The following is a 57,671-nucleotide window of genomic DNA, read 5'->3' as shown; positions in this document are numbered from 1 at the left end:
CGTCAAAATCGTAAGTGATGATCACATCTGTAAGCTTGTTTATCAGGTCGCAGTTTTTGACCAGTGTTTCGTTGTCCTGATAAATGGACGGTTCTTTGTAACATCCGTCTGCCTCCAGATCAATCGGCGTTCTTCCCGTAAGGAGAGCCTGGATGATATCTTGCGTTGTTTCCTCTGCTTTCAGCGCATTTCCCTGTTCTTCCGGAATGATCACGAATTTGTCATCTTTTTCTTCAAGATGAGCGTCTGACGGTTCTGTAACATTGTCCTGCTGCATGCATTTCAATCCGGAAATGGCAACGTTTACTTTTTGCTCATCGTATTTTATAGATGATGAAATTTCGTATTCTTTGTGCTGACTGAATTCCAGAAACCATGTAAAACGGTTCTGGTTTTTGATCAGATTATTGACGCTTCCATCGGAATCGTAGGAAAGTCCGGCCTGTTCAGCAGTGATGCTCTCCTGCCCGTTGTTTCTGGTATTAATGGTAAGGACATAAGCCCCTACTTTCTTCGTGAGTAAGTCTTCGGATTCTGATACTGTCATGTAGGAGCAGTTAAAGCTGTTTACCATGGAGCCCGGTAAAAAGTGCTCTGTGAAATAGTATACGCCATATCCATATGCTCCGGCGGTCAGCAGGAGTAAAATTACGATCAGACTGACCATGATCTTCTTTCTGGTGCTCACAATATACTCTCCTTTCAAATCATATAGTCTCTTTCTAGCTACGACAACCGAATTCGGGCAAAATGTACTGCAAAACGGGGCATGCAGATTGCTCATTCCTAAAGGTTCCTGCTTTATTTTATCGCTTGCTGTTCAGCTGATTTTATCAAATGGTTCTGTCTCTGTTTGTAATTTATATATTTATAAACAGCAACCGCCCGGCAAAAATTTATGCCGGGCAGTTTCATTATTACATTATTTATCCTGAAAGTAAATATGATTTGGTTCTATTTTAAGCGTTTTCCAGTAATTTCTCTACACTTGTAAGTTTTACGCAGAGTACAAATACTTCTGCTGCTTTTCCAAGGTCTTCGAGTGTCGGGAAGCTTGGTGCAATACGGATGTTAGAGTCTTTCGGGTCTTTTCCATATGGGTATGTTGCGCCTGCTCCTGTGAGTACGACACCTGCTTCTTTTGCTTTGGCTACGATTGCTTTTGCACATCCTTCCATGGAATCGAAGGAGATGAAGTATCCGCCGTGTGGTTTTGTCCACTCGCCGATTCCGAGACCACCAAGTTCTTTCTCAAGAGTATCGAGTACCAGTTCGAATTTCGGACGGATGATGTTTGCATGTTTTCTCATGTGTTCGTGCAGTCCGTTGAGATCTTTGAAGAATCTTACGTGACGTAACTGGTTTAATTTGTCATGTCCGATCGTCTGGATCTGCATGTAGCTGCGGAAGTCTTCCAGGTTTGCTTTGGATGCTGCAACTGCTGCGATACCGGAGCCTGGGAAGCTTACTTTTGATGTTGATGTGAATTTGTATACAAGGTCAGGGTTGCCTGCTTTTTCGCATTCTTCGAGGATTTCTACGAGGAAGTCCTGGTTGTCATCGTAGAGATGATGGATGCTGTATGCATTGTCCCAGTAGATACGGAAGTCAGGTGCTGCTGGTTTCAGTCTTGCGAAACGCTCTACTGTTTCTTTGGAGTATGTGTAGCCCTGTGGGTTGGAGTATTTCGGTACGCACCAGATTCCTTTGATGGCTGCATCTTCGCTGACGAGTTTCTCTACCATATCCATGTCAGGTCCCTGTGGTGTCATTGGGACGTTGATCATTTCGATTCCGAAGAATTCTGTGATCTTGAAGTGACGGTCATATCCTGGTACAGGACAGAGGAATTTTACTTTGTCAAGTTTGCACCATGGGGTGTTTCCCATTACGCCGTGAGTCATGGAACGTGCGATGCTGTCGAACATTACGTTGAGGCTGGAGTTTCCGTAGATGATGATGTGGTCAGGGTCTACTTCGGACATTTCTCCGAGAAGGCGTTTTGCTTCCGGGATTCCGTCGATGACACCGTAGTTACGGCAGTCTACGCCTGTTTCGCATTTGAGATCTGAGTCGCTGTTTAATACGTCCATTAACTCCATGGAAAGATCGAGCTGGTCTGCGGCTGGTTTTCCACGGGACATGTCGAGGGCTAATCCCTGTGCTTTGATGTCTGCGTATTCTTTATCCAGCTGTGCTTTGAGTGTAAGCAGTTCTTCTTTGCTCATGTCGCTGTATTTTTTCATAATATTCCTCCTTGTTCTGCCATGGATGGATGTTTTTGTTTTCCGTATAGGACAATCATTTGTTTTTCCTGTGGCAACAGTTTTTGTGCTTTTTACATTTTAGTATGGTAAAGTGGGGTTGTCAAGTGTTTTTGTGGAATTGTGAATATTTTACCAAAATATAGAGAAGAGACGCGCGAAGAAGCATCTGTCTGTTGGTTCTTCGCGCTGGATATTGGACAAATAACATTGTTGCAACATTCTTATATCTTGATGTTAAGGTCAAAAGGTATTCTACCCCTAACTTGATATCTTAATTATTAAGTATCCTGTCCCCATATTTAGACTTTTACACTTGTACAATTGGGGTTACAAATAAATACGAGATATTGTTATAATGAATAATATATAGATGCACACATATTAACATTGGGTTTTCGCAAGGAGGAAAGCACATAAGGAAGATGAGTAGAAAATAGGTTTCTGTTTTGCTGGCGTTTTGTATGTTGGTTTCTATGACCGTGGTGTCGCCTGTTGTGACCTGGGCGGGGGCGTTGCCGGAGTCGGTGACACTTGTTGCATATCCTGAACGTGATTATCAGTTTTTTGAGCGTATATCGACTAAGGCTTCTGAATTGAATACGAGTAATAAGTCGGTTGTTTCTATTAAACAGGTAAAGCAAAAAGATACCTCTTTTGGTAAGTATTATCTTTATCTGAAGGCTCAAAAGCCGGGTACTGCTGTTGTATCTGTGAAGTTGAAGGGAAAAACTTATAAGACTAAAGTTATTGTAAAGAAGTATGTGAATCCGGTTCAGTCTGTAAAGATTGGCAGTACTTCTGTTTCGGGTTCTAAATTTAATTCTTCTTCCGTTGTAAATCTCAGCTATGGAAAGTTTGCCAATAAGAAGGTTAAGACCACTGTTGTTCTGAAAAATGGATGGAAATTGGATGACTATTATTATTGGAATTCAAAGCAGCAAAGTGGTGCTATGCTTCCTGGTTTTGAGTATTTTCTGAAGGGTGAGCAGGAAGGAAAAACTGTAATTAATGGTCATAAGATTTCTGTAAAGGGTGGCAAAGGTTTTGAAATTCTTATTCCTGCAATAAATGAAAAGTCAGGATTAATGGAATATGTTTCTTTGGGGCTTAAATAATCAAGCGGATATTCGCAATTGAAGCAGTGGGCTTACTTAGTCCGGTTAAAAAGGCAAGTCGAAACTCCTCGAAAGTTTCGGCTTGCCTTTTTTGATATAACAGAGTATATTGAAACCAGTTAACAGATCTTTTAACTGTCTGAATTGTTCTTATCAGGATGACCTGATATCTTTTTTTATTTCTAATGTATCCATTTTTTATGAACATCAATGAATGAATATGTCCAGAAATCATATCCTATAAGTAAGAGCTTCTTTTTTCATTGATGTATGCAGAATATCCGTGAAAGGAGGTTATCCATGTCTATGTTTATCCGCGCAATTATCATCATTTTACTTGCTTTGCTGGCTATTGGAATGGGATTTCTGGTTCTTGTGTGCTGGGCGCTGGCAGCCTGTGCGAGCAGGCGGGATTCTTATCTGGAAAAGGATTACCGGGTAAAGTAGAGGAAATCTGCGCATGGACGCTGGGTGTTGCCAATGAGTTTGTTCATTACTTTTCCATTAAAGTACAAGGTTGCGGAACCGCCACCGTCAAGGTTATAGGCATAGGTGCATCTGTAGGATTTGAAAATATTCACCATATCCCAGTGGTTTAGTCCTGTGTAGCTTCCGGTGTCTGTTACCAGAAGAACATAATCGTTTGGTTTCACCATTCCTACTGCTGTACGTGGATAATATTTCTCTGTTTCTGCCCATGGAGACTGTGCTTCTCCGTCCTTGATCAGAACAGGACCAAAGTTATAGGTATCTTTTACTCCGGCTGCAAGGAGGTCTTTTCCCATAAGACCCTGTGCCGGGGTGTAGATGGTTCCGTTGTTCTTAACTGCCATAACGGAATAACTGGTCATATAATCGCCGTAGATAATTCCATTCTTGATGCACATGCCGAGTGGAGATGGTTTTCCTGTTCCGTAATCGAAGGCACTGCCGTTTACTCCAATGATCCCGCCATTGGAAGATACTGCATCAGAAGTAGTCTGCCGGGAGCCTCCGTAGGTTCCGTTGGAAAGAGCTGATTTCAGCTGTTTCGCACTGGATGTTTTTATGTGCGCTACCCAATAGGAAATTCCATGGACAGATTTGCGGTCAAGTTTAATGTTTAATGTACTGCTTTTGTATGTATAAGAATTTCCGCTCTGAGTAACAGTTGGCTTGGCTTCTGAAGATTTTACACGGCGGCCTTTGCTGTTAACATAGTAATTTCCAATCCAGGTATTTTTTGCCATGGCACCGTTTTTTTTGCTGAAATAATAATAGTATCCCCCTATCTTCTGCCAGCCTTTTGCCATGGTAGAATTGCTGAGAAAATAGTATTTCTTTCCATCTTTGGTAAGCCATTGGTTTGCGATGGCCACGCCGGATTTATTGAAATAATAGGTGTATTTATCACCCGTTGCCCAGCGGTTTCGGAACATGGCGCCGTTTTTACGGTTATAGTAGTATTTGTTACCGGAGCGTTTCATCCATCCGGTGAAACGTTTGCCATTGGCAGTGCTGTAGTAATAATAACCCTTATATTTAAAAGAGCCACAGATCAGACGCCCTTTTGAGTTATAAAAATAGTAATCTCCGTTTATTTTCTGCCAGCCCGTTTTCTTCGATGTTATGCTGACTGAAGTTCTGTTCTGTTTTACATATGTAGCTGCCTGTACGGAAACTGTATGTATATTACTCCCTGTTATCAGAAATAACATCAGAATAAGAAATACTGTTCGTTTTCTGAAAGCTGATTTTCTTTTTATGTCTGTCATCCTGTCTTCTGCCTTTCCTTTATATATTCAGGCGAATAAACTCGTCTGCTGCTCACAAGGTTACTGTTCGCTCCGTGAACAGTGATCCCACAAGTTCATACACCGTTCTCAAACTCTCAGCAGCCCTCTAACGATATGTCCCCTGCGATTTTTTCACCTGACAGTTTGGAAGCCCAAGTGTTGTCAGATAATACTCCATATCCCTTTCTGACATCAGACACTTGGGTCCTATGACAAGCTCCCGGATCAACTGATCAAGACAATCTGAAAAATCAAAATCCACATAGGATACCAGCTGGTTTTCTTTTACATAATAGGAATAGTTATACAAACGAGCCCCCAGAGAAAGCGCAACTTCTCTTCCCATCAGAAATTGTTTTGGCGAAAACTCACACAATCGGATTTCGCTTTCTTCTCTGAAAAATGGATTTTTCATGTAAACGGATTCCTGAAATAATCTCAAAAACTTTTTTTCAAAACAGCTCATGACTTTATCCATCAATTCTATTTCATAATCCTGATCTTTTTCAGCGCTTTCCAGGCATTCTTTTTCTTCCTGCAATATCTTTTCGATTTCAGCAACTAATTCATCTACAATCCGAAACACAACTTCTCTCTGTTCTGCTTCAGAATAACTGATCTTATGTAATGACACGATAGATGGCTTTGAAGTTTCCGGCGAAACTGTTACGATTTCTTTGAGTACATCCAGATCAAACCCAATCGCAGCTCCGCGTCCGTCATCTGCATATCCCCGCCATTGGCTGAGCAGATCATTCTGATAAGAAAAACAGGTTACATAATATCTGAAATCAGAATGGTTTTCATTAAAAAATTCATCTGTAAACAGTTTCACATATCCCATAAATCTGTCTAATGAAATATTGGCTTTGAATAAATCTGAAGTTTTTTCGTAAGCACTTTTAAATTCTGTATCGTAATATCGACAGATCCAGCTGATTTCCATCGAATCATTGGATTTCAGGATATTTGTCAAACGAAGGGAACGATGCTTCAAAATAGAATTTAATGATTCTAAACTGCAATAGTGATATACGATCATACTTTTCTCTTCTCCTGTAAAAAATTCATCGTCAAGCAGATATTCACAATCTGCTTCACTACCTGATTCAAGTCAAGCGGATATTCGCAATTGAAGCAGGTGGCTTACCTGATTTGGTTAGATTGCCTGCAATAATGGAATATTATTCCGCCAAAAGATAATATTATTATAGCAAAAAATAATGGCAAATCTGTAAATTCAAGGAACCCCTTCAATATACCATATTTTTAAGTCCGTCATATAACATTTTCAAAATGTGCAGAGCTTTCAGATAGCAGCAGGAAAGAATCCTGCCTGGAAAACTTTTTTATGTCATTGGAACATTTCGGAATAATTTTATATGGCATAGAAAAGCCGCTGCATATATACAGCGGCCCTGTTGATAAATATTGAATTTAATAATCTGTTTTCTGATAAAATCGACCATTAATGTAGTCGGTTTTGATGATGTTTACAAAGGCTTTCGGATCAATCTCATGTACCTTCTTTACCAGGAACTTGGCTTCTTCAGTAGATACAACAGAATAAATCATGCTGGTCTTTTCATCTGTATAGCATCCTGTGCCTTCAAAGCGGGTTGCCGTGTGATTGGTGAGTTTGAAGATTTCCTCATAAATCTGATACGGCTCCTTCGTGATGATGAACAACGTATGCTTCTTATATCTCTGATGCAGCATCTGGATCACCTGGGTAGAGGTAAACTGGAAAATGATAGAGTAAAGTGCTCTGTCCCATCCAAAGAGTAGACCTGCAATTGTCAGGATCACTGCATTTCCGCACAGAATATAGTTCCAGATATCTCTTCCGCTCTTCTCAGAGAAATAAATCGCAATAAAGTCCGTTCCACCAGTACTCGTATTACCGATCAGGCAAAGGCTGATACAGAAACCATTGATCAGACCACCGAAGATACTGATCAACAAAGTATCATAAGTAATCGGCTGACTCGGAATAATATCTGTAAGCAGACCGGAAAGTACGATCACACAGACAGAACTGATTGTAAATTTCTTCCCGATAAATTTCAAACCGATAAATACAGGAATCGAGTTCAACGTTACGTTGATCAGTGTATACGGAATCGCAATCCCTGCAAACGTCTGGAAAATATTCTGGATCAGCAGAGTAAGTCCTGTAAATCCTCCCGGAAAAAGACCACCTGCGCGTACAAATGTCTTAATATTCAACGCCATGATCGTCGCAGCCAGAACCGCACAGCCGTAACGCTTGGCTTCGTGTTTTAAATTTAGTTCTTTCATAATCTTATATTTCACACTATTTTCTTTTATTTGTGTAATTTATAATTTCCACAATTCAAAATCCTCAAAACAGGATTTCAAAACGGATAAAATTATCCGTTGCTTGCTCATAACCAAATAACTACTCTACAGTTGATTTGGTTAAATTACGCTTCCCATCTTCCAGAAGCACCACAAGGCAGCACCAGCCCATTAGAACTTACCGGAAGCCCGATCTCCTGAGAATCCACATGACCGCCAAACTTCTTCAGCTCCGTAGACAACATATAAGTCAGCACCGCCGGTGCCAGACCTGTTGTATAAGAATTGATCAGGAAAAATAACGGATCATCACTGAGAATCTTTGTACACAACTTGATCAGATCATGGATACAATCCTCAATCTTCCAGATCTCGCCCTTTGGTCCACGACCATAAGAAGGCGGATCCATAATAATTGCATCATAATGATTACCCCTGCGGATCTCGCGCTCCACAAACTTCACACAATCATCCACCAGCCAGCGGATCGGCGCATCCCCAAGTCCGGAAGCAACTGCATTCTCCTTCGCCCAGGTAACCATACCCTTAGACGCATCCACATGAGTAACAGAAGCCCCTGCTGCCGCAGCCGCCAAAGTCGCACCACCTGTATAAGCAAAAAGATTCAACACCTTCACCGGGCGCCCTGCATTCCGGATCTTATCCCCAAACCAGTCCCAGTTCGTAGCCTGCTCCGGAAACAGACCAGTATGCTTAAAACTAAATGGTTTCAGGTGAAAAGTCAGATCCTTATAATGAATATCCCACTGCTCCGGCAGATCAAAAAACTCCCATTCACCGCCACCCTTCTTGCTTCTGTGGTAATGACCATTCATATGCTTCCAGCCTTTATTTGTTTTCGGTGTATCCCAGATAACCTGCGGATCCGGACGCACCAGAAGATAATCTCCCCAACGCTCCAGCTTCTCCCCACAGGAAGTATCAATCACTTCATACTCTTTCCATCCGTCTGCAATCCACATCTTCTAATATATCCTCCTAAATAAAATACAGCAGATTACCGCATAATCCACCACAATACTATTTTCTACTGTATAGTAGTATAAGGTAAAACTCCCTCCATGGCAAGCAAACCATCATAATTCGCAGTTATAAATGAATAAAGTATTATTCCTTTCTACTACAATATATTTATGGTTAATAACCCTTACAGCCAGTAAGAAATTCGCATATACTTAAAACATTTCTTCACAAATCAATATTGTTCAACTAGTCGCAATTTTTCTAGTAGCCAGTAACCAGCGCGAAGCAGCATCCCTCCACACACAAAAAAACAAGCCGAAACTCAAAAGTCTCAGCTTGTTTCATACAATCACTTATTTCGCTTTCTTCTTCATAGAAGCAATCACTGACTGAATCACAATAAAGAAACACAGCAACAGTGAAAGAATAATTCTTACCCACCAACTTGATAAAGTACCCTGAGTAGTAATCAAACTGGAAATCGTACCCTTAATCAGAACACCAAACAAAGTACCAATCGGAGTACCAACACCACCAGAAAGAAGCGTACCACCGATAACTGCTGAAGAAATCGCATCCATCTCAAGACCCTTTGCCTGCTCAACGAAACCTGCACAACTGTTCAAACAGAACAGGAAGCCACCAAGGCCTGCAAGAAAACCATCCAGAACATAAGCATTAAAAATAGTTTTCTTAACATTCAGACCCATCATTAATGCACTCTGACGGCTACCGCCGATCGCATAAAGCTTACGTCCAAACTTACGATATTTCAGAAGAACCGCGATCAGAATTACAACAATCAGAGCAATCACAACTGTCGGCGGAATATAAGCCGGAATAAATTTACCCTTCTTACTGGTTGAACCAAAAGGCATATAGAAACGGTAATTTGCCCATTTCAGGAATAACTCATTCTTGATAGAAATCATATCAGTACTGATGATAGCTGTCAGACCACGTCCGAAGAACATACCTGCCAGAGTAACGATGAATGGCTGGATATCCAGATAAGCTACCAGGAATCCCTGAACAATACCAAAAGCAACACCAATAAGCAGTGCAACTAAAACTGCTGCATATGCGTTCACACCTTTGTTCTCCATAAGGTCTGCAAGAACCATACATACAAGTGCAGTAACAGAACCTACGGAAATATCAATACCACCGGTGATCATAACGATTGTAAGACCACACGCAATAACCAGAAGACCCGCATTAGATACAAACAGGTTCAGAAACATCTGAGGTTTTGCAAAACCTTTATCAGCAAAAACAATCATACCTGCAACATACATTACTACAAATAATGCGATTGTGATCAGAAGCAGGAAGCCATTTCCCGTTATTTTCTTTTTCTGTACATTTGCTTTCATTACTTCTGACCTCCTTCTGCTGCCACACTTCTTTTAGCCTTTAAGTTGGCAATATATTTCTTAAATACATCACTCTGCAGTGTAACGATGATAACAACTACGATTGCCTTATAAACAGGAAGCTGATCTGCTTTTACGTTCATCGCATAGAGTGTTGTGGTCAGAGCCTGAATAGTGTAGGCACCGATTACGGAACCGATCAGGCTGAATTTACCACCACCAAGGAAGTTTCCGCCAAGCGCAACTGCAAGGATGGCATCCATTTCCAGATTAAGACCAATGTTGTTTGCATCTGCAGAGTAGATACGGCTGGATGCCACAATACCGGCAATACCAGCCAGTACACCACAGATAACATAGGTAAGGAATTTAATCATCGTAGAATTTAATCCCACAAGACGAGCTGCCTTTCCATTGATACCAACACTTTCAATGTAAAGCCCAAGAGCAGTCTTCTTCAAAATCAGGTACACAATAACAACTGTAATAATTGCAAAGAAAATAGGTGTAGGAATCGGGCATTTTCCAATATATCCACCAGCCATCTTAAAGGAATCCACACGAATATAAGTAATCTGTCCGTTTGTGATCAGCTGAGCAATACCACGACCGGCTGTGTAAAGGATCAGAGTTGCAACCATTGGCTGAATATTCAGCTTGGAAACCAGAAATCCATTAAATGCACCACATAATGCAGATGCAAGAAGTGCTGCGATAACAGCCAGGATCACAGGATTCTGGTAATCATTTACAGAAACCTGTCCGCCGGAAAGAATCTGACAGCAGACAGCCGCTGCAACTGCCATAATCGCACCAACACTGATATCCTGTCCACCGGAAGCTGCTGTTACCAGTGTCATACCGATTGCAAGGATAACCAACTCTGAAGCACGGTTAATAACATCAACAATGTAACCATAGAGTACACCGTTTCGGATTGATACATTAAAGAAATCCGGTGTTCTGATCACATTCAGCAAAAGTACTGCGATCAGACACACAATAGGAAGAAACAGACGTGCACTTGTTATTTTCTTTAATTTACTCTTATTCATTATTTATCGTCACCTCCGGCAATAGCTTTCATAACTCCGCTCTGGGAAAGTTCATCCTCTTCCAGCTCCCCTACCTTCTGGCCATCACGAAGAACTGCCATACGGGAGCAGGTGCGGAGCATTTCCTCAACCTCTGAGGAGATAAATGTAACTGCCATTCCCTGATCCGCAAGATCAAGAACCAGTTTCTGAATCTCTGTCTTAGTACCGATATCAATACCTCTGGTCGGCTCATCCAGAATCAGATAATCCGGATTAGTCAGAAGCCATCTTCCAAGGATAACCTTCTGCTGGTTACCACCGGACAGACTCTTAATCGGGGTTTCACGACTTGCTGTCTTAATCTGCAGTAATTTAATATACTTATCAGCAGCATCCTCCATTTCTTTCTTGCTTAATGGATGGAACATACCGCGTTTAGCCTGGAGCGCTATAATAATATTTTCTCTTACAGAAAGATCTGCAATAATACCTTCTGCCTTTCTGTCTTCCGGAAGATATGCCATACCAAGTTTCATGGCATCCAGCGGAGTATTGATCTTTACTTCTTTTCCCTTTACTTTTAAAGTTCCTGTATCAGCTTTATCCGCCCCATAAATTGCACGAACCAATTCAGAACGTCCGGAACCCAGAAGTCCGGTAAGACCAATAACCTCACCTTTATTGATGGTAATATCAAACGGTTTGATCGTTCCCTTATGAGATAATCCTTTTGCTTCGATTACAGGTTCTGCATCTGTGATTCTCTTGTCTTTATGATCGCCTTTAATATCTGCAAGATCATCAAAATCCTTACCCATCATCTTGGCAACCAGCATTACTCTCGGAAGATCTTTCGTCTCATATTCCCCAACAAGTTCACCATTACGAAGAACTGTAATCCTGTCGCAGACTGCATATACCTGCTCAAGGAAATGCGTAACAAAGATAATACCTACACCTTCGTCACGAAGTCTTCTCATAAGTACAAACAGCTTTTCAACTTCATCATCATCCAGTGAAGATGTCGGTTCATCGAGAATCAGTACCTGGCACTTCATGTCCACTGCACGGGCAATTGCAATCATCTGCTGAATCGCAATGGAACATTCCTCCAGCATCTGTGTTGGCGGCACATGAATGTCCAGGCTCTCAAGAAGTTTTCCTGAGCGCTCATTCATCTGCTTCCAATCAATCATTCCCATCTTTCTCGGTTCTCTGCCAATAAAAAGGTTCTCAGCTACAGTCAGGTTGGGACAAAGGTTTACCTCCTGATATACTGTACTGATACCATTTGCCTGCGCTTCCTGAGGTGAGTGGTTAATAATGGCATTACTGTTTCCAGCCATATGAATCGTTCCACTTTCAAATTCATGTACACCGGTCAACACCTTGATCAGTGTTGATTTACCTGCACCATTCTCCCCCATCAGTGCGTGGATTTCACCTTTTCGAAGGGTAAAGTCCACATGGGAAAGGGCACGGACTCCTGTAAAGTTTTTGCTTATATCATGCATTTCCAATACTACATTTTGTTCCATATTCTTTCCACCTGCTTTCTATACTGGTTTACCCCTCATTCACTGAAAAGCTTCAGCAAAGCGGGTATCTGTAAATCATTTCGGCATAAAGAGAGCGTGATTCATAAATCCGGGTTTCTCCGAATTATGAACCACGCTCCGGATTATTTATATTCCTTCTATTACACTTCTATTATTTGTTGTCAAAAATTAGTATGCACGTCCGTCAATAATTTCCTGTGTGATAGGTGTAACTGCATATTCGCCCTCTTCGTCAAGGCTGTTTACAGCTGTAACTTTATCTACTGTGTCATCAGCTGCGAAGATTTCTTCGTCTACATAGTTAAGTTTCTGAACTTCCTCACCGGCTTCAAGAGCTTTGATCAGTTCTTCTGCACGTGGTCCGTGTAATGGGTTACACTCAACATCGCATGTAATCTTGCCGGCTAATGTGTCTGTTAAGCCTGCATTTGTTGTATCAAAAGAAATAACCATGATTTCACCGTTTGCGATATCAGATCCTACTGTTTTACCAGCTGCTTCGATAGCATCAATAGCACCGAATGCTTCGTTATCGTTCTCGCAGTATACAACGTTAATATTGTCATACTGTTTCAGCATGGACTCCATAACTTCCTGTCCTTTAGCCTGTGTGAATTCACCGGACTGCTGAGCAAGTAAGTTCCATCCATAGTTGTCAACACCTTCTTCAAGACCTTTGGAACGTCCAATCTGAGCTGTAGATCCGATTGTACCCTGGATATCAACGATGTTAACATCTTTTGCATCGATTCCCTTAGCTGTTGTGTATGCATTCAGCCATTCAGCTGCTTTTCTTCCTTCGAGTAAGGAGTCAGTTCCGATCCATGTTGTATATAAGCTGTCATCAGATACATCAACCATACGGTCTACGATGATTACAGGAATATCAGCATCTTTAGCTTCCTGAAGAACTGTATCCCAACCTGTCTCTGTTACAGGAGCTAAAAGAATGTAATCAACTTCCTGCTGGATAAAGTTACGGATTGCTGTTAACTGGTTTTCCTGTTTCTGCTGTGCATCGTCGAAGATTAATTCATATCCGTTCTCTTCGCTGAATGTGGATTTCATGGATTCTGTATTAGCTGTACGCCAGTCAGATTCAGCACCTACCTGTGAGAAACCAACTGTAATTGTGTCGTCCGCTGCTGCTACACCCACTGTAGGAACTACACACATACCGCATACCATTGTTGCTGTTAATAAAGCTGACACGATTTTTTTCTTCATTTTGTAAATCCTCCCGATTCATTTAAGATGTCTTTATTATAGTAAAAATCCAGGAAAATTCCATAGAATATTTTCCGTAAAAAGTTTATTCTTCTATCATATTTTGTTCATAAATTATACAAAGTTTGTTTTTTTATTTAGAAAGTTAGATTTTTTATTGTGCATTATAAATACAGGAATAAATTATTAACTATTTTTTATATTCATATTGCACAATTCGGCATTAGTCGACAAAATTTTCTATTTCTGTGATTTAACCAAATCAAGTAAGTCCCCTGCTTCAATTGCAAATATCCGCTTGACCCAACCAGGTAAGTTCCCGTTTCAATTACAATATCCACCTGAACAGACAGCAAAAGCTGCATATCCGTTAAAAATCTTAACTTCATGCAGCCTTTCCTTTTCATTGTTTATCTTAAACTGTTATCCAGGTTTATTTTCTTCGCCATATACACTTCCATAACTGTGCCCTCTCCCTCTGTGGAAGAAATCTTCAGTCCATAGCCTGGTCCATAATAAAGTGCGATTCTCTCCGATACCGCCGCAAGTCCGAATCCGGCACGCTCACCACTGCGGATAGATTCCTGCACTTCGTGCAGACGTTCCGGTGTCATTCCCTGACCATTATCCGTTACTCTCAGCATCATATCATCTCCCAGGTCAAATCCTTCAATAAGAATCTTGCCTTTTCCACGCTTATTTTTGATTCCGTGATAAAGTGCATTCTCTGCAAGAGGCTGCAGGGTAAGTTTGGGAACCATTACCCCGTCCAGCTCTGACGGAATATTGATTTCAAATTCCATGATATCTCTGTACCTGGACTGCTGGATCTCCAGATAACTCAAAGTATGGCGTTCCTCCTCTGCCAGCGGAATGATATCTTTTCCTTTAGAAAGAGATGTCCGGAAAAATACCGACAAACTTGTGATCATATCCACAGCATCCTGCTGCATACCGCCCTCTACCAGCCAGACAATGGTATCCAGTGTATTATATAAGAAGTGAGGATTTACCTGTGCCTGAAGCAGCTGCAATTCTGTCAGATGCTGTGCATCCTGTTCCTTACGCACATTTTCCAGCAATCCCTCAATTCTGCCCGCCATCTTTCTTGTACCGGCATCCAGTTCCTGAATCTCAATACAATCAGCCGGAACCGCACCGATCGTCTTGTACTCTCCTTTTCCGACCTTCTTAATATTATGCAGGATCTCGGAAATCGGCTTCGTGATGCTGTATGTCAGCCGGAATGAACGCCGCATCAGAATAAATGTAGCGATCAGGATTGCTGCACACATGGTCATGATCGTCAGCCTTACATTTCCTGCAAGCTGTGACTCCACCTGAACAAGCTCTGTCGCTTCCTGATAAATGTAGTTCTGCATTTCCTTCTCAAAAAGCGTAGTCAAAATCTCTGTGTTATTCGCCATAAATTCCTGACGATTCTCGTAATCCTTGATATCCAGAAGCTGGTTCATCCGCTTCTGAAGATTCTCCAGATAATTGGTCAGATATTTCAGAGACCGCAGGCTCTCTTTCTTTGTCGTGGTTTTCTTTAACTTCTCTACTGTATTTATCGCTTTATCAACCTGTGCATTTGGCAACCCGTCACGCCCTTTTCTTCCAATGCTGACATAGTAAATATCCATGTCAACTTCATCCTTAAAGCTCATATCATTATTCGAGCTTCTGTAATTCGCATTATATTCGGTGCTGACAGCCAGATTGTTGGACAGCTGATTATATTTATCTGTATAATGCCAGAAAAAAACAAGAAGCACTATGATCAATATTGCCATAGGAATCATAGTGCTCAGAAGTGTCCACTTCATTTTGGTTTCCAGCTTCTCCTGCTTCTGCCTCATGGATCAGACCTCTCCTCTCGTTTTGCGGTACTCGCTTGGGGTCATTCCCTGTGTTTTCTTAAAAAGATAGCTGAAATAATGAGCGTCTTTATATCCCACTTCTCCTGCAATTTCGCTGGAACGTTTGGATGTACAGCGAAGCTGTTCCTTTGCCTTATCCATACGAAGCGCAGTCAGATATTCAATAAACGTCTGTCCCATATTCTGACTGAAAAGCGCACTGAAATGATTGGCACTGACATTCGCCACATGAGCCACTTTATTCAGAGAAATCTCCTCATCCATATAATATTCGTCAATAAAATCCACTGCCTTCTTCAGCACACTTCTGTTCTGATTACCTGCATTCTCATCGCGGATCGCAATTGCCCGCTTCAGAAGATCCTCCGCATATGCAATAGAAGCCTCTGTAGATTGACTTGTTTTCTCTACAATATCATCCGTTTCCTCTCTCGACAATTCAGCATCATCATATCCAATCTTTTTAAGAAATGACAACACAGAAAAACGCACATTCAAAACCACGTAATTACGGAACACCAGTGATTCCATCGGTTCCCTGCCAATAGCATGAAAATAGTCATGCACAAAACTGTCCACCTCATCTTCCAGACCACTGCTTAAAAATTTCTGCAGGATTTCCGGATTCAGAGCATTGATATTCACATTCTTCAACTGAACAGCTTCTGTTTTTGAAGTATCCGCTGAATTCCCCTTTACCTGCTCAAGCATATTGTAATAAAGAATATGACCATCATACAGATAACGGAATGCATAAGTTCTGGCTGCTGTGTGATAGCTCTGCTTAATTCTGCTCAAACGGTCTGCCTCCTCGCCAACAGCCACAAACCAATCCACATTTGCACTGGTTTCTTCCATGATCTTCTGAATTGTTTCCACACATTCACGAGTATTCTTCTCTATCGTATCTCTCTGTCCCTTGACCAGAATTGCATAACTGAACACCTGATGTCTGAAAAGCATCGCAACCGGATGACTGAGGAAATAATTCTCAATCTTCTTATGTACTTCTGCCTCCCGGTCGGAATATCCTTCCGACGAATTACAACTGCTGTCCGAAGTATCCGGAGTAAAAATCAAAATATTATATGCTTCTGCCACAATATCGAGATTCAGACGATCTGCTCTCTGATAAATCTCCTCCAGATTGGAATCCGCCCTCACCAGAGACTCAAAGAAATCACGACTTGCATTTCTTTCATATTCCTGCATTTCCAGCTTGAACTTCTCATAATACTCCATCTGTGTTTTCTCATGCTCATAGCGATTATGAATCTCCTCCAGACGCTCAATAAAAGCATTCTTAGTAATCGGCTTCAACAGATAATCCTCAACTCCGATACTGATCGCCTGTTTCGCATAATTAAAATCATCATAACCGCTGAGAATTACGATCTTAATATTAGGAAGCTCTTTCTTTACCAATTTGCACAATGTCAGACCGTCCATAAACGGCATCTTAATATCAGTGATCAGAAGATCCGGTTTACTCTTTAATATCAGTGGCAGCGCCATCTCCCCGTCAGATGCTTCTCCTGCCAGCTCAAACCCATACTGTTCCCAGGGAATCATCTTCTTGATCATCTCCCTGATCACTACTTCATCTTCCACCAAAAAAGTTTTTAACATTCCACTCCTCCTGCTGCCCTACACAAATATATTCCCAATATCTTCTCAATAAATCTGATATAACTTTAATACATGTTGAATTAGCAGGCAAGTTATTTTTAACAATAAATGTTTCACAGTCAATTAACAGCACGAAGCCACCTCTCTCTTCGGGTGAATTTGGAGGGAGAGGTGGAAAAAGCCTCCCACCCGGACAGGGGAGACCGGACAGGAAGCTCTTTCTGGCTATTGGCTAAGTTTTGAGTTAATGCTTTTTTCTGGTTAATGAGTTAACAGGTTACTTATTTTGTTGGAAATAATTCCTCTGCTTTCGGTTTCCAGTGTTCTGCATAGGCATCACACTTCGCACAGAGATGTTCCACAGATTCCGGAGACTGTAAGTCAGTAGATTTCGCTCCTGAATCTGCAACCATCTTACGCAGCTTCTGCGGATTCTCAAGCATTGGACATGGACGAAGCATGTTTTCATTAAATGGCTGACCATCATGATATGCCATGAAGATTGGACTCTTTAATGCTTCCAGCAGAGTATTTTCATAAATATTTGCATTGGAATAATGAATAAATACACAAGGATCCACATCACCGTTTGCATTGATATGCAGGTAACGTCTTCCGCCTGCGATACATCCGCCAACATACTGCGCATCATTCTGGAAATCCATTCCAAAGATTGCTTTCGTAGAACGATACTCTCTGATCTTGTGATACATCTTCTCACGCTGTTCAGGGTTCGGCATTAATTCTACTACAGCGTCATTTCCTGTCGGCATATAATGGAAGAACCATACGAATAATGCACCGCAGTCAATAATGTGATCATAGAATTCTTCACTGCTTACACTGTCTACGTTTGCAGAAGTATAGCAGGTAGATACACCAAATGGAAGTTTATGGGCTTTCAGAAGTTCCATTGCATGCATAACTTTCTGATATACACCTTCTCCACGACGACCATCATTTGCTTCCTCAGAACCTTCCAGGCTGATAGCAGGTACAAAGTTCTTCACACGAAGCATATCCTGACAAAACTCTTCGTCGATCAGAGTACCGTTTGTAAAGGAAAGGAACTCGCAGTCCGGATATTTTTCACAGATACGAATCAGGTCTTTCTTACGAACCAGCGGTTCTCCACCTGTATATATGTACATGTAAGTACCCATTTTTCTTCCCTGTTCTACGATAGAACAGATGGTATCGAAATCAAGGTTCAGTTTGTGACCATATTCAGCTGCCCAGCATCCTGTGCAGTGCAGATTACAGGCACTTGTCGGGTCAAGCAGGATTGCCCATGGAACATTGCAGTTGTTCTCTTCTGCTGTTTCTTCCTGAAGTGCACTTCCTTTTAAGCTGGCATTGATAATGAAGTTTGTAAAGAATGCCTCACGTACACCCGGATCCAGATCATAGATTCTCAGGATCAGTTTATACCAGTTGCTGTCTTTATCCTGAATCGCATTACGGATTGCATTTCTCTGTGCTTCATACCATCCGTCCGGTACAAATTTATCTACAAGTTCCATCAGTTTCGGTATATTTACTTCCGGATCCTTTTCCAGATAACCAAGACCTGTCTTAACTGCTGCCGCAAGTGCAGCCTGTTTTGCTTTGTCCATTAACTTCATGTGATTACTCCTCCTTGTTGTGGTGTGTTATATCTCAACACCTGCACACATAAATCTGTAGAATTTCCAGCATAACTAAATCAATTCTCATTCTGTCGGAATCTGCATATTTCAGATTTCATGTGTCAGGTATAATTTTTGTCATTACTGACACGAAATAGACAGTAACTTTTTTATCATCTTATTCAGTACTCATCCATATCTATGATATCCTGTTTCTGATTTTTAATAATTTTTACTGTATAAATTGCTACACAGAGATTCAGGATTCCTTCAAACAGGATTGAAACACCAACCAGGATCATCATAACTTCTGCTGCCTCGAACGGTCTTACCAGAAGTAAAAATCCCAGAACACCAGTCAGAACTGCCACCAGCAGAATCCTCCACCAGAGATTTAATCCGAATTTCTTTGCATCTATCGACATCTGGATTTTGAATAATGCATCCGCAAGGATGAGGATACCAAAAATTACAAAAATAAGATTCACAACTACATTCCTGCGTACAATAATAATGACTCCTACTGCTGCCAGCAGTACTCCAAAGGCAAGATCAAACTGAAATGCCAGACAATAGAAATCTCTGGAAAAATATCCAAGAATCTTAATGAGTCCATATACAATAAGCATAATCCCTACTGCCGTACAGAAAACTGCCATCGAACAATCCGGCCAGATGATCAGGCAGGCGCCCAGGATCATAAACAGAACAGACATAACAATGTACCCGTTTTTTGCTAATTTCAACTGTTTCAGTGCATCCATCTGTCCTTCCTCCTTCCTTTTGTATATCGTTCCTGAAAACATTGCTTTCTCTGTATTTTCATGCATTGTTTTCATTTCCCTTTTCATGCCTGTATTATAACTGTGATATTTTTAACAATAAATAGACAAAGAAAAGCCCATGTCCAAAATTTAGGCATGGGCTTCGTTTTGTATAATTGAGATGTCAAAATCAGAAGTTCTGTTACGCACACATCAGCAGCTTCCGGGTTCTAAGATCATGGTCTGTTCATAATCGCATGCAATTCCGGATGATTTTCAAGCAGCTCAGACACCTGACGCATCTCGGCTGCCAGATCACTTTCCAGACCGTGATCCAGCCATTCCATCAGGACTCCTACAAATACACATTTATAATATTTGATCAGCATCTGGATTTCCTGAGAAGTCAGATTAAATTTATGTACGTTCTTATTAAAATATTCTGTAATAATATAAGAAGCAACATCATTCATATAAACAAGAAATATGTCCCTTTTTACCGATCTGTACACATTCAGCATCAGCTTCCGGTTGCTTCGGACCAGATTAGCCATATCTTCCATACATTCCAGAATAGATGATTTCTCCTGCGGTGCTTCCAGAATCTCATCCCATTTTTTTTTCATAATGAACTCTACCACATCCGGAATATCACGAAAATGATAATAAAAAGTATTTCTGTTTACTCCGCACCGTTCCACAATATCCTTGACCGTAATCTTGGACATTGGTTTCTCATCCAGTAATTCTGTAAAAGTTCTCGCAATTATTTCCTTTGTAAACCCAGACATAATCTCTTTTCCTCATCACACTTCACATTGTCATAAATACCATCTGCTGTCATTTCCATTGAACTCCCCGCTCTGCTGACCACTTACTGTCCGGCAGATATACAACATCCACATACAGTCATAAAATAATTACAGCCCATTTCCAGCGGTTTCTGAGTATTTCATAATTATGCCATAAAGGTTGAGTTTTTGCAAGCATTCCCGAAATTGGTCTTACCTCTGTGGGATGAGCACAATTTCCTTAATTTCAAGATTATCTGCTCCGTAATAGAGTTTAATGTAGTGATTATGTCCAAATCTCATATTCAGGACACGGCTTTCTTCCACCCATTTTCCATTTGTTCCCTGTACGGAAACAGTCATCTTATGAATATTATCCAAAAATACGGAAACAGGAAGCTGTGCCAGTTCACCGAGATCAGATTTCAGAGTAAATTTCATAGTGAAATCGCCCTCAAAATCATTGGTCACTGCAAGCACATCCGCATTTCCTTTCGCAGGATGCAGCACAGATCCATCGATCACGATTTCCTGTGTCTGCGGATCACTGACCAGATTTACCAGACTTCCGGCATCCACATCATCCTCTTCTTTCGTATTCATCGCTTCCAACTCCTCTTCACAGATTCTGTCTGTCAGAAGAAGAATAGACGGACTCTTTAACAGGAATCCCAGTATATTTGCCGCATTTCTCTGCAGTTCACCCAAAGTTATGTTTCCTGCATGAAGCATTTCCTCTACATCATCATTCTCCGGATTTGCTTTCGCATTGCTTACCACCATATAAATATCATTCTGGGCAGCAACCATCGGAGCTTTCACAGACACTTCTGCCTGATGTCCCTCATAATTGGACTTCGCCCACCAGTCTGTCATAACAATACCGTCAAATCCCCATTCTTTACGGAGAATGGTTGTACACAAGTCATAACTTCCTGCAGTCCAGAGTCCGTTCACGCTTCCGTAAGTTGTCATTACAGAACGTGCACCGCCCTCTTTCACTGCAATTTCAAATCCTTTCAGATAAATCTCACGCAGACATCTCTCGGACATTACAGAGTCAGAAGTGCTTCTTCCTACTTCCTGATTATTTCCACAGAAATGCTTGATCGTGCTTCCGATTCCGGATTTTGCCATCGCTTTTACCTGTGCTGCACAGATTCTTCCTGTCAGAATCGGATCCTCGGAAATATATTCAAAGTTACGTCCGTTCAGCGGATTTCTGTGAATGTTCATACCGGGTCCAAGAAGAGAGTCAATTTTATTCAGACGAAGTTCTTTCCCTGTCATTTCATATAGATCACCTACAAGATCTGTATTAAATGTACATCCCAGTAATGTTCCATTCGGCAAAGAAAAAGCTTTCGTTCCGCAGTCCATACGGATACCGGACGGACCATCAGAACAACATCCGACCGGAATTCCAAGGGCTTGCAGGGACTCTGTAACACCACCGAATGCAGCTGCAGTTCCTGCTGTAACTTTCGGACTGCACATACCCTCACCTCTAAACATCGCGATCAAATCTTCCTCGCTAATCTGGGCTACAAATTCATCCATAGAGACCTTCTTATCCAGCACATCCACCAGTTTATAGCCCCTGTCTCCTGTATGATCCAAAGTCTTCGGCATCTCCTCTGATCTGCGTTTCTGTGGATCAACTGTACGTACAGGCACCTCCTCAGTCACTGCCTCATAAGTACCGTCCGGCATAAGAACTGCTTTCATTCTCCGGAACTTCTCAACCGGAGCATATGCTTCCTGTAACTGTTCAAGTACACGTAATTCCTCTTCATAAGTACCTGCAGATTCTGCATTTCTCACATCACTGCCCACAAAAACCTCATAAGTTCCTGACTCCAGAACATAGCAGGATCTGTGACCGGTCACCCCACTGTCATCATAGGAAGCCATATCGTATTTCGGGATAATGATCATAAGTTCCTCTCTCTCTCCCGGATCCAGCTCCTGTGTCTTGGCAAAACCGATCAGCTTTCTTGCCGGATTACCAAGTGTGCCCTGCGGTACTTTTACATAGACCTGTACGACTTCTTTTCCTTTTACACTGCCTGTATTGGTAACTGTGGCAGATACAGTAAGTTCATCCTCTGTATTTTTAAAAATCTCTGCTTTTGTCTCAAAATTTGTATATGATAAGCCATATCCGAACGGATAAAGCACTTTATCCTTTGCAAAAGTCTCAAAATAACGGTAGCCTACATAAATATCTTCCTTATAATAATTCTGAAACGGATCTCCAAAGTTCTCTGTAGACGGATAATCACTGATGTTCCCGGCAATCGTATCTGTCAGCTTACCGCATGCACAGACTTTGCCTGTCAGCACATCGGCAACCCCATTACCGCCTTCCTGACCGCCCTGCCATACATACAGAACTGCCTGTGGATGATATTTCTTTACCCAGCTCATATCAATAATATTACCAACATTCAGCACTACAACCGTACGTTTGCTGACTTCACACACACGGCGGATCATATCTTCCTCTGTTTCCGTCAGGCAATAGCTTCCTGCTTTCGCATTGTTATCCTGATCCTCTCCTGCAGTTCTTCCGATAATAACCAGAGACACATCATTATTGCGTGCACAGTCCAGCATCTCCTCAGTGACTTCCATCTCTTTCTGACACCACGGCACACGGCCCCATCCCTGTCCCTCATCAAAAGGATTCTCTTTCATCCAGTCGGCATAGATCTCCATCAGTTTCTCATCCAGGTGAATTTCCTCACACTCTTTCAGCGCATCCAGGATTCCCACTACATATCTGGTATTTACCAGACCACCGGAACCAAGTCCACTCTTATAATAATGAAAAGCCATACGGCCAAAGACAGCAACTTTTTCTCCCATTTTCAGCGGAAGTGCCTGATTCTCATTCTCCAGTAGCACACAGCCTTCTGCTGCTGCCTGTCTCGCCAGTGCTGCATATTTCTCTAAATCCAGTTTATAATCGTTCATGTATTTTCCTTTCCTATACAGAAGTATTTTCTTTTTCCAATCCCATCTTATCAGAAAAATACACCGCTGAAAACTCTAAATATTTACAGGAAAATAATCCACCACCACATCTTTTCTCAGATGCAGTGGTGGATCATTTATTCCTTATGCACTTTCGGGAATTTCATACAAATTTCCGTACCATTTCCTTCTTCGCTTCGCAGTACAATACTTCCCTTTAATGTACTGACTGCATGTTTTACAATAGAAAGTCCAAGTCCGGTACCTCCGATTTCTTTGGAATGACTCTTGTCCACTCTGTAAAATCTCTCAAATACTCTGTCCTGATCTTCCCTCGGAATTCCTATTCCTGTATCCTTAATCACAATCTGCGCCTCCTGCGCATTCTGTGTCAGAAAGATACTTACATTCCCATCGTTTCTGTTATATTTAATCGCATTGTCACAGATATTATAAACCGCTTCCTCCAGCAGTGTCCGAACCGCCTCGATCTTCATGGATTCTCCGCAGATATAAAGATGAACATTCATCTGCTGTGCTTTCTCTTTCAGACTGTCAAAAGCATTTTTACAAACCTGGTAAATATCCACAGGTTCCCAGATATACGGGGTTTTCTCCTCGTCCAGCTGTGAAATCTGGATCACATCCTCCACCAGCTGAAGCAGTCTCTGTGCCTCCTTATAAATACGTCCTGCGAACTTCGGAATATCCTGCTCCTGCACAAAACCATTCTGAATAATCTCCGCAAAACCGGAAATTGAAGTCAAAGGAGTCTTTAATTCATGCGAAACATTTGCAGAAAATTCTCTCCGCAGATTCTCCCGTTCCAGTTTCTCAGTCACATCTACCAGCAGAATCACCGCACCTTCTGTTTTCTGACCACGCACCACAGGATTGGCGATCAACTGAATATCATTGCCGTTTAATTTCAGGATTAGTTCTGCGTGCTCACCGCCAAGGACATGCTCAATCGCATGACGGAAATCCTCTGCACGATCCAGACAGTAAATGCTTTCTCCCTGTCGCGTTTTGTCAACACGAAATAAATTCCAGGCACTGGAATTGGCAGAGAGGATCATCGTATATTTGTCAATGACGATCAGTCCTTCCTGCATGTTTTCTGTGATAAGTGCAAACTCTTCCTGCTGCTGTTTTGCCAGTTCGAGCTGTTTCTGAATCTCCCTGTTCTGTCTGTGTATCTTACTCAGGAGCGGAGAAAGTTCCTCATAAATCTGGTTCTCTTCCGGATGTTCCAGATCCAGTTCATTGACAGGTTTTACGATCCTCTTTGATATTGCAGACGCTATAATTCCTGACAGAACCAGCATCAGAAATAATATCCAGCATAAAGGAAGTACAAGATTTTTAACCAGTGCAAGCACCGTATCCTGGGTTCCGGAAACTCTCAGTACAGTCCCATCTTTCAGACGTAATGCATAATATATTGTCTTCTTAGAAAGAGTACTGGAATATCTTGAGGATTCGCCTGCACCATATTTCTCTGCTTTCTGAAACTCCTCTCTGTCTTTATGATTTTCCATTTCAGAAACATCGGCCTCATTATCGAAAAGCACTGTTCCATCCTGATCTATATAGGTGATACGCGAATTTTTGTCTGAAACATTCTGCAGATATTCTGCTCCCTGCTGTTCTACGCCATACCCCAGATAAGCAGCTTCCTTCGCCAGTTCTCTCTGCAGCTGACCACTGAAATTCCCGTAAAGAATTCCCAGAACCATAAACAGACCCATAGTCATAACCACAAGGCATACCAGCATTGTTGATTTAAAAATCTTCTTTGTCACTTCTCTTCCCTTTCCCTTCTCTGTTACATTAATATCTTCAGATATCAGATACAAAAGTTAAAATAAAGCATTTGACCTGACAGCTTTTTTATACTCAAATATCCGCAAACGATTCCCGCCTGCGGATACAAAAATTCTCTTCATTTTATCAGTTAATTATTTTTATAATCCTGATGTTCATTATTCCTGTGCTGTCCCGTAATAGAGTATTCTACCCACTCTGCAATATTCACCGCATGATCTCCGATACGTTCAAAATATTTGGCAGTCATAAGAAGATCCAGTCCGGTCTTGGCTTCCAGTTTCTCTCCATATATCATATCAGCAAGCTTTTCTTTGATTTCATTAAAAGCATTGTCTACTACATCATCTCTGTTTATGACATTTCTGCACAGATCCAGATCGCGTTTTACAAACGCATCTACACTCTCTGTCACCATACACACCGTATCTTCCGCCATCCGTGTGATCGTATCCGGTATCGCGCTGGTATTCTTTGCGATATATAAAGACAGATCCGCAATATCTGCTGCCTGATCTCCGATACGTTCCATATCTGAAACCATTTTCAAAGCCGCAGAAATCTCTCTCAGGTCCCTTGCTACCGGATGCTGATGAAGTAAAAGGCTCAGGCAAAGATTCTCAATCTCTCTTTCTTTCGCATCAATATCCCTGTCTGTTTCAAAAACCTGACGGGCAATTTCCTCATTCTGCACATTCTGGATTGCCTTTGCAGAGAAAGAAATTGCTTTTTCGCAATAACTTCCAAGCGTAATAAGCTGTACATGCAATTCTTCCAGCTGTCTCTCAAAATACTTTGACATAATCAACCAAACCTTCCTGTAATATAGTCCTCTGTACGCTTATCTGCAGGCATGGAGAACAGCTTGTCTGTATCTGCAAATTCAATGACTTCTCCCAGTAAAAAGAACGCTGTCTTATCAGAAATTCGGGTTGCCTGCTGCATATTATGAGTTACCATAACAATCGTATAATCCTTCTTTAACTCCATTGCCAGTTCCTCAATCTTGGAAGTTGAAATAGGGTCAAGTGCGGATGTAGGTTCATCCATCAGAAGTACTTCCGGCTGAACTGCCAGAGCTCTGGCAATGCAAAGTCTCTGCTGCTGTCCACCGGACATTCCCAGTGCGCTTTTCTTTAAACGATCTTTTACTTCGTCCCAGATTGCCGCATCACGGAGAGATTTCTCTACAATATCATCCAGCTTCGCTTTGGAACGGATACCGTGGGTTCTTGGTCCATACGCAATATTATCATAAATGCTCATAGGGAAAGGATTCGGTTTCTGGAATACCATTCCGACTCTCTTTCGAAGCAGATTCACATCCATATCGCCGTAAATATCTTCACCATCAAGCTGTACTTTACCGGTGATCACACATCCCTCTACCAGGTCATTCATACGGTTTAAAGACTTCAGCAGAGTAGATTTACCACAACCACTTGGACCGATAAAAGCTGTGATTTCTTTCTCCGGAATCTCCATGTTTATATTCTTTAAAGCATGGAATTTTCCGTAATACAAATTCATATTTTCAACTGTTATTTTTGAATTATTACTCATGTTTCTTATCCTTTCGCAATTCTTTTGGCAACCGCTCCGGACAGGAAATTAATCACAAGAACAAATGCCAGAATAACAACTGCTGTCGCAGATGCCTGGTTCATATGAAGCCCCTCACCTGACAGCACATACATATGAAGTGCCAGAGTACGTCCGGAACCCATCAGGTTGGACGGAACTTCTGCAACTGTACCTGCAGTATAGATCAGGGCTGCTGTTTCACCGATCACACGTCCGATCGCAAGAATGACACCTGCCAGGATTCCAGGTACTGCTGATGGCAGAACAATGGTAAAGATCGTACGAAGTTTGCCTGCTCCAAGTCCGAAACTTGCCTCACGGTAAGAGTCCGGAACAGATTTCAGTGCTTCTTCTGCTGTACGCATGATCAAAGGCAGGATCATAATTACCAGTGTAAATGCACCGGATAAAAGTGACAGACCCCAATGCAGTGCTGTTACAAAGAACAGCATACCGAAAAGACCATATACAATAGACGGGATTCCGGAAAGTGTCTCCGCTGTGATACGGATCACTTTTACAAGTTTGCTTCCCTTTTTCGCATATTCTACCAGATAAATCGCTGCAAAAATTCCTAAAGGCGCTGCGATCACAAGAGATACCACTGTCAGAATAAAGGTATTGATCAGTGACGGAAGCAGTGAAAGGTTATCGGAATTATAAGTTAAACTGAACAAGTCAGTGGACAGATACGGTACACCTTTGACCAGAATATATCCGATCAGGAAAAACAACAATGCAAATGTCAGAACTGCTCCCAGAAGAGTGAGCAGTGCAAGGATTCCTGATCCCGGATGCTTCAGATATGCCTTCATCTGATCTGAGAAAGAAGACTCATTCTGCTTTTTTTCTTTTGACAAATCAATTGTCGCTGCTGTCTCAATTTGCATGTTCTGCCCTCCTGTTCAGTAAAGAAAGACTCAGGTTAATGATCAAAATAAAGATAAATAATACAACTGCTGTTGCGATCAGTGCTTCTCTGTGAAGACCCGTCGCATATCCCATCTCAGTAACGATGTTTGCGGTCATGGTACGGACACCTTTCAGGATTCCCTGCGGCATTCTCGGCTGGTTTCCTGCAACCATAACTACTGCCATTGTCTCTCCGATGGCACGTCCGATTCCAAGAACAACCGCTGCCAGAATACCGGATTTTGCTGCCGGAAGCATAACACAGAAGATGCTTCTCTCTTTCGTTGCTCCCAGTGCAAGAGAACCTTCATAGTAACTCTCCGGTACACTGCGGATGGCAGATTCTGTAACTCCGATGATAGTCGGCAGGATCATCATTCCAAGTAAAACACAGGCTGCCAGCATACTTGTTCCGGTTCCTCCAAAAGTCTGTCTGATAAGCGGAACGATAAGAACCAGTCCAAAGAAACCATATACAATAGATGGTACACCTGCCATCAGCTCAATTCCTGATTTCAATGGTCTGTAGATTTTTTTCGGACAATAACGCGCCATAAAAACGGAAGTAAACAACGCGATCGGCACACCCAGCAGGATGGCACCTGCAGTTACATAAATGCTCGCTACGATCATTGGAAGAATTCCAAAAATATTATTTGACGGCTTCCACTTTGTTCCCATCAGGAACTTCAGCGAACCAATTTTCCCGATAGCCGGGATACCATTTGCAAACAGAAATGCGCAGATCAGAAATACTGCCAGCACTGAAGTACAAGCTGCGATCAGAAATACACCTTTCATTGCTTTTTCTTTAAAGTGGTTCATTCATTACACCTTTCTTTCCCTGTATCAAAAATCTCGCTGATATCTTTTTTATTCCTGTAAGCGCTCTCTGCTCACAAAACAATTTCAGGTTACTGTTCATTCCATTCTCAGTAACAATTCCAGCACCATGATTTCCAACATACAAACAGCTCGCCTGTTTTATTTCATTCACAGGCGAACTGCTTTGAAACCTCTCAGTTTATCCAGTTAATTATTTAGCAAGATCTTCCCATGTAGTTGTCTCACCTGTGTAAACAGATTTTACCTGGTCGCTTGTAAGTTCATCGATGTCATTGTCTTTGTTTACGATAACTGCGATACCATCTCTTGCGATTACTGTAGCTGTAAGACCAAGATCTTTTTCATCATCTTTGAGTTCACGGGATGCCATTCCGATATCGCATGTTCCCTCAGCTGCCATGTTTACACCTGTTGTGGAATCACTCTGCTGAACTTCAACTGTTACGTCTTTGTTTACTGCTTCATAACCTTCTGCAAGTTTCTCCATAACCGGTGTTACAGAAGAAGATCCAGCAACAACAACTTTACCGGAAACTCCGTCTGCTGCTTCATATGCGCTTGCATCTGCTGCTTCTTTGATGTATCCGTTGTCTTCTACGATCTGCTGTCCGTCAGAGCTCATGATGTAGTTTACGAAATCTTTTGCTGCATCACTTTCTTTATCAGATGTAAGGATGTTGAATGGACGTGCGATCTTGTAAGAGTCATTGGAAACATTCTCTACAGTAGCTTCTACACCATCAATCTTAACTGCCTTTACTGTATCATCCAGAGAACCAAGGGAAATGTATCCGATTGCATTCTCATCACCTGCAACTGTTGTCATCATAACAGATGTGCTGTTTGTAACACTTGCTTCATCTGTGGTCATATCTACTTTCTCGCCATCCTGATCTTCCTGAATGCCAAACAGTTCTACGAAAGCCCCTCTTGTACCAGAACCATCTTCACGGGATACAACTGTGATATCTCCGCTTGCTGCACTTACGATTGTTGTGAAAGCTGTTGCTCCGATTACTGCTGCTGTAAGGATTGTTGCGATTTTTTTCTTCATGATAATTTTCTCCTCTTCCAATGAGCCTTGTTTCTTAATAAAGTAAATGGCTCATTTCCTTTTTTAATTTTATTTTTTATGTTTTATAACTTGTTGCCTCATTTACAAGTGCTATTATAGGAATCCAAAGTTAAATGTAAAACCACGCTAAAGTAAAATCTTTGTAAAAAGGTATTGTTACTGTTTCTTCCATTTTCGGTAATACAGAACACGAAAAGCCCCTTTTTAAGACTGCACTTACTTGTAAAACCCACCTCATCGTGCTATAAAATGTAGCCAGTTCCCCTCATGCCTTGATTTTACTGGGCTTAACGGCATACAAAACTGTGTTTTGTGTTGCACTTTCCTTTATCATATCTGTCTTTGCCTTATCCGTCAAATGCTTTGCCTGAATGTTCAGTTATGCATTTTACGTATAATCTTTTATTCTCAACGATGAAAAGATGTGTCTGCACACATCTCTTACATCTGGTTAATTTCAATGTTATAAGTTTTTGATAAAACTCAAATCCTGTTTCTTCAATGCCTTTTGCAACTTTTCGTTCTTTTTCTTCAGTTCACTGTTCTCCCTAGTCAGGGCTGCCACTTTCTGATTCAACAGGTCAATCTGCTTTTCCATTGCCATATTCAGGATTTCTCTTCTTGGATCTATCATTCCGACCTGTTCTTCTACTGCCTGGTTCATAAGATCCCGGACGGTTGGATTTTTATAAAAGAACCCTCTGGATAATCCGGTTTTCTTCATCAGTTTTGGAACTGTGATACGTTCTTTATTTGCCAGCATATCCTGGATTGCATGCTGGGCAAGACCAATTTTTTCTTTGCTCTTTCTCTGGTTTTCTTCAATCATCTTGTCGTATTTGTTCATATTCTTCTCCCCATCCGTCCAAAATTGTATAAATGATGTCACTCATCATCTGCCGGATTTCTCTGGTCTCGTCTGCCATTCTCTGATTGCTCATCTTTCGGTAATGCTGTACATTCCCCAGTCTCTTATGTCCCAGCAGCCTTGCTATTGTCCAATCATCCAGATGCATTTCTGTCAGTTTAACTCCATAATAATGCCGGAACATATGTGTTCCAAATCCGAATAGCATTCCGTTGTCATCCCTCAGTTCTTTTTTCTGTATCATAGACATAACCTTGGATTTCATTGCCATGTACTGCATCGGTCGATCAGGAGCATTCTCGTCTACAAATATGTATTTTGTATCTTTGAATTTTTCCTGTGTGTATTCAATGGATCGCTGTATCAGTTTTGCCAGTTCATTACTGATTGGTTTTTTATACCTTTGGGTTTTAACCTGGTATATTTCAATCAGATACTTTCCATTTTCTTTTATTAGGCAGTTTATTTTTAATGTAAGCGTATCGGATATTCTGGTTCCCAGCATCTGGTGTATCAGAAGGCATCTTGCAATCTGTACATCAAGCTTCGTAATTTCTGCATTCAGCCTTTTCATCTCTGCATCAGAATACACCTTAAATTCTGCATTTACTTCCGGTGGAATATCGGTATTGATAAATAAATGCTCTAACCTTTCGTAACCGTAAATCTTCCCAATTGTTTCTAACTGCCGCCTTAATGAAAGTACATAAGAACTATTCCCGGCTCCTGATGTTTTTGATGTTGTCAGACTAATCAAGAATCCTTCCAGTATATCCCGATCTATTTCACTACAGCTTTTAATTTCAGGATACTCTCTTTTTAAATATGCCGAGAATTTTCTCATTATTGTCAATTCTCCAGCTATTGTCCCTATCGCTTCATATTTCAGATTCATGTAAACAGCTTTTTTGCATTCTTCCCGGATATCTGGCTGGTATATTTTTCTGAAGTCCAGGGTCTCTATGTTATAAATAGGATTATATCTAATTTCTATCTTCAGATTTTTTAGTCTCCAGACATCCTTTTCTATCTCATCCCTTAAGTCCTCTGGTTCCAAATACCTCAGGATTCTTCTAAAATACAATATTTTTTCTGCTTCTCCATAAGTAACAGTTCCATAAACACTTTTTTTCTTCTTAGTAGTCGAAATTCCCTGTTCCATCATCCAGCCTTTTAGCAGTGTTATCCATTTTTCTTCTGTGCGATCATCGAGGCTATTGATATTTCGATTTATTTTACTGTTTAAAAACTTTACAATACAGTTATAATTGAGTCTGTCAAAACGCAATTTTGAATAGTTTCCAATTTGACCACGATACATAATATAACTTCGGAATTCTTCTTTTAGTTTCTGTGTTGGAAGCAGTGACAAATCAAACTTTCCATTATCTTTATTTTTTCCCTCTTTTATACAATTTGGAAATTCACTAAAGTAAATGACATCACTTTCCATTTCATTCCCCTTTCTTCAGCCACGAAGCCAGGCTGCTCTCCTGCATACTGAAAAATTCTTCATTTGCCTGTGCTATTTTCTTTGGCATATAATCAATGTATTGCCTTGTCATTTCTTCATAGGTGTGTCCGAGATAGTCACGAATACTCTGGAGTGATACATCATTGTCATAAAACATGGTAGCCACTGTATGCCGATAGTCATGAGATTTGAAAATATATTCTCCATTTGCAATTTTATTTTCTCTGCATGCCTTTAGCATTTGGTCGCGGAATGTCTGATACAGACAAGCTCCATCACCTTTTGCATTCTTAAAAATATATTCGTCTGATTGAATATCATATTTTTTAAGATATACTTTCATAAGCTGATATAATGCTTTGGGTATTGGTATTTTCTTATAATTTTTCATTTTGACCTGGTATACCTGAATCCAGTAATCTTTTCCCTGCTGGCAGTAAGCATTTCCTTTTAAAGTACACACCTCACTTGCCCGAAGTCCCAAGCACCATAGATGCAGGAACATACACCGAAGTCGTTCTGGAAAAAGATATAATTTTTTTAAAATCTCCATATATACGGTTTCTTCTACACTTCGGTCATGATGTACTGTTATTACCTTTTGCTGGAAATACTCTATACGAAATGGCATTTGGGGAATATACTTCCGGACTTCCATAAACTTAAAGAAATGTCCTATACCGAATATCCGCTCATTAAAACTTTTCGCTTGTATTTTCCGCTCCCGAAGGCTCTTTGCATATTGTTCCAGATGTTCTGCCTTTGCATCTACAGCAAGGATATTTTCCTGCTCAAGCATTTCCAGAAAATTCCTTATAAATATAAATCTGTTACGAATTGTACTTACTGCCTGTCCAGTCACACCAAGCTCATATTTCATGTATTCCTGCAGGATTTTACGGTTCTGCCATTCTCTTATCTCCATAAAAGAAATACTTTTTAACGAGCTACTTTCGTTAATGCGACTCTTATCTAAATGAAATTTTTCTATGTACCAGACCGTTGCATCCCATTGAATCCGTTCCTGCTGTATAAAAGCATCTTTTCTGCATTCATCTATAATGCCTAAATGCCTCATTAGCGTTTTATTTTTTGTATCTGCAAAATCTTTGGAAATTGTTTGAATCTGCCTTATTTCCAGCAATCCAATGTCCCGAATATTCTGCTGAACACAGGAATCATATAATATCTTTAAAGCCTTCAGCCTGTTATTTCTATATGCTATACTTTCCGAAGTCTTTGCAACAATGCGACTCAATGTAGAAAAAATCTGCCGTTTTAGTATTTCAGAACAATTCTTCTTGAAATCCCATACCAGAACTCTAAGATCCTTAATATATTTAAAATCACAGGCAATCTGTTGATCCGGATAATATTTCAGGTAAAAAACTTTATTCTGGTATCGCCATTCATAAAATCTTTTTCCAGTCAGTGTCTGCATCTGCTGGTATATGTGCTGTTGTTTTATAACATCATATATACCCAGATACCACATGATTTTATCAGGCTTCAATTTTTTTCTTAAATATTGCTCGTAGGAAATCTGCAGTTCATAATCCATTTCTGTTAAACTCCAGACTTCTCTGTCTGTCAGAAATTTTTTCACATGATTAACTGGTGTTTTTACTTTTATCTGTATCGGAAGTGAGTCAATCTCTGCATATAATTCCTGCTTCTTCTTTTCAATGTCCTCTTGATATTCAGTCCTGCGTTCTGCCTGCTGTAGTAAATATACAGGCATTTTTCACACCTCCTATTCCAGCAGACGGTCTGCTCCGTAAATAGCAGCATGCTGTTCGTAAAACTCGTTGCTTGCCTCTACCAGCTCGTCATCCAACCAGTCCAGATACTTTATCGTAGTGTCCAGATGCTTGTGTCCCAGTGCCTGACTGATCATCTCCAGTTGCCATCCGGCACTCTTTCGCATATTTGCAAAATAGTGGCGAAGCATGTGGGGGGTGATTTTGATTCCGGTTTTCTTTTCCATCCGGTCTAACATATCGTATACACTGTCTACCTTTAAGGGTTTTCCAATGCCATCGCCCATAATGTTTACAAACAGGTAATCCTGATGCTGCAGGATTTTCCGGTATCTTGCCAGATAGTCCATCAGGAATTCAAATGTGTCCTTGCTTATCTTGGCACTCCGGTATTCTGCATTCTTGGCTCTTGCTTCGTTCTCATTATCTTCCCGAAAGCACACCCGGATCATGTGGTTCTTATAATCAATATCTTTGACATATTTTACGCCCAGAAGTTCTCCGATGCGGTATCCGGTTTCTGCTAATAAAAGCAGCAGAAGCTGATCCCTGCGATTGGTACACGCCTGTAGGATCGTCACAATCTGATTTTCCTTTGCTGTCCTGCCACGGTGTTCTTCCTCTTTCAGGTAACCTTTAAAAGAATGATTTCGGAGTACCTTTTTAACACCGACCTGATTGACTGCTATGATCTGGTTATAAGATAATGTCTTGAGGCTGCCATACTGTTCGTATTCTGCCTCTATAAATAAATAGAACCTGAACACATCTTTTAAATATGCGTTGCAGGTTCCCTGATTTGGACATTTCTTCGGTTTTCCATTGGCTTGTTCTGTGTGGTTCCCGGCTCTGAGCCAGTATAAGAAATCCACAAAATGCTCTGTCTGTTTCTCGTATCCTAACTGATAGACTTCGGTAAGTTCCATTTCCTTTTCTTCCATGTAGCCCATATAATAGCAGATGGCAAAGGCGGATCGCTTTACGGTATTTGGTGATCGTCTGCATTTGATCTTGTGCATCAGATATTTGCTCGGCAGTTCTACGATTGCCATCGTATCCAGATCCCGGATGTAAAAATATCGTTCTGTCCCATCTTTTATCGTTTCTACTTTGTAGCTCATGTGAACTGCCTCCTTTCCTCTAACGCTATACACAGTATACCCAACTCATGCCGATAAAGCTATCACAAATACCACCAATTCGCTCCAAAACGCCCCTGAAATACCACTAAACTTTTTGTCCTATCTGCCGTCCGGATCTGGGCAGAACCAACAACACTGCGATTGCTCTCAACTGTAGTAACGCTCCACTTTCCGGCTTCGGATAAAATCTTCTACTTCTTCGATCCGCTCTGCCATCTGGCACTTTGGCAGGGCTTCCAGAACATCGCTCCGGTACCTGCCTTTTTTCGCTGCCCGGTAGTCTAAAATAGACACAACGCAGGTGTCCTGCTCCGTTCGGATTGCCCGTCCAAATCCCTGCCGCAGCTTCTTCTGCATATCCGGGACTACGATGGTCTGGATGTAGGATTCCAAGGATCGGTACTGCTCTCTCTGTGCTTCATGGATAGGGTCCGGAACAGAAAACGGCAGTTTTACGATGATCAGGGAGGATACCATGTCCCCCGGAAAGTCCACACCTTCCCAGCAGGAGCCGGCTGCGAACAGCACTGCATTTTCCATCTTTTTAAATCTTGCGATTTCTTCCTGGGAATTTCTCCATACCTGCACCATCGGGAACGGGATCTGATCCTGCAGGAGCTTCTGCACGTTTCCCATCAGGGTGTAAGATGTGAACAGTACCAGCGTATGCCCGTAAGTGGAACACACCAGATCGCGGATCTGTCCGGCAAGCTGCTCGGCTTCTTCCCTGCTTCCCTTTTTCATAGGTCTTAAATGCTCCGGAATGTAAAGCAGGCAGTTCTCCCTGTAACAGAATGGGGATTCTGCCACGCACTCCCGGATACCTGTTTCTTTTTCCAGCCCGGTCATCTGTCTGGTCCTTGCAAAACCGTTCCCGGCTTTTAAGGTCCCGCTGGTTAAGATCGCCGGGAATCCCCGGCTCCATAAAGTCGAATCCAGATACTTCGGGATCTCCCTGTTGACCGCCATAAAGGTTAAATGTTCCCGGCTGTCCTGCTGTAAAAATAAAATATACCGCTTGTCGTTCTTTAAGAACCAGCCAAACAGCTCATCCATCTCTTCCAGTCGCCGGAAGATCCAGTAAGGAATGTTCCCGGCAAGCCTTTTGATCATAAGCTGAAGCCTTTCCTTCGTCTGAGCCAGAAGGGGGCCAGCCCCCGGTGGAAAATAAAAACTTTCTTTTCCAGCCATGTCCTCTGTGCCATCTTTCCGGTGCTTTCGAATCTCCATCTGAAGAGCAGCAAACCATTCCTGCAGCCGTTTCCCTTCTGTACCTTTATGCTCCCTGGCTAAGAAATAACGGATCTCCTGCACATCTTCTTTTCCAATGCTTCTTCCATACATCTGGCTGGCAGCTTCCGGGAGCTTGTGGGCCTCATCCACAACCAGAGCCCTGTAATCTGCCAGAAGCGGCCGGTACCCATTTGCCCGGTGCATGGCATCTGCCAGAAGATAATTGTGATTGCAGATCTGTAAAAAAATGTCCTCTTTCCTGGAAATATCCAGATGCTTCTGATAACGGCATCCTGCTTTCCCCGGACACTCTCTGGGGCAGAATTTCGGTACGCACACCAGCCTGCGGTCAAAACCGCTCAGGTTATGTACGGAATCTAAATCAAAACTATGCCGGAGGGACTTCAATGCCTCCATCTGTGCCTGATTTTTATTCTTGTCCCGGACTGCCTCTAATCTCTGGGCCAGCCTGTAATCACATACAAAATGTTCTTTTCCCTTGCGGACAACCGCTTTTAATTCTTCCTGAAGCAGACCTGCTTTTAACAGTACGTCCGATAAGAAAGGAACATATTCCTCTATGATGGCTTTCTGTAAGGCGATACTGGAAGTGGATACCACTACAGGCCGCCTGTCACATCCCGAATAACCGGAATGCAGTACACTATATTTCCGCATCAGGATGCAGGCTGTCAGATAGGCATAGGTCTTTCCGATGCCGACTCCTGCATCACAGAGCGTGATCTCATTTTTCATAAGGGCATCCAGCATTTCATGGCAGAGACGGATCTGTTCTTCTCTTACGTGAAGCCCGGCTTCCGGAAGAAGTTCTCGGAAGATCCTTTCCACCTCGCCATGCGCCCTTTTCTGATATTCATTTTTATAACACATTACTTCTCCTTGCCGGGAAGCTTATCTTACCGTATCCTTACGGACGGATCTGACTGCTCCCGGTACATTCTGTCCCTGTTCTTGCATTTTCTTTATGGCAGCATTCCCTCTTGCCATCATCCTTCGGATATCTGTCCGGGAAACATTCCATGTCTTTACTTTCTGAGGAGCTTTCCTCACCTGCTCGGACAAATGTCTTTCACAGAGTTTCGGATAAACCACCATTGCTTCCGGTAATTCCAACGGATACTCGATCATGGGATGGTACACAATATCCCTTACCACCTGCTCATAGCATTTCATCTGCATTCTCGCCGTACTGTCCTGGTAGATATTTTTCCCTTTCATGGCACTGTAGACCTGTGATGAAACATATCCCAGCGTTTCAAAACTACAGTATCCATAAGGAGTTACACCAGAAAGGGAATCCGGATCTTTTAAGGCATTCAGATATACTTCTTTTCCCTGGGCGATCAGCCACATCTGAAAATCGGAAAATCCGTCATCACTGCACCCGGTTTCCATCATAATACCTGCCGCTGTCCATAAGCCGTACTTATAAGCCGCATCCCGGTAACTGTAAACAAGATTGTGGAATTGCAGAATATCCTCAGGTGTCATATAGAAAAGCTGCTGCTTGATCCACACTGCCGAAGCATCCAGATCGGTGCCGCACACTTCCTTTGCTTTTTCAATCAGACTCCAGAACTGATCCTTGCTCATTCCACTTCTTTTTGTTTCTTCCATCTTTTCTCCCCTTAATGTGACGTTAATACCACAAGAATACGGCTGTAGTTTCCCACAGCCGCATGGTATCTGATATCAACGACACACTTCTTCATTGATTTCTGTTATTTTATCTTGCTGTTCCGCATTTGACCTCGCACCCCCGGAACTATCCTGCATTTAGGAAAGGGGACACTACAGGCGGGCGGCTGGCCTGCCGCCTCTCACAGATGTCCTGGGGGTCTTTCTGATTACAACCCGGAGTCCATCTTCCGCTCTTTGGCTGGTAACGTGTATCATTATCCCCCGTCCGTGATCCTGGCGAAAGGCTGCCACCGCCTTATTCACAGCTATGCTTCCTCGCTCCAAGTCTAAGAATCTTTACCCTATACTTAATCATGGCGCTCATGCTGTCACGCTTCCACGGTTGGGAACGTACCTGTAGTGCCGATATTCACTTGCCAAAGAACAGCAGAAGGATGTCCCTCTGCTTACTAGCCGATGGCAGTGTATTTTTTTATTCACTTCACAAAAAAATTTTTTATCGTGCTTCCCCGGATCTGTTTTTCTTTTTTCCCTTTGCCGTATTCTTCTGCTGTGTATCGTTCTTCTGGCTTTCCTTCTGTTCTTTGGCTTCTTCCGGCGGCATTTTCATCACATGAAGTTCCCCGTTAAACAGGGTAAAAACTTCCGGTGACTGATATTTTTCTTTAAACTTTTCAATCTGCTCCGGTGTCAGCGAAGTAAAATCATCTTCTGTCAGTCCTACCACAAGGAATGTTCCGGCAATGGCATCATAGACCTGTCCACGGTCATCGTACAATGCACGATTTAACGGTAATCCTTCAAACTTTCCATTGCCGTTTAAAAGGATTCCAACCTCATCTTCAAACGGATAGGTCATTTCAATGTCACCACCTACCGCCTGCTGCAGATTCTCCAGCTCATTCGGGATATTCTTAACATAGGGTGCTTTCATCGGCTCGACTACCAGCACTGTCATCATATCTTCCTGCATTTCAGACACTTCTTTCTCATCCATCGTATCAATCCTCCTGTCTGTTCGTTCTGATAATCAGCCGATGACCCCCTTTTGTTTTATTCAAATTTCATGGACTTTTTAATCTTCTCCCGTAACCTCCGCAGTCTTGTATAAACCGTCTGCTCCGGCAGTTCCATGTGATGGCTGATCTCTTTTGGTGCATATCCCATCATCTTCAGGACAATCATCTGAAGAGTTTTCTTGTCAGTCGATAACAGGATCTGGAGCAGTTCCTCATTTTCCACGGTATCGAGCAGGGCTTCCACACTCTCTGGCTGAGACTCTCCTGATTCTTTTTCTTCCAGAAGCAATTCCATACAGTCCAGAAGCGCAGTCTGATGTTCCCGGAATCTCCGCTCTGCGTTAAAATCGTTCCAGTCATACTCCCGGAGCTTTCGGATCGTCTCTTCATCCACACCCTGCTCTCGCAGGAGCTTCTCTTCCTCTGATTTCCACTGGTTCCATCTATATTCTTCTCTTGCTTTATTGTAAGCCACTTTTATTTTCCTCCGATCTGAATTTTTGCGAAATCAAATCGGAGTGTGGCGGTGACCTAGCTCGTTCTTCCTGTCTACAGGAATGCCCGGCATCTCTGCTGTCTCCCTGCAAACACGGATCTCCTTTGTAATCATATCTTTACAAAGGCACAGTGTATCGGACGCACCTGTCAGCTAACGGTCAGAAAACTGTCAATTGACGGTCAGTTTTTATCACCTTCTTTCCAGAATAAATAAAATAAAACGAATAATCTTTTTACGGATCATTCGCCTTACTGCTGTTCGTTTTCTTTATTCAATTCAAATTTGTAACCTATATCCCTGACACTAACGATGCAATTTCCGGCACCATCTTCAACGATATTCAGCTTTTTTCTCAATCGCTTTACCAGACACCAGATGATATTTTTAATATCACCAATAGGATAATCTTTCCATATAATCTGATAAATTTGTTCATATGTATAGATTCTCATAGGAGCCGAAGCCAATAAGTACAGAAAATCATATTCTCTTTTATTGAGATTCAATTCGGTTTGACTCCAATATGCTTTATACAATTCTCTGAATATAAGCAATTTTCCTTCTCTGATGTTTAATTCTTTTTTCTTATCTTCTGCTTTTCTTGCCCATTCTAAATATCTTCGAGTTAACGAAAAAATATGCAGTTCTAATTCTTCTTTTCCAATGTTAATATCAAATACAGAATCTGCACCTGCATGTATAAGAGTCTTTTTATGCAGCAACGGATTTTCTGTTAAAGCAATAACCGGCGTATATGTGATTATTCTTATTGTTGAAATTATTTCTGCGGTAAGATCCAGAGAATCAGTACTGCCAATTACTATAATATCGAAATGAAATAAACTCAATTTCTTCAGGCACTCATAAACAGTGGATACATAGCATGATTTTATTTGTTTTTTGATTTCAATGTGCATATCCTTTTCCGTATAGAACAGGATACTATGGTCGTTATCACGCATATATATTTTCTTTCAGAAGTTATTCGTCAGTACACTATGCCTTTTCTTTAAAAAACATAATGTTGATCAATCTCAGCACATGATTATATGCCCAATTTACAGGAACACTTCCTAGAATCAAAACCATCAGTAAAGAAATCAGAAATAAACTTCCCACATTCAATAACAGCGGTATTTTTAAGATCTGGAAACTGTTCATTGCAATCTGCATCGGATAGTGGAAGAAATATATTCCCATTGTTCTTCGCCCGCTTCCAATAAAAGTAAGAAACAAATTTCTGTCAGGAATAATTGCAAGTAACGAAAATATCATTAAAAACGAGGCTAAATATGTAAATAACCGAATAAGCATTCCTTCCATCTCACTGATATTACTTGCCCTGTAGGAATGATTTCCCCTGAATATATCTACCGGAAGATTATTTCCCAGCATATATGCTGTCATCAGATACAGCAAAATCAGAGTCAGACTCATTAAAATCCATTTTCTCCTGAAGTTTCTTAATACTGTGATATATTGGTTTTTCCATAAATATCCAGCTACAAAAAACGGAAAAAACACAACTATTCTGGAAGCTGACAGGTATGTGGAAAATTCATTTCTTGTTCCGGCCCACAATGAAAATATAATACTTAGTGGAACAATAAATCTTATTCTTCCAAAAGCCTCTATGGTAAGTCTGTAAACAAATAGTGCCAATACATACCACATAACGGTTCCGGAAGGGCGCAAGATATCATAATCCATGTTATAACCAAGCCATACCTTGACTGCCCATGTAAAACTATATCCCAGAATATATGGAACCAACAGGTTCTGAATATTTTTCAGTACATTTTGTTTGCTTTTTGACAAAAATCCTGAAACAAAAATGAAAGCTGGCATATGAAAAATCGTGATAGCATACCACAACTGACGCACTGCCGGATTCACTTTTACAAGCTGAAATGCAATAATATGATTAAAGACTACCAGAAAGATCAAGATAACTTTTATATTATTGATCAGAAAAAAATATGGTACTCCATGTTCCTTTGATTTTATATTTTATTCACCCCCTAATATAGAATGATCGGATATCCACCATCAATCGCATTGTATATCACTTCTGCCTGATCGGGCGGCAGATTTATACATCCATGACTTCCGTTTGTTTTATATACGTCTCCTCCAAATTCAGGCTGCCAGTCCGCATCATGCAGTCCCTGTCCATATACAAACGGCATCCAGTATGTAACCGGAACTTCATATCCATAAATATCACTGGACAGTGTGAATGGACTTGCTTTGTAAGCAATCGCATAAGCACCTGTATAAGTTGCACGGTCTTCTGTTGGAAGTCCGCTGATTATGTCTGTGTCTGTCACAAGTACTCCGTTTTTATACAGCCAGAGATGCTGCTGTTCCAGACTGACTTCTATATAGCTTCCATTCAGATCATCTGTTCCATTTCGTGACAGACCTTCTTTTTCATAAATTGGTGAACGCTGAATGGTTGTTCCGCTTTGCAGATCTGCGCAAAGCTGTTCGAATTCAGCATCCTGGTCAATGCGGAAGCCATACTCATTATTACTTATTGTTACAGTCTGACCATTGGATGTATAGAAAGATCTTGGCACATATATTGTGTTGTATTTACTTGCCAGACTTTCTATATACGCTCTGACTTTATCAGAGTCAATTTCAACTTTATCCCCTGAAATGACCATCCAGGAATTGATCGTTGCAGAATCAATTGTTTCTGTTACATCACCAAACAGATACGTAATTGAAGTATTATTATATTTTTCTATATTCGTGTTTAGTTCTGATAAACGACTGAGCAGTTCTTCAGATGATGCCGTAACAGCAGCCTGACTGTATGTATTTTCATTTATATCTACAGAAATCGCCTTTCTGAAAAAATCCTCTTCCAGATTTCTTTGGATACAATCGGATGTGTACTGCAATAATCGGTTTGGATCAATCTGATTGCCCTGCACTGCATCAACAATAATAAATTTTTTGCTTGTATCGTCATATTTTATATAGGCATCTTCAGAATTGATTCGCTCTGTATCTGCTGTAAAATGCTCCGCTGAGAGTGTCTCAGATAATCGGTTATCATCCCTGACAACTTCATATGGAATTTTCCAATCTTCTCTGGGCTCAAATATTGTTCTTTTCTTCCATATTTCTTTCTTCAGTTTAAACAGTTCTGTTTCTAATGTCTGTGTATTAAGCGAATATCCCAATTCTCTTAATGAAACCGTATAAACACTCTTTCCATTCTCATAAAAAGAAACCGTTTTATCTTCAAAAGCCGTATTTATTTTTTCTGTTGCCTGATCCGGTGTGAGACGGGATACATTCTGTCCATAGACAAATGTTTTACAGCCCATTGTCTGTGTATCTGTTACGATCTCGTATGCGACAAATCCCACGGTCAAAACGATCATCAGCAGGATGCTTATAGATAAAATGAATTTTAACTTCTGCTTCCGCTTCCCTTTTCTGTTTGTTAGTTGTCTTTGTTCTCCTCTCTTCTTTCGTTCACTCATTTTCAATGCTCCTTTTATCTCCCCATATTTTAATTTCATACTGCTATTTCGGTAATTCTATAGAAAAAACAGTCCCGTTTGTTTCATCACTGGATGCCCATATTCGTCCATTATGCCTTTCCACAATAGCTTTTGTAATAGAAAGACCAATGCCCATTCCTCCAGTCTTTGTGTTTCTGGATTTATCAACTCTGTAAAACCGTTCAAACAGATGTTCTAAAGCATCTTCCGGTATGATATTTCCTTTATTCTGAACCTGAATCAGGACTGAATCCGTCATCTGTTTATAAATAATGCGTATACTGCTTCCGGTTTCTGCATATTTGATTGCATTTGCTACCAGGTTTGTCATACACTGCTGAATTCTCTGACGGTCTCCACACAACATATCTCCCGACCTGGTACATAGTGTCAGTTTCAGATTTTTTTCCTGTAGTTTCGGTTCAAAGTTCCAGCATAATTTTTCACACAAGTTGCTAAAATCAAATGATTCCAAACGCAGCGGTTCTCTTTGATTTTCCAGTACATATAATTCCTGCAGCTGACGGACAATATGGATCAGTCGCAGAATTTCCTCATAACAGCTCTCCAATCGTTCAGTTGTCGGTTCCCATATTCCATCCAGCATCGCTTCCAGATGCAGCTGCAGGTTGGTTAACGGTGTCCGAAGCTCATGAGCCACATCTGATGAAATCTGACGTTTTTGTATTTCTTCTTTTTCCAAAGCGGCAGACATTTCGTTAATTGCAGTTATTAAACTCTGCGTTTCTTCTATGGAGCTCTTTTCCTGAATCTGTACCCCGAATTTTCCTTTTGAAATCTCAGCCGCAGATCTGGTAACATCAGAGATTGGTTTTGTCAGTTTTTTTGACATAATAACACCAAGTATAACTGCTACAAAAATAAATATACCGGACAGTAAAATCAGAAATCGATTCAATGTTCCCAAAAGTCGGATTTCTCCATCTGTATAAGAATACGGTCCATAATATCCGATTGTCAGTTTTCCGGTCTGAACTCCATCTAATTCAAGCAAATATTCTTTTTCCTGATAGGAACCTTCAAATTTAATATAACGACTGTGCATATTACTTTCTGCATGTTGAAGTGTAAGCTGACATTCCTCTTCCTTATGTGTCCGGATATCCCAGTCTAATTCACCATCCAGCGTCTGAAGCCGTACCAAAAGGCCATTTTGTAAAGCTGCATTTCCAATAATTTCAACCCCTGTCGTTTCATATTTTTGTTTGTCTTTCTGATAAACTTCTTTCATTTGTTCAACGACAGTACGCATTTTTTCATCAAGCTGTTCTTTTGCATATCCGCTGAACACATTTTCCATGGAAACTGTATAAAATAGCGCCAGAGATAAAATAATAACAATGGAAATAAAAGAATACGAAAATATAAGCCTGCCTTTTATTGTTTTCATCTTTGCTCCTTATGGTACAAATTTATATCCAACACCATATATCGTAACAATATATTGTGGTGATTTTGGATCTGGTTCAATTTTCTGTCTGAGATATTTTATATAAGTATCAACACTTCTGTCATATCCATCAAATTCATCTTTCAAAGCAAAATCAATAATTTGCTCTCTCGTGAATGCACGTCCCGGTGATTTTACCAGCAATTCAAAAATATTGTATTCCGTAGGTGTAAGATGAAGTTCTTCATTATTCTTTTTTATACTGTGTGCCTGAAAATTAACATCTAAATAATCAGTTCCAATTTTCAATATTTCCGGCTGGCTTCTTTCCACCCGTCTTAATACTGCCTCCACCCTTGCAATAACATTTCTGGGACTGAATGGCTTTACAATATAGTCATCTGCACCGCATTGCAGTCCTGCGATCATGTCACTTTCATCCACTCTTGCAGTAAGCATAATAATCGGAATATCTTTTTTCTGATGGATAACCTGGCACACTTCTTCTCCCATAATATCTGGCAGCATTAAATCAAGCAGAATCAGATCTGGTGTCTCTGTTTCTGCCAGCTTTATGGCATTTCTTCCATCATAGGCGACAACGGTCAGATATCCGGCTTTTTCCAGATAAGCCTGAAGTACCTCTGTGATTTTTTTCTCGTCATCTACAATTAATATTTTTTTTGATTGTTTCATAAGTTCACCTTCCGTATATTTTTTATTTCACTTTAACGTTCTGTATTCTTGCATGGTAATCCTGTCATCCAGAATTTTAAGAATGATACCGGAAGCATATATGATTCTTTCCATATTTTTCTTTAATGCTCCTATCGTAAGGATATTCGTTTCTTTTTCAAAATCCACAAATTCTACACCATATATTTTTCGGATTTCCACACAGATCATTTGTGCAGATGTTCCGACTGGTAAATATAACAAGAAAAACCTTTTTTCCATTTTTCACACCCATTCATTAACACTCGAAAAACAGTGCATTTATAATTCGTTTTTTTGCCAAATGCACTGTTTCTCTATTTTATTCTGTCACAGAAATATTCCCGGATAATGCAGAATCATATAATTTCAGATCTACATTTCCATCCGCTGAATCGACAATATACATTTTCACAAGTGGAAGTATTTTATCCATTGTTTCCAGTAAAAGTCTGTATTTCGTTGTATCTTCCGAATATATTTTTGAATTATTTTTATATTCTGTCAGCATACTTAAAAACTTCTCAGTATCACCAGTTGCTTTTGCAATCTGTTCTTCTTTATATGCTTCCGCATTAGATATCAATGCACTTGCGTCCGCTCTGGCCTGAGGAATCAGACTGTTATAATATCCATTTGCTTCATTGATAGCTGTTTCTTTTTCTTCTTTTGCAGTTGTTACATCCAGAAATGCTGCTGATACTGTATCCGGCGGTACAATTTCCTGAATATTAAATGCTGTGATCTGAATTCCCGTATCATACCTGTTCAGTTCTTCCTGTGCAAATTTCAGTATCTCATTCTGTGCAGCAGTCTTTTCTGTACTTAAAATATCATCAACCGCTGTATTTGCCATCAGCCTGACAAGTGCTGCCTCGACACTGTATCTTACCAGCTGTTCATTATTTCCATTTACATTATAAAGAAATTTTGCTGCATCACTGACTTTATAATGAACAATTGCCTGTGTCGTTATAATATTTTCATCTCCTGTTAAAAGCTGAATCGCCTGTGGTTCTTCATCTGGCTGGTGAATATGTTCCGGCAGTGACATTCCAACATCTGCTCTTCGAACTTCTGAGACATTAACCTTCTGTACTTCATCTATTGGCCATGGAAGCCTGTAATGCAGACCTTCTCCTACAGACTGGCTGCTGATACTGCCAAATCTTCTTACAACAGCCTGTTCACCTGGATTTACTATATAAATTCCTGTCAGAAAATAGATTGCGACAATAGAAATCCCCATAATACCAATTATCTTTTTAGGATTAATATGTCCGAATGCACCCTTAAGATCTTTTACCACTTCATTTTCATGCGGCATTTTAATTTTCTTTAATCTGGAGCAGAATCTCTTTTTCTCAGGTTTTTGTGTTTCATCACTTTTTGAGGTGGATTTTATTCTTTTTAATGGTATTTTCATTCAGCATTCTCTCCTTCCGCCCCATCTGTGCTTCCACTTAAATATTTTAGTATCTCTGCTGTTGACGGCAAAATCAGTGTTGTGTTACCATCTATTGTTTTCTCATAAGTTTCCAGTGTACGGATAAATTCATAAAACTCAGGATCTTTTTGGTATGCTTCTCCATAAATCCGAATGGCCTCCGCATCACCTTCACCTTTAATCTGCTGTTCCTGCTGATATGCCTCCGCAAGAATCAGCTTTTGTTCTTTTTCTGCATCAGCACGTATTTTAGCTGCCTCTTCACTTCCTTCTGCTCTGTATTTCTGCGCCATCTGCTCACGTTCAGCACTCATTCTGTCATAAACACTCTGCTTGTTGGCTTCTGGAAAATTTAATACACGAATCTGTGCATCCACAACTTCAATGCCATATTCTGCTGCTTTTTCTTTGGCATAGGTAACAGCATCTGTTATCACCGTATCAAGCTGCAGTTCTTCTGCATTGGTATTTACCAGCTGGTCCAGATTGTACTTGCCAAGCTGGACACCCAGACTGGAAGAGAAAACATCTGTAAGTCTGGCTTCTGCTCCGATCTGATCTTTCACCGTTTTCAGATACAAAACAGGATCTGTTATTTTCCATGCTCCATAATAATCTAATGACACGCTTTTCTTATCTAATGTCAGAAGTTCTATGGAATTAGTCTGATATACCTGAACTCTCTTATCCAGCTTCTGCACAGACTGAACCGGATCTGGAAGTTTTACTTTCAGTCCAGGATTTTCACTTACATTTACAGGATTTCCGAATTGCGTTACAACTGCATATTCAGTTACATCCACTTTATATACCATTAAAGTTGCCACAAAAAGAATTGCTATAAGCCCTGTTCCGATTACTACTTGTTTAGGTATTTTTCTCAATTTGCATTATCCTCCTGGTTTCCTGAATTTGTATTATTTCCAATCCAAAGTTCTGCATTATTCACATTTACATCCGCACCAAGCAGAAGTTTCTGTGCATCCGGAAGTACTTTTTCCATCGCTTCCAGATATAAACGGAACTTTGTTACTTTTTTCGATTTAGAGTACGCATTTTCTTTTTGGGCAAATAAAGCAGCATCTCCTTTGGCTGTCTGAATTTTATCTTCTTTATAACTTTCAGCCTCTGACACAATCTTATATGCATCAGCATTTGCCTGTGGTACTATCGTATTTTTATAAGACAGTGCTTCATTTATGTAAATGCTCTTATCCTGCCTTGCAGTCGCAAGATCCTGAAAACTGGATAATACACTTTCAGGTGGATCAGCCTGGATAAGCTGAACATTCACAATCTCGATTCCTGAGTCACTCTTGTTTAATGTCTGACTGAGTGAATTCCTGGCAGCAGTTTCCATCTGTTCTTTACCATCTGTTAAAATATCATCTATTTTACTGGTTCCGACAATCTGGCGAATACTTGTTGACGCAGCTGACTGTATCAGGGTATCTATATTATTCACATTTAGTAAATATGCCGTTGCATCATTAATTCGATAATGCACTGATAAATTTATATTTACCAGATTGGTATCTCCTGTAAGCAGTTCCTGAACGCCTGTTTCAACTCTCTGAACTTCACCTGTATTTACGATTGAAACTTCTTCAATTGGACTGGGTAGTCTGTAATGAATGCCAGGTGAAACATCCCTGGTAATTCTTCCAAATCTTCTGACTACACCTTCCTCATCCAGTTTTATGGTATAGATTCCAGATAACAAATATGAAATGAGCATTACAGCACACATACCTGCTGCCATCTTTTTATTTTCATGAAATCCATGATTATGATGTCCATGTTCTTCCACCGCATCCGGGTGCATCAATGCCCGAATATTTTCGGTTAAAATTTCATATCCGGAAATCATCAGAAGAACCATTGCTACAATAGCTGCCAGTTTATCCAGATCCGGCATTCCAAACAAAGAACCAACTACGCCCACTAACACGGCAATCCCACAATACATATCCATTTTGGAATGGTATCCATCTGCTTTAAGACTTTCCGATCCGGTCTGCTCGCCAACATAAATCTTGTACCGTGCCATAAAATAATTAATCACAACACCGACAAAAGCTCCGGCTGCAACAAACGGAACATATTTTAATTCTGTCTGTTCTCCACTGAGTGCATCAGATAAAATCTCAATTCCCATATAAAAAATGAATATTGATACAAAAATTGCCAGGATATGTTCCATTTTTCTTGATATATTTCTTGCTTTTTCTCCACAGAATCTTGCAATCATAAGTCCTGCAAATACAACACTTGTTACAAATAAATCGGTGAAAGAATGGTATGCATTTGCCGCAAGACCAATACTCCCCGAAATATCTGCGAGAAAGAATCTCAGGATAATCAAAATGATATTTGCAATGATTGTCACTAAAATTGTTTTTTCTTTTCTTCCCATCATTAATTACTCCTATGTCTCTGTTAGCATCTTTTTCAGGGTTCTGTCATAAATCTTTAGATCCGCATCATTTAGGATCTGTTGTGATAACTCTTCTGAGAGTTTATCATGTGCCTGTTCATTTAAATGACTTTTTATTGCATCTGACAGTTCCTCTAATGGTTTTAACTCTTCTGCAGATTTGCTTCTTACCAGCAAAATATAAAAAGCATTCTGGTATTCGATCACATTACTGAATTCATTTTCATTTAAAGAAAACGCTGCTTCAGCAAGTGGTTCAGCCAAATGATTTTTGTAGATTTGGCCCGTTATCTGTCCACCATTCTCAGCTGAAGTATCTTCAGAATATTGTTTTGCCACTTCAGCAAAATCTTTACCTTCTTTTAATAACCCATATGCTTCTTCGGCAGAAGTCTTTGCCTGCCCTTTCTTTTCGCCATTTTCTCCCTGACTGATCCAGATCAGACTCAGCTCTACAGAGGCCGGTGTCACCAGAGATTCTTTATTCTCTTCGTAATACTGTTTGATCTCTTCCTCTGTAGGTTCATCCAGATTTGTATCTACTGTTTCCTGGTGCATCACCTGATAAAGATACTGAACCTGAAGTTCTTCAAAACTGTGGCTGTTTTCTCCATCATCCGCACCATCAGTACTTTTTTCCAATAACAATTCTTTGGCAATCATCTGTTCTACCAGTTTCTTTTTTTCCTCAAAAGTAGAAAATTTGGAACGATATTCTTCTGATAATTCCTGAAATTCTTTATAAAAGTCACCCAGTGTATAACGTCTGCTGTGAACCACAAATAAAGTGTCATTTTTTCTTGTTGTATATTCTTTATCTATATTTTCCTGTAACAAAATGTTCTCAATTTCTTTTGTTACCTCGGATAATTTTTTTACCCCTCCTTCTTTTTTCTGATTTACTTTTATGATACTAATACTTCCATCTTCATTTTCTATCGGTTCGCTGATTTCACCTTCTTTCATAGTGGCAATTGTTTTTCCCAGTTCTGTATCCGAAGACAGGTCTATCGAATTTTTGAATACCTTCTTATCTTTGCCAAAAGAACCTGCTATATTTTCGAGACTTTCTCCGGAACGTATTTTTCTTACTGCTTCTGTAGCAGTATCCATCTTTCCGTCCGCAATTTTTATTTCGCTGTAATCCGCAGAAGCAGACGTTTGATATTTTTCTTTATTCTGTTCATAGTAATCAGAGATTTCTTCTTTTGTTGGTGTATTAACTTCCAATACGTCATAATTCACCTGTAATCCTGATGTTTTTTTCAACTCCTCAAAGTATGTTTCAAAAAAACTTCCATCTTTTTCAGAGGCAAGTGTCTTTCTGATTTCTTCTTCTGACTCATCCAGGCTTTTTCCTTTGAATTTATCCTGATTTTCTGAATAGTACTGCTGAACTTCTGTCTTGGAAATTGACTCAGGAGATACATTTTCTTCATGAAGCTGCGACATATACTGTTCAACTGTTGCATCGTTCAACAGATCTTCCATATTATGCTGAACTTCTTCCCTGCCAGTGATTCCCTTTTCTTTGGCCCAGTTTAAAATCATTTGTTCAGAAGCCATTTTAGATACCATTTCCTGATATCCTTCTAATGAATCTACAGGATGTACTTCGCACTCTTCCGTTGCATCACACTTTGAATGGTCATAACCATGTGTTGGGCATAGCATATGCTCTCTTTCTTTTGCACCTTCTACGGCAATAAAATTTTTTAGTTCTTCTATTGTTATTTTCTGCTCATTATAAGTTGCGACAACATCCGGAGCCGGTGGCTTTGGCTCCTGTAACACTGGCAGGCTGTGATATATGCCCAGTGCCGCCCCGCCCAGAGCCATTGCTCCAAATACCCCCAGTGGCCATCTCCTTCTGGTACGTCGTTCTGGTACAACCATTACCTCATGTTCTGGTTCTGACTCTTCCTCCTCGACGGATTCCATCATTTCACCATGCCCCGGCACTTCTTCCTGCTTATCTTTAGTTTTTTTCTCCTTTTTCGTATTTTTAAATCCCATAGCATGTAAAAAGTCCGACAGCACTGTTTCTGATTCTATCTCGTTATTCAGATCACCATCCTTTCCCTTTTGTTCCAGTTCATTTTCATCATCCTGTACCCGCGGTATTTTGTCATTTTCTGCCATTTTACATTCTCCTGAAATGCCTAAATATTTTGCAGGCACAGTATAAAGAAAAGTTATGGGAAAATTATGGGGATTTACAGAAAAAGTGGCAGCCTGCGCTGCCACTCCCTTTGTCGGATCACCATATATTCTATAATTCACATATATGTTCCAGACCTGTATCAATAATCAGGCGAACATGTTTATCTGCAAGACTGTAAAATATCAGTTTTCCTTCCCGTCTCCTCTTTATTAAGCGGTGTGCTTTTAGAATATTTAACTGATGCGATACGGATGATTCTGACATATCTAGTTCTTTGGCAAGACAATTTACACATGTTTCTTTTTCGTGGAGGGCAAGTAAAATCCTGATTCGTGAAGTATTTCCAAAAATTTTAAACAGTTCTGCTACAGAATACAGTTCATTTTCATTCAAATATGAAATCCCCCAGTTATCCAATATATTCTACAAATTCTTAACATGTAAGGTTCTGATTGCATTTAAAATTGCAAGAACCATTACTCCCACATCTGCAAAAATCGCAAACCACATATTCGCAATACCTAATGCGCCAAGAATCAGGCAGGCAAATTTTACTACTAAAGCAAAAACAATGTTCTGATATACGATTCCAAGACATTTTCTTGAAATTCTGATTGCTTTTGCGATCTTGATCGGATCATCATCCATTAAAACAACATCTGCAGCCTCAATGGCAGCATCACTTCCCATTGCTCCCATTGCAACTCCTATGTCGGCTCTGGAAAGTACCGGAGCATCGTTGATGCCATCACCAACAAATGCAACCTTTCCCTTTGTTCCTTTTCTGGATTCCAGAATTTTCTCAACTTCGTCAACTTTGTCTCCTGGCAGAAGTTCACTGTGTACTTCATCAACCCCAAGATTTGCAGCCACCTGATCTGCCACTCGTTTTGCATCTCCGGTAAGCATGATTGTCTTTTCAACACCTGCTTTTTTCAGAGCCTTAATCGCATCTTTTGCATGTGGTTTTTCCACATCCGAAATTACAATGTGACCAGCATAACTTCCATTTACTGCAATGTGGATTATGGTACCTACACTATGGCAGTCTGAATAAGAAATACCCAGTTTTTTCATCAATTTGCTGTTTCCGGCTGCAACAGATGTTCCATCTACCTTTGCCAGAATACCATGACCGCTGATTTCCTGTATATCACTGACACGGTTCCTGTCAATTTCTTTTCCATATGCGCGCTGCAGACTCTTGCTGATCGGATGGGAAGAAGAGCTTTCTGCCAGTGCTGCATACTCCAGAAGCTTTGCTTCTTCCATTGTGTTATGATGAACGCCGTTTACTTCAAATACACCCTGTGTCAAAGTACCTGTCTTATCAAATACTACAACCTTTGTTTTTGACAGAGTTTCCAGATAATTAGAACCTTTTACCAGGATTCCTTCATGGCTTGCACCACCAATTCCGGCAAAGAAACTTAACGGAATGCTGATTACAAGCGCACATGGACAGCTAATTACAAGGAAGGTTAATGCTCTGTAAATCCAGGAACCCCATTGTGCCGGAAGTCCCATGAACAGACTTCGAACAACCGGCGGTAAAATTGCCAGTGCCAGTGCTGCGATACAAACTGCAGGGGTATATACCTTTGCAAATTTTGAAATAAAATCTTCTGATTTTGATTTTCTGGAACTGGAATTTTCTACAAGCTCCAGAATCTTTGATACGGTAGATTCTCCAAACTCTTTTGTTGTTCGAATCTTAAGGACACCCGTCATATTGATACATCCACTGATCACTTCATCTCCGATATTTGCTTCTCTTGGGAGGCTTTCACCCGTCAGAGCGCTGGTATTCAGTGAAGAATTTCCCTCTGTTATGATTCCATCCAGCGGAACTTTTTCGCCCGGCTGGACAACAATAATACTGCCAATTTCCACTTCATCCGGATCTACTTTTTCCAGTTTTCCGTCTTTTTCAATATTCGCATAATCCGGACGGATATCCATCAGCGCACTGATGTTGCGACGGCTTTTTCCAACGGCATAGCTCTGAAACAATTCACCGATCTGATAAAATAACATAACAGCAATCGCTTCATTATAATCACCGCTTTTTTCATAAATAGCCAGTGCGATCGCACCTACCGTTGCCACTGCCATCAGAAAGTTTTCATCAAAGATCTGTCCATTAATGATTCCTTTTATCGCTTTTCTTAAAATGTCATATCCAATGATCAGATATGTGGCCATATAAAGTGCCATCCTCGGCAAGCCACTAATCGGAGCCAATGAAAGTCCGATTAACATTGCTGTGGCTATTAAAATTCTGATCAGCATAGTTTTCTGTTTTTTTGTCATAATGTTGTCCCACCTTTTTATTGAACATATGATTATTTTTTCATATATTATTTGAAATATACGCCCCAAAATATATCCTATTCCGGGGCGATTTGGTTTTATAGTCTTTATTAACTTTCAGGAACAAGGGAAACTTTTATCTATCAGATAAACACTTCACAGTCAGGTTCTACTTTTTTGCAGGCTTTCACAACACTTGCCATAACTGTTTTCGGTTCCTGCCCTTCTTCAAATTCTACGATCATTTTCTGTGTCATAAAATTAACCGTTGCATTTGCAACTCCGGCAGTTTTCTTTGCTGCATCTTCCATCAGGTTTGCACAGTTTGCACAGTCTACTTCAATCTTATATGTTTTCTTCATAAATAGAAAACTCCTTTCTTTTATTCAAGTATTAAGCACTTGTTTATTTGTTATGATTGTAGTATAATCGCATCATAAAGGAGTGTCAACACACTTTGGTTTTCTTCTTCCAAACAGAACCAAACATCTTCCAAATGGAACAATCTCAAAAGAAAAGGAGCCTGATTATGACATCTGAATTTCATTTACCCCATAACCATGAGGAAAAAAATGTGGAAGAACTTCTTCCTCAGCTTTCTAATGCAGAAAACTTTGGAGCTGCTGCCGATATCTTTAAACTTCTCGGAGACACCAGCCGTTTACGTATCTTCTGGCTGCTATGTCACTGTGAAGAATGTGTCCTCAATATTTCTACATTGATGGGTATGACAAGCCCGGCGGTATCTCATCATCTGCGTCTTTTAAAATCAAACGGTCTTGTAACCAGCCGGCGAAATGGAAAGGAAGTCTGCTATAAAGCATCCGATACAGAACAGAGCCGCCTGCTGCATCTGAGTATTGAAAAAACACTTGAAATAACCTGTCCATCCAATACACGCTAAAGAAAAGAGGTTTCAATTTATGGCTGTATATGATCAGAATTTAATTTCACAGGAATTACAGGATATTCCATATGGAAATATAAGGATTGTAGGAAAATCATCTTTAAATACAGATATCTTTCCACAAAAAATAAATTTTCAATCCAAAATAAATGGCACAGGAAAAGCAACCATTCTTCCACTCTTCCCCGGATGTTTTATGACTTTTTTTACTTTCCGGGCAACCAGTCTTTCCGGATATCATCCGGCATATGAAGCTCTGATCCAGATTGATTTTTGTCAATATGGACGTTTAGAATGGGAACTGGAGCATTCCAGCCATATTTATCTTGGCAGCGGGGATCTGTCTGTTCATCGTATGGATAACTGTGTACACTCTACTCTTTGTTTTCCTTTAGGTTACTACAAAGGTATCTCCCTGTTCATAGCTCCAGAATATCTGGAACATACACTTTCTGAATATTCATTAAAAAAAGGTATTTCTGATCTGTCCTGGATTACTGATCTTTGCTATGATAAAAATTTCTCTGTCTTTTCAGGAAATGAGCAGATCGGACATCTTTTTTTCGGTATTGATAAAATATCTTCTAAAATCCAGAACGATATATGCAAGTTAAAAGTTCTGGAACTTTTTTTATACCTAAGCACACTCCCTGATTCCCATGCAAAAACACCTTCCTCCTATCCGTCCGAGCAAACGGAACTGATCAAAAAAATACATGAATATATGATGCAGAACCTTGGAGAACGAATCACAATCGACCAATTATCCAAACAGTTTCTTGTCAATACCTCAACATTAAAAGAGGTATTCAAGGCAGTATATGGTGGTTCCATTGCCGCACATATGAAAGAACATAGATTTAAAGAAGCTGCCAGATTGCTTAAAGAAACAAATGACAGTGTCTCCCAGATTGCCAAATGTGTTGGATACGAAAGCCAAAGTAAATTTTCTATTGCTTTTAAAGAAATATTTCATGTATCGCCATCTGAATATCGGAAAAGGTAAATATCATTCAGACTCTTTAAACAGTCATTGACATCTTCTACTTCAGATGGTATTATCGCTAATAGTTGAACAACTATTCAACTTAATACAAAGAGGTTTTATCATGAATAAATATTATCCAGATATCGACAGGTGTGATTGTTCCAGCATTCACGAAAATGTTGTTTCAGCAGTCCGTCAAAATATGGGGGACGAAGATAAGTTTTTAGATTTAGCAGATACTTTTAAAATTTTCAGCGACTCTACAAGAGTAAAAATATTATATGCATTAATGCAGGCAGAAATGTGCGTATGCGATATTTCCGTATTACTTGGAATGTCTAAATCCTCAGTCTCTCATCAATTGCGTATCTTAAAACAATCAAATTTGGTTAAATATCGAAAGGCAGGAAGAGTTGTTTACTATTCTCTGGCTGATGAACATGTAAAATCAATTTTTAACGAAGGCATGATTCATGTATGTGAACAACCCCGATGACAGGGATTATGTTGTATATATTTTATATGCAGCATATCCCTTACTTTACCGCTTAATAGTTGAATAATTGAACAACTATAGTCAAAATAGTAATCACATAATTGGGAGGAAAAAGATGTATAATCAAAATCAGTCATATCAAAAATTAGAACAAAATTTAATTGATGTCATTTTAGAAGAACAGGCCAAACTTGGATACAGAAAAGAGGCAATCCAGTTATATTATCCGCTTGGCTCATTAAATCATTTTTTCAACAGCAGTGATTCTGCAGATAACATGGAAAAGAGGCTTAATAATTTTCCTGCTTTTGTAGCCAACAGGTTCGGAATTATCAGATTCTCTCACGAAGGTGACCGCTTCTGTTTTTATCTTGCACCGGAGGCATCGGAATACGTCCATCAGAACAAGGGAGAAAATGTATTTATATTTGAACTTGTAGGGCTGTTGCAAGAAGAAACTACAACGCTCAACAGTGTTATTACTTTTTTTAGAAAATGGGACAGCAACTGCATTGTAAAAGAAATGGATAATGGCGAATTTGATGTCCTTATTATGTTTATTGACAGAGATGATCCTTATTATTACTGCTTTAAAGACGAAGGATGCCATGTCATATATCACAGATTTCTTCCGGCAGATTATGCGGATTTTGGATTTTGAAATTTATGAAATATCTATCTATTTTCTGATTTCCCATATTTTTACCACATTATTATTTTATTCTTATCCCTGCAAGTTCAAAAGATGCCGTTTAAACCTCCGGGTACCCAATTTTTTAAACGGCATCGTCTAACAACAATTCTGTTATAGCAGATTTATATAGATATCTCCCCTTTTCCAGACAGGCATATAATAATGCTTTGTCTGGAAATTTGGTTTTAAGCAAAGAAATCTTATAATATGGCTATCAATTAATCAGCCCATAACCCATAATTGTATTGTCATTTATATTATAATTTCTCTGGGCAACCATATTGCTGGTGTTTCCTTCTACTGTATAAATGACATTTTCCTCTGTTTTCTCCACGATTCCCACATGGTCTGAGGTTCCGTCCCCATTCCAGTCAAAAAAGATCAGGGTTCCAGGTGCTGGCGAGTATCCCCGGCTCTTCCATTTTCCCTTACTCTGGAACCAAGCAATTCCATCATCGCACAGGGAAAACTTCGGCATCTTGCCGCTCTCGATCAGTCCGGTCTGATCTCCACACCAGCTGGCAAAGCAGGCGCACCATGCCACATGACTGTCAAATCCATACCACGACCAGAACTTCTGGCCTCCTTCGTTTCCAAGCTGGGTAAGTGCCACGGATACGATCTGGCCGTTACCTCCAAACAGGCCGGCAAACAAGCCACCACTGGAATAATACCGCAGGACATGTGGAACGTACTCTGGATCTCCATAAGCACTCCACCCATGCGAAGCTGCCTGCTCATTAGAAAACTGCAGGGCATTTTCTGCACTGTAGCCGCCATACTTCCGTATTGCCCACGTTATGTATCCGTTGCCGTAGTTATATCCTTGCAGGGACAGTTTCAGCTTATCCATATCCTGTGGACTGGTGCATCCGGCTTCCTTCAGGCAGTCCGCATAATACTGGATTCCTACCTGTATGGAATAATCTGCATCCTGGATGGCATTGGGGCTGTTAGAGTACCGGGTGTTGTATGGGCACTCACTGCTCTGCATGGGATCGGTTCCCCGGCCGCCGGATTCCTGCATCATGATCGCCTGTATCACGGAAACGTATTCGGGGATTCCATATTGGTTGGCATATTTCTGGATGGTTGCAGTGTAGGAAAGGACTTCCTGGCTGAGTGCTTCGTTGCTCTCTGAGCTTCCAGAGAACGCCGCACCGCCTATGATTCCGACTATGATGACCAATAAAAGAACGATCACTGCTCCGGCGGCTCCCAGTGCAGCCACCATGGACTGTACGGTTTTCGCTGCCGCTTCCACGGCGGCCCTGGCTGCCTTGAAGGTATTCTCCCCTGCCCTTGCCCTTTTCTGTATCATGCGGACTCACTCGGAAGT

50 protein-coding genes and 2 pseudogenes (1 of these 52 running past the window's edge) are annotated in these 57,671 nt (G+C 40.6%); 7 read left to right on the top strand and 45 right to left on the bottom strand.

What is annotated here, in order from left to right:
• Nucleotides 1–688: the 5' portion of a peptidoglycan binding domain-containing protein gene (locus ACTNES_RS02000; protein ID WP_441038427.1), read on the bottom strand. The gene continues 692 nt to the left of window position 1, outside the view; only the first 688 of its 1,380 coding nucleotides appear in the window; the start codon lies at nucleotides 686–688; its stop codon lies beyond the left edge, outside the window.
• Nucleotides 689–727: 39 nt separating this feature from the next.
• Between ACTNES_RS02000 and ACTNES_RS01995 the strand changes: the two are divergent.
• A pseudogene (locus tag ACTNES_RS01995) lies at nucleotides 728–790 on the top strand (DUF6783 domain-containing protein); the annotation flags it as partial.
• Nucleotides 791–959: 169 nt separating this feature from the next.
• Here ACTNES_RS01995 and ACTNES_RS01990 read toward each other — a convergent pair.
• Nucleotides 960–2,246, bottom strand: a complete 1,287-nt coding sequence (locus ACTNES_RS01990) for a PLP-dependent aminotransferase family protein (RefSeq protein ID WP_216458672.1) — start codon at nucleotides 2,244–2,246, stop codon at nucleotides 960–962.
• A 482-nt stretch (nucleotides 2,247–2,728) separates the two neighbouring features.
• Here ACTNES_RS01990 and ACTNES_RS01985 point away from each other — a divergent pair, with 482 nt between their 5' ends.
• Together ACTNES_RS01985 and ACTNES_RS01980 are read left to right on the top strand one after the other, a co-directional pair.
• Nucleotides 2,729–3,382 (top strand): hypothetical protein, encoded by a 654-nt coding sequence (locus ACTNES_RS01985; RefSeq protein WP_291816153.1) that lies wholly within the window; start codon nucleotides 2,729–2,731, stop codon nucleotides 3,380–3,382.
• Nucleotides 3,383–3,682: 300 nt separating this feature from the next.
• Complete coding sequence (locus ACTNES_RS01980; RefSeq protein WP_216458670.1) at nucleotides 3,683–3,829, top strand: hypothetical protein; 147 nt, start codon at nucleotides 3,683–3,685, stop codon at nucleotides 3,827–3,829.
• On the opposite strand, the gene ACTNES_RS01975 is transcribed toward ACTNES_RS01980, so the two are convergent.
• The 42 genes from ACTNES_RS01975 to ACTNES_RS01770 form a co-directional block, all read right to left on the bottom strand.
• A complete protein-coding gene (locus ACTNES_RS01975) occupies nucleotides 3,814–5,136 on the bottom strand; it encodes a phosphodiester glycosidase family protein (RefSeq protein WP_291816154.1) in 1,323 nt (440 codons plus the stop codon). The genes ACTNES_RS01980 and ACTNES_RS01975 overlap by 16 nt on opposite strands.
• Before the next feature lie 127 nt (nucleotides 5,137–5,263).
• A complete protein-coding gene (locus ACTNES_RS01970; protein WP_216458668.1) occupies nucleotides 5,264–6,199 on the bottom strand; it encodes a DUF2971 domain-containing protein in 936 nt (311 codons plus the stop codon).
• Nucleotides 6,200–6,594: 395 nt separating this feature from the next.
• Complete coding sequence (locus ACTNES_RS01965) at nucleotides 6,595–7,458, bottom strand: YitT family protein (protein ID WP_291809682.1); 864 nt, start codon at nucleotides 7,456–7,458, stop codon at nucleotides 6,595–6,597.
• A gap of 146 nt (nucleotides 7,459–7,604) precedes the next feature.
• Nucleotides 7,605–8,462 carry a class I SAM-dependent methyltransferase gene (locus tag ACTNES_RS01960; protein ID WP_216458666.1) on the bottom strand — a complete coding sequence of 286 codons (858 nt, stop codon included), beginning with the start codon at nucleotides 8,460–8,462 and terminating at the stop codon, nucleotides 7,605–7,607.
• 354 nt (nucleotides 8,463–8,816) lie between these two features.
• The gene (locus ACTNES_RS01955; RefSeq protein WP_291816157.1) at nucleotides 8,817–9,839 is read right to left on the bottom strand and encodes an ABC transporter permease subunit; all 1,023 of its coding nucleotides are present in this window, start codon (nucleotides 9,837–9,839) and stop codon (nucleotides 8,817–8,819) included.
• A complete protein-coding gene (locus ACTNES_RS01950; RefSeq protein ID WP_008705030.1) occupies nucleotides 9,839–10,894 on the bottom strand; it encodes an ABC transporter permease in 1,056 nt (351 codons plus the stop codon). The genes ACTNES_RS01955 and ACTNES_RS01950 overlap by 1 nt, the downstream gene beginning before the upstream one ends.
• Nucleotides 10,894–12,414 (bottom strand): sugar ABC transporter ATP-binding protein, encoded by a 1,521-nt coding sequence (locus ACTNES_RS01945; RefSeq protein WP_025577764.1) that lies wholly within the window; start codon nucleotides 12,412–12,414, stop codon nucleotides 10,894–10,896. Before ACTNES_RS01945 ends, ACTNES_RS01950 begins: the two co-directional genes overlap by 1 nt.
• 189 nt (nucleotides 12,415–12,603) lie before the next feature.
• Nucleotides 12,604–13,662, bottom strand: a complete 1,059-nt coding sequence (locus ACTNES_RS01940) for an ABC transporter substrate-binding protein (RefSeq protein WP_441038426.1) — start codon at nucleotides 13,660–13,662, stop codon at nucleotides 12,604–12,606.
• Nucleotides 13,663–14,072: 410 nt separating this feature from the next.
• Nucleotides 14,073–15,524, bottom strand: coding sequence for a sensor histidine kinase (locus ACTNES_RS01935; RefSeq protein ID WP_291805081.1), 1,452 nt, complete (start codon nucleotides 15,522–15,524; stop codon nucleotides 14,073–14,075).
• 3 nt (nucleotides 15,525–15,527) lie between these two features.
• Nucleotides 15,528–17,174 (bottom strand): response regulator, encoded by a 1,647-nt coding sequence (locus ACTNES_RS01930; protein WP_300335429.1) that lies wholly within the window; start codon nucleotides 17,172–17,174, stop codon nucleotides 15,528–15,530.
• 281 nt (nucleotides 17,175–17,455) lie between these two features.
• Nucleotides 17,456–18,799 (bottom strand): radical SAM protein, encoded by a 1,344-nt coding sequence (locus ACTNES_RS01925; protein ID WP_441038425.1) that lies wholly within the window; start codon nucleotides 18,797–18,799, stop codon nucleotides 17,456–17,458.
• Nucleotides 18,800–18,984: 185 nt separating this feature from the next.
• A complete protein-coding gene (locus ACTNES_RS01920; protein ID WP_300335426.1) occupies nucleotides 18,985–19,566 on the bottom strand; it encodes an HdeD family acid-resistance protein in 582 nt (193 codons plus the stop codon).
• A gap of 236 nt (nucleotides 19,567–19,802) precedes the next feature.
• Nucleotides 19,803–20,357 carry a TetR/AcrR family transcriptional regulator gene (locus tag ACTNES_RS01915; RefSeq protein WP_216460716.1) on the bottom strand — a complete coding sequence of 185 codons (555 nt, stop codon included), beginning with the start codon at nucleotides 20,355–20,357 and terminating at the stop codon, nucleotides 19,803–19,805.
• Nucleotides 20,358–20,570: 213 nt separating this feature from the next.
• Nucleotides 20,571–23,336: a glycoside hydrolase family 3 protein gene (locus ACTNES_RS01910; RefSeq protein ID WP_291816850.1), complete on the bottom strand. Its 2,766-nt coding sequence runs from the start codon at nucleotides 23,334–23,336 to the stop codon at nucleotides 20,571–20,573.
• 137 nt (nucleotides 23,337–23,473) lie between these two features.
• On the bottom strand, nucleotides 23,474–25,141 hold the full coding sequence (locus tag ACTNES_RS01905) for a sensor histidine kinase (protein ID WP_291816848.1): 1,668 nt from the start codon (nucleotides 25,139–25,141) through the stop codon (nucleotides 23,474–23,476).
• 152 nt (nucleotides 25,142–25,293) lie between these two features.
• Entirely contained in the window at nucleotides 25,294–25,965 is a 672-nt protein-coding gene (phoU, locus tag ACTNES_RS01900; protein ID WP_291805064.1) for a phosphate signaling complex protein PhoU, read from the bottom strand.
• A 2-nt stretch (nucleotides 25,966–25,967) separates the two neighbouring features.
• Nucleotides 25,968–26,726, bottom strand: a complete 759-nt coding sequence (gene pstB, locus ACTNES_RS01895) for a phosphate ABC transporter ATP-binding protein PstB (RefSeq protein WP_216460719.1) — start codon at nucleotides 26,724–26,726, stop codon at nucleotides 25,968–25,970.
• A 5-nt stretch (nucleotides 26,727–26,731) separates the two neighbouring features.
• Nucleotides 26,732–27,637 carry a phosphate ABC transporter permease PstA gene (gene pstA / locus ACTNES_RS01890; protein ID WP_216460720.1) on the bottom strand — a complete coding sequence of 302 codons (906 nt, stop codon included), beginning with the start codon at nucleotides 27,635–27,637 and terminating at the stop codon, nucleotides 26,732–26,734.
• Entirely contained in the window at nucleotides 27,627–28,484 is an 858-nt protein-coding gene (pstC, locus tag ACTNES_RS01885) for a phosphate ABC transporter permease subunit PstC (RefSeq protein ID WP_291805058.1), read from the bottom strand. Before pstC ends, pstA begins: the two co-directional genes overlap by 11 nt.
• Complete coding sequence (locus ACTNES_RS01880; protein ID WP_291805056.1) at nucleotides 28,471–28,656, bottom strand: hypothetical protein; 186 nt, start codon at nucleotides 28,654–28,656, stop codon at nucleotides 28,471–28,473. Before ACTNES_RS01880 ends, pstC begins: the two co-directional genes overlap by 14 nt.
• A gap of 39 nt (nucleotides 28,657–28,695) precedes the next feature.
• Nucleotides 28,696–29,559 (bottom strand): substrate-binding domain-containing protein, encoded by an 864-nt coding sequence (locus ACTNES_RS01875; protein WP_291805053.1) that lies wholly within the window; start codon nucleotides 29,557–29,559, stop codon nucleotides 28,696–28,698.
• Between the two features lie 484 nt (nucleotides 29,560–30,043).
• A complete protein-coding gene (locus tag ACTNES_RS01870; protein WP_441038424.1) occupies nucleotides 30,044–30,427 on the bottom strand; it encodes a DUF6262 family protein in 384 nt (127 codons plus the stop codon).
• Complete coding sequence (locus ACTNES_RS01865; protein WP_441038423.1) at nucleotides 30,402–31,901, bottom strand: tyrosine-type recombinase/integrase; 1,500 nt, start codon at nucleotides 31,899–31,901, stop codon at nucleotides 30,402–30,404. The genes ACTNES_RS01870 and ACTNES_RS01865 overlap by 26 nt, the downstream gene beginning before the upstream one ends.
• Before the next feature lies 1 nt (nucleotide 31,902).
• A complete protein-coding gene (locus tag ACTNES_RS01860; RefSeq protein WP_441038422.1) occupies nucleotides 31,903–33,663 on the bottom strand; it encodes a tyrosine-type recombinase/integrase in 1,761 nt (586 codons plus the stop codon).
• Nucleotides 33,664–33,675: 12 nt separating this feature from the next.
• On the bottom strand, nucleotides 33,676–34,803 hold the full coding sequence (locus tag ACTNES_RS01855; RefSeq protein ID WP_441038421.1) for a tyrosine-type recombinase/integrase: 1,128 nt from the start codon (nucleotides 34,801–34,803) through the stop codon (nucleotides 33,676–33,678).
• Nucleotides 34,804–34,971: 168 nt separating this feature from the next.
• Nucleotides 34,972–36,948: an ATP-dependent DNA helicase gene (locus tag ACTNES_RS01850; RefSeq protein ID WP_441038420.1), complete on the bottom strand. Its 1,977-nt coding sequence runs from the start codon at nucleotides 36,946–36,948 to the stop codon at nucleotides 34,972–34,974.
• Nucleotides 36,949–36,969: 21 nt separating this feature from the next.
• Nucleotides 36,970–37,695: a DUF4240 domain-containing protein gene (locus tag ACTNES_RS01845; RefSeq protein WP_288788474.1), complete on the bottom strand. Its 726-nt coding sequence runs from the start codon at nucleotides 37,693–37,695 to the stop codon at nucleotides 36,970–36,972.
• 520 nt (nucleotides 37,696–38,215) lie between these two features.
• Complete coding sequence (locus ACTNES_RS01840) at nucleotides 38,216–38,716, bottom strand: DUF3846 domain-containing protein (RefSeq protein WP_288788472.1); 501 nt, start codon at nucleotides 38,714–38,716, stop codon at nucleotides 38,216–38,218.
• A 56-nt stretch (nucleotides 38,717–38,772) separates the two neighbouring features.
• On the bottom strand, nucleotides 38,773–39,213 hold the full coding sequence (locus ACTNES_RS01835) for an ECF-type sigma factor (RefSeq protein WP_288788471.1): 441 nt from the start codon (nucleotides 39,211–39,213) through the stop codon (nucleotides 38,773–38,775).
• Nucleotides 39,214–39,485: 272 nt separating this feature from the next.
• Nucleotides 39,486–40,199: a winged helix-turn-helix transcriptional regulator gene (locus tag ACTNES_RS01830; RefSeq protein WP_288823629.1), complete on the bottom strand. Its 714-nt coding sequence runs from the start codon at nucleotides 40,197–40,199 to the stop codon at nucleotides 39,486–39,488.
• Nucleotides 40,200–40,233: 34 nt separating this feature from the next.
• On the bottom strand, nucleotides 40,234–41,196 hold the full coding sequence (locus ACTNES_RS01825; RefSeq protein ID WP_288788478.1) for an acyltransferase family protein: 963 nt from the start codon (nucleotides 41,194–41,196) through the stop codon (nucleotides 40,234–40,236).
• A gap of 62 nt (nucleotides 41,197–41,258) precedes the next feature.
• Nucleotides 41,259–42,740, bottom strand: a complete 1,482-nt coding sequence (locus ACTNES_RS01820) for a L,D-transpeptidase family protein (protein ID WP_441038419.1) — start codon at nucleotides 42,738–42,740, stop codon at nucleotides 41,259–41,261.
• 43 nt (nucleotides 42,741–42,783) lie between these two features.
• Nucleotides 42,784–44,172 (bottom strand): sensor histidine kinase, encoded by a 1,389-nt coding sequence (locus ACTNES_RS01815; RefSeq protein WP_441038418.1) that lies wholly within the window; start codon nucleotides 44,170–44,172, stop codon nucleotides 42,784–42,786.
• A 9-nt stretch (nucleotides 44,173–44,181) separates the two neighbouring features.
• Nucleotides 44,182–44,868 carry a response regulator transcription factor gene (locus ACTNES_RS01810; protein ID WP_441038417.1) on the bottom strand — a complete coding sequence of 229 codons (687 nt, stop codon included), beginning with the start codon at nucleotides 44,866–44,868 and terminating at the stop codon, nucleotides 44,182–44,184.
• Between the two features lie 27 nt (nucleotides 44,869–44,895).
• Complete coding sequence (locus tag ACTNES_RS01805; RefSeq protein WP_441038416.1) at nucleotides 44,896–45,111, bottom strand: hypothetical protein; 216 nt, start codon at nucleotides 45,109–45,111, stop codon at nucleotides 44,896–44,898.
• Nucleotides 45,112–45,208: 97 nt separating this feature from the next.
• The gene (hflK, locus tag ACTNES_RS01800; protein WP_441038415.1) at nucleotides 45,209–46,312 is read right to left on the bottom strand and encodes an FtsH protease activity modulator HflK; all 1,104 of its coding nucleotides are present in this window, start codon (nucleotides 46,310–46,312) and stop codon (nucleotides 45,209–45,211) included.
• Complete coding sequence (gene hflC, locus ACTNES_RS01795; RefSeq protein ID WP_441038414.1) at nucleotides 46,309–47,217, bottom strand: protease modulator HflC; 909 nt, start codon at nucleotides 47,215–47,217, stop codon at nucleotides 46,309–46,311. The genes hflK (ACTNES_RS01800) and hflC overlap by 4 nt, the downstream gene beginning before the upstream one ends.
• A complete protein-coding gene (gene hflK / locus ACTNES_RS01790; protein WP_441038413.1) occupies nucleotides 47,214–48,752 on the bottom strand; it encodes an FtsH protease activity modulator HflK in 1,539 nt (512 codons plus the stop codon). Before hflK (ACTNES_RS01790) ends, hflC begins: the two co-directional genes overlap by 4 nt.
• A 9-nt stretch (nucleotides 48,753–48,761) precedes the next feature.
• Nucleotides 48,762–50,912 carry a peptidylprolyl isomerase gene (locus ACTNES_RS01785; RefSeq protein WP_441038412.1) on the bottom strand — a complete coding sequence of 717 codons (2,151 nt, stop codon included), beginning with the start codon at nucleotides 50,910–50,912 and terminating at the stop codon, nucleotides 48,762–48,764.
• Between the two features lie 130 nt (nucleotides 50,913–51,042).
• Nucleotides 51,043–51,327, bottom strand: coding sequence for an ArsR/SmtB family transcription factor (locus ACTNES_RS01780; RefSeq protein WP_270339489.1), 285 nt, complete (start codon nucleotides 51,325–51,327; stop codon nucleotides 51,043–51,045).
• 30 nt (nucleotides 51,328–51,357) lie between these two features.
• Nucleotides 51,358–53,247: a heavy metal translocating P-type ATPase gene (locus tag ACTNES_RS01775; protein ID WP_270339487.1), complete on the bottom strand. Its 1,890-nt coding sequence runs from the start codon at nucleotides 53,245–53,247 to the stop codon at nucleotides 51,358–51,360.
• Nucleotides 53,248–53,390: 143 nt separating this feature from the next.
• On the bottom strand, nucleotides 53,391–53,609 hold the full coding sequence (locus tag ACTNES_RS01770; protein ID WP_270339486.1) for a cation transporter: 219 nt from the start codon (nucleotides 53,607–53,609) through the stop codon (nucleotides 53,391–53,393).
• A gap of 167 nt (nucleotides 53,610–53,776) precedes the next feature.
• Between ACTNES_RS01770 and ACTNES_RS01765 the strand changes: the two genes are divergently transcribed.
• The 4 genes from ACTNES_RS01765 to ACTNES_RS01750 all read left to right on the top strand — a co-directional run bounded on the left by ACTNES_RS01765 (nucleotide 53,777) and on the right by ACTNES_RS01750 (nucleotide 56,299).
• The gene (locus tag ACTNES_RS01765) at nucleotides 53,777–54,151 is read left to right on the top strand and encodes an ArsR/SmtB family transcription factor (RefSeq protein ID WP_270339485.1); all 375 of its coding nucleotides are present in this window, start codon (nucleotides 53,777–53,779) and stop codon (nucleotides 54,149–54,151) included.
• 19 nt (nucleotides 54,152–54,170) lie between these two features.
• Nucleotides 54,171–55,160: a helix-turn-helix domain-containing protein gene (locus ACTNES_RS01760; protein ID WP_441038411.1), complete on the top strand. Its 990-nt coding sequence runs from the start codon at nucleotides 54,171–54,173 to the stop codon at nucleotides 55,158–55,160.
• Nucleotides 55,161–55,263: 103 nt separating this feature from the next.
• Nucleotides 55,264–55,638, top strand: a complete 375-nt coding sequence (locus ACTNES_RS01755; protein WP_441038410.1) for an ArsR/SmtB family transcription factor — start codon at nucleotides 55,264–55,266, stop codon at nucleotides 55,636–55,638.
• A gap of 115 nt (nucleotides 55,639–55,753) precedes the next feature.
• Nucleotides 55,754–56,299 (top strand): DUF3877 family protein, encoded by a 546-nt coding sequence (locus tag ACTNES_RS01750; RefSeq protein ID WP_441038409.1) that lies wholly within the window; start codon nucleotides 55,754–55,756, stop codon nucleotides 56,297–56,299.
• Nucleotides 56,300–56,546: 247 nt separating this feature from the next.
• On the opposite strand, the pseudogene ACTNES_RS01745 reads toward ACTNES_RS01750, so the two are convergent.
• A pseudogene (locus ACTNES_RS01745) lies at nucleotides 56,547–57,659 on the bottom strand (lysozyme family protein); the annotation flags it as partial.
• Nucleotides 57,660–57,671 lie beyond the last annotated feature (12 nt).

The sequence above is a fragment of the Blautia sp. HCP3S3_D9 genome, from assembly GCF_052063845.1.
Taxonomy (GTDB): domain Bacteria; phylum Bacillota; class Clostridia; order Lachnospirales; family Lachnospiraceae; genus Blautia_A.
This window is presented reverse-complemented; position numbering and strand designations above follow the sequence as displayed.

What these genes read in the sequence shown, in the direction of transcription:
- ACTNES_RS01990 (WP_216458672.1), bottom strand. Translation starts at nt 2,246, where the DNA reads ATGAAAAAATACAGCGACATGAGCAAAGAAGAACTGCTTACACTCAAA.
- ACTNES_RS01985 (WP_291816153.1), top strand. Translation starts at nt 2,729, where the DNA reads ATGTTGGTTTCTATGACCGTGGTGTCGCCTGTTGTGACCTGGGCGGGG.
- ACTNES_RS01980 (WP_216458670.1), top strand. Translation starts at nt 3,683, where the DNA reads ATGTCTATGTTTATCCGCGCAATTATCATCATTTTACTTGCTTTGCTG.
- ACTNES_RS01975 (WP_291816154.1), bottom strand. Translation starts at nt 5,136, where the DNA reads ATGACAGACATAAAAAGAAAATCAGCTTTCAGAAAACGAACAGTATTT.
- ACTNES_RS01970 (WP_216458668.1), bottom strand. Translation starts at nt 6,199, where the DNA reads ATGATCGTATATCACTATTGCAGTTTAGAATCATTAAATTCTATTTTG.
- ACTNES_RS01965 (WP_291809682.1), bottom strand. Translation starts at nt 7,458, where the DNA reads ATGAAAGAACTAAATTTAAAACACGAAGCCAAGCGTTACGGCTGTGCG.
- ACTNES_RS01960 (WP_216458666.1), bottom strand. Translation starts at nt 8,462, where the DNA reads ATGTGGATTGCAGACGGATGGAAAGAGTATGAAGTGATTGATACTTCC.
- ACTNES_RS01955 (WP_291816157.1), bottom strand. Translation starts at nt 9,839, where the DNA reads ATGAAAGCAAATGTACAGAAAAAGAAAATAACGGGAAATGGCTTCCTG.
- ACTNES_RS01950 (WP_008705030.1), bottom strand. Translation starts at nt 10,894, where the DNA reads ATGAATAAGAGTAAATTAAAGAAAATAACAAGTGCACGTCTGTTTCTT.
- ACTNES_RS01945 (WP_025577764.1), bottom strand. Translation starts at nt 12,414, where the DNA reads ATGGAACAAAATGTAGTATTGGAAATGCATGATATAAGCAAAAACTTT.
- ACTNES_RS01940 (WP_441038426.1), bottom strand. Translation starts at nt 13,662, where the DNA reads ATGAAGAAAAAAATCGTGTCAGCTTTATTAACAGCAACAATGGTATGC.
- ACTNES_RS01935 (WP_291805081.1), bottom strand. Translation starts at nt 15,524, where the DNA reads ATGAGGCAGAAGCAGGAGAAGCTGGAAACCAAAATGAAGTGGACACTT.
- ACTNES_RS01930 (WP_300335429.1), bottom strand. Translation starts at nt 17,174, where the DNA reads ATGTTAAAAACTTTTTTGGTGGAAGATGAAGTAGTGATCAGGGAGATG.
- ACTNES_RS01925 (WP_441038425.1), bottom strand. Translation starts at nt 18,799, where the DNA reads ATGAAGTTAATGGACAAAGCAAAACAGGCTGCACTTGCGGCAGCAGTT.
- ACTNES_RS01920 (WP_300335426.1), bottom strand. Translation starts at nt 19,566, where the DNA reads ATGGATGCACTGAAACAGTTGAAATTAGCAAAAAACGGGTACATTGTT.
- ACTNES_RS01915 (WP_216460716.1), bottom strand. Translation starts at nt 20,357, where the DNA reads ATGTCTGGGTTTACAAAGGAAATAATTGCGAGAACTTTTACAGAATTA.
- ACTNES_RS01910 (WP_291816850.1), bottom strand. Translation starts at nt 23,336, where the DNA reads ATGAACGATTATAAACTGGATTTAGAGAAATATGCAGCACTGGCGAGA.
- phoU (WP_291805064.1), bottom strand. Translation starts at nt 25,965, where the DNA reads ATGTCAAAGTATTTTGAGAGACAGCTGGAAGAATTGCATGTACAGCTT.
- pstB (WP_216460719.1), bottom strand. Translation starts at nt 26,726, where the DNA reads ATGAGTAATAATTCAAAAATAACAGTTGAAAATATGAATTTGTATTAC.
- pstA (WP_216460720.1), bottom strand. Translation starts at nt 27,637, where the DNA reads ATGCAAATTGAGACAGCAGCGACAATTGATTTGTCAAAAGAAAAAAAG.
- pstC (WP_291805058.1), bottom strand. Translation starts at nt 28,484, where the DNA reads ATGAACCACTTTAAAGAAAAAGCAATGAAAGGTGTATTTCTGATCGCA.
- ACTNES_RS01875 (WP_291805053.1), bottom strand. Translation starts at nt 29,559, where the DNA reads ATGAAGAAAAAAATCGCAACAATCCTTACAGCAGCAGTAATCGGAGCA.
- ACTNES_RS01870 (WP_441038424.1), bottom strand. Translation starts at nt 30,427, where the DNA reads ATGAACAAATACGACAAGATGATTGAAGAAAACCAGAGAAAGAGCAAA.
- ACTNES_RS01865 (WP_441038423.1), bottom strand. Translation starts at nt 31,901, where the DNA reads ATGGAAAGTGATGTCATTTACTTTAGTGAATTTCCAAATTGTATAAAA.
- ACTNES_RS01860 (WP_441038422.1), bottom strand. Translation starts at nt 33,663, where the DNA reads ATGCCTGTATATTTACTACAGCAGGCAGAACGCAGGACTGAATATCAA.
- ACTNES_RS01855 (WP_441038421.1), bottom strand. Translation starts at nt 34,803, where the DNA reads ATGAGCTACAAAGTAGAAACGATAAAAGATGGGACAGAACGATATTTT.
- ACTNES_RS01850 (WP_441038420.1), bottom strand. Translation starts at nt 36,948, where the DNA reads ATGTGTTATAAAAATGAATATCAGAAAAGGGCGCATGGCGAGGTGGAA.
- ACTNES_RS01845 (WP_288788474.1), bottom strand. Translation starts at nt 37,695, where the DNA reads ATGGAAGAAACAAAAAGAAGTGGAATGAGCAAGGATCAGTTCTGGAGT.
- ACTNES_RS01840 (WP_288788472.1), bottom strand. Translation starts at nt 38,716, where the DNA reads ATGGATGAGAAAGAAGTGTCTGAAATGCAGGAAGATATGATGACAGTG.
- ACTNES_RS01830 (WP_288823629.1), bottom strand. Translation starts at nt 40,199, where the DNA reads ATGCGTGATAACGACCATAGTATCCTGTTCTATACGGAAAAGGATATG.
- ACTNES_RS01820 (WP_441038419.1), bottom strand. Translation starts at nt 42,740, where the DNA reads ATGAGTGAACGAAAGAAGAGAGGAGAACAAAGACAACTAACAAACAGA.
- ACTNES_RS01815 (WP_441038418.1), bottom strand. Translation starts at nt 44,172, where the DNA reads ATGAAAACAATAAAAGGCAGGCTTATATTTTCGTATTCTTTTATTTCC.
- ACTNES_RS01810 (WP_441038417.1), bottom strand. Translation starts at nt 44,868, where the DNA reads ATGAAACAATCAAAAAAAATATTAATTGTAGATGACGAGAAAAAAATC.
- hflK (WP_441038415.1), bottom strand. Translation starts at nt 46,312, where the DNA reads ATGAAAATACCATTAAAAAGAATAAAATCCACCTCAAAAAGTGATGAA.
- hflK (WP_441038413.1), bottom strand. Translation starts at nt 48,752, where the DNA reads ATGATGGGAAGAAAAGAAAAAACAATTTTAGTGACAATCATTGCAAAT.
- ACTNES_RS01785 (WP_441038412.1), bottom strand. Translation starts at nt 50,912, where the DNA reads ATGGCAGAAAATGACAAAATACCGCGGGTACAGGATGATGAAAATGAA.
- ACTNES_RS01775 (WP_270339487.1), bottom strand. Translation starts at nt 53,247, where the DNA reads ATGACAAAAAAACAGAAAACTATGCTGATCAGAATTTTAATAGCCACA.
- ACTNES_RS01770 (WP_270339486.1), bottom strand. Translation starts at nt 53,609, where the DNA reads ATGAAGAAAACATATAAGATTGAAGTAGACTGTGCAAACTGTGCAAAC.
- ACTNES_RS01765 (WP_270339485.1), top strand. Translation starts at nt 53,777, where the DNA reads ATGACATCTGAATTTCATTTACCCCATAACCATGAGGAAAAAAATGTG.
- ACTNES_RS01760 (WP_441038411.1), top strand. Translation starts at nt 54,171, where the DNA reads ATGGCTGTATATGATCAGAATTTAATTTCACAGGAATTACAGGATATT.
- ACTNES_RS01755 (WP_441038410.1), top strand. Translation starts at nt 55,264, where the DNA reads ATGAATAAATATTATCCAGATATCGACAGGTGTGATTGTTCCAGCATT.
- ACTNES_RS01750 (WP_441038409.1), top strand. Translation starts at nt 55,754, where the DNA reads ATGTATAATCAAAATCAGTCATATCAAAAATTAGAACAAAATTTAATT.